Source organism: Leptospira inadai serovar Lyme str. 10 (assembly GCF_000243675.2).
In the GTDB taxonomy this organism is placed as follows: Bacteria; Spirochaetota; Leptospiria; order Leptospirales; family Leptospiraceae; genus Leptospira_B; species Leptospira_B inadai.
Genome location: NZ_AHMM02000016.1, coordinates 1 through 56,476, shown reverse-complemented (window position 1 = coordinate 56,476; position 56,476 = coordinate 1). Strand labels below are relative to the sequence as shown.

At 45.3% G+C, this 56,476-nt stretch carries 54 protein-coding genes and 3 tRNA genes (1 of these 57 cut by a window edge); 22 read left to right on the top strand and 35 right to left on the bottom strand.

Going from position 1 to position 56,476, the window contains the following annotated elements:
* The 6 genes from gshA to LEP1GSC047_RS08685 all read right to left on the bottom strand — a co-directional run.
* Nucleotides 1–1,474: the 5' portion of a glutamate--cysteine ligase gene (gene gshA, locus LEP1GSC047_RS08710; RefSeq protein ID WP_010419864.1), read on the bottom strand. The gene continues 68 nt to the left of window position 1, outside the view; only the first 1,474 of its 1,542 coding nucleotides appear in the window; it begins with the start codon at nt 1,472–1,474; its stop codon lies beyond the left edge, outside the window.
* Nucleotides 1,475–1,535: 61 nt separating this feature from the next.
* Nucleotides 1,536–3,299, bottom strand: coding sequence for a gamma-glutamyltransferase (gene ggt, locus LEP1GSC047_RS08705; protein ID WP_010419866.1), 1,764 nt, complete (start codon nt 3,297–3,299; stop codon nt 1,536–1,538).
* 2 nt (nt 3,300–3,301) lie between these two features.
* Complete coding sequence (gene clpA, locus LEP1GSC047_RS08700) at nt 3,302–5,551, bottom strand: ATP-dependent Clp protease ATP-binding subunit ClpA (protein WP_010419868.1); 2,250 nt, start codon at nt 5,549–5,551, stop codon at nt 3,302–3,304.
* Nucleotides 5,548–5,883, bottom strand: a complete 336-nt coding sequence (gene clpS, locus LEP1GSC047_RS08695) for an ATP-dependent Clp protease adapter ClpS (protein ID WP_010419869.1) — start codon at nt 5,881–5,883, stop codon at nt 5,548–5,550. The genes clpA and clpS overlap by 4 nt, the downstream gene beginning before the upstream one ends.
* Nucleotides 5,880–7,052, bottom strand: coding sequence for a GNAT family N-acetyltransferase (locus LEP1GSC047_RS08690; RefSeq protein WP_010419871.1), 1,173 nt, complete (start codon nt 7,050–7,052; stop codon nt 5,880–5,882). Before LEP1GSC047_RS08690 ends, clpS begins: the two co-directional genes overlap by 4 nt.
* A gap of 7 nt (nt 7,053–7,059) precedes the next feature.
* Nucleotides 7,060–7,644: an RNA polymerase sigma factor gene (locus tag LEP1GSC047_RS08685; RefSeq protein ID WP_010419873.1), complete on the bottom strand. Its 585-nt coding sequence runs from the start codon at nt 7,642–7,644 to the stop codon at nt 7,060–7,062.
* A gap of 125 nt (nt 7,645–7,769) precedes the next feature.
* Between LEP1GSC047_RS08685 and LEP1GSC047_RS08680 the strand changes: the two genes are divergently transcribed.
* Nucleotides 7,770–8,402: an NrsF family protein gene (locus LEP1GSC047_RS08680; RefSeq protein ID WP_010419875.1), complete on the top strand. Its 633-nt coding sequence runs from the start codon at nt 7,770–7,772 to the stop codon at nt 8,400–8,402.
* Nucleotides 8,403–8,406: 4 nt separating this feature from the next.
* Here the strand turns inward: LEP1GSC047_RS08680 and LEP1GSC047_RS08675 are convergent, their stop codons facing one another.
* From LEP1GSC047_RS08675 to LEP1GSC047_RS08635, 9 genes are all read right to left on the bottom strand, one after another.
* The gene (locus tag LEP1GSC047_RS08675; protein WP_010419879.1) at nt 8,407–10,290 is read right to left on the bottom strand and encodes an AAA domain-containing protein; all 1,884 of its coding nucleotides are present in this window, start codon (nt 10,288–10,290) and stop codon (nt 8,407–8,409) included.
* Nucleotides 10,291–10,296: 6 nt separating this feature from the next.
* Nucleotides 10,297–11,298, bottom strand: a complete 1,002-nt coding sequence (locus LEP1GSC047_RS08670) for a PLP-dependent cysteine synthase family protein (protein ID WP_010419882.1) — start codon at nt 11,296–11,298, stop codon at nt 10,297–10,299.
* Between the two features lie 44 nt (nt 11,299–11,342).
* A complete protein-coding gene (gene leuD / locus LEP1GSC047_RS08665) occupies nt 11,343–11,969 on the bottom strand; it encodes a 3-isopropylmalate dehydratase small subunit (protein WP_010419886.1) in 627 nt (208 codons plus the stop codon).
* A gap of 10 nt (nt 11,970–11,979) precedes the next feature.
* Nucleotides 11,980–13,377 carry a 3-isopropylmalate dehydratase large subunit gene (gene leuC, locus LEP1GSC047_RS08660; RefSeq protein ID WP_010419888.1) on the bottom strand — a complete coding sequence of 466 codons (1,398 nt, stop codon included), beginning with the start codon at nt 13,375–13,377 and terminating at the stop codon, nt 11,980–11,982.
* A 178-nt stretch (nt 13,378–13,555) separates the two neighbouring features.
* Nucleotides 13,556–15,004, bottom strand: a complete 1,449-nt coding sequence (locus LEP1GSC047_RS08655; RefSeq protein ID WP_039934484.1) for an FHA domain-containing protein — start codon at nt 15,002–15,004, stop codon at nt 13,556–13,558.
* A gap of 4 nt (nt 15,005–15,008) precedes the next feature.
* Nucleotides 15,009–15,806: an ATP-binding cassette domain-containing protein gene (locus LEP1GSC047_RS08650; RefSeq protein ID WP_010419895.1), complete on the bottom strand. Its 798-nt coding sequence runs from the start codon at nt 15,804–15,806 to the stop codon at nt 15,009–15,011.
* Nucleotides 15,807–15,815: 9 nt separating this feature from the next.
* Nucleotides 15,816–16,403, bottom strand: coding sequence for a D-sedoheptulose 7-phosphate isomerase (locus LEP1GSC047_RS08645; protein ID WP_010419900.1), 588 nt, complete (start codon nt 16,401–16,403; stop codon nt 15,816–15,818).
* Nucleotides 16,404–16,405: 2 nt separating this feature from the next.
* Entirely contained in the window at nt 16,406–17,185 is a 780-nt protein-coding gene (locus LEP1GSC047_RS08640) for an LBBP_01157 family protein (protein ID WP_010419903.1), read from the bottom strand.
* 1 nt (nt 17,186) lies between these two features.
* Entirely contained in the window at nt 17,187–18,080 is an 894-nt protein-coding gene (locus LEP1GSC047_RS08635; protein ID WP_020988567.1) for a glycosyltransferase family 2 protein, read from the bottom strand.
* Nucleotides 18,081–18,206: 126 nt separating this feature from the next.
* Here LEP1GSC047_RS08635 and LEP1GSC047_RS08630 point away from each other — a divergent pair, with 126 nt between their 5' ends.
* Nucleotides 18,207–20,198 (top strand): O-antigen ligase family protein, encoded by a 1,992-nt coding sequence (locus tag LEP1GSC047_RS08630; RefSeq protein ID WP_010419908.1) that lies wholly within the window; start codon nt 18,207–18,209, stop codon nt 20,196–20,198.
* A 139-nt stretch (nt 20,199–20,337) separates the two neighbouring features.
* Here LEP1GSC047_RS08630 and LEP1GSC047_RS08625 read toward each other — a convergent pair.
* The 3 genes from LEP1GSC047_RS08625 to guaA form a co-directional block, all read right to left on the bottom strand.
* Nucleotides 20,338–20,424: transfer RNA gene (locus LEP1GSC047_RS08625), tRNA-Leu, on the bottom strand.
* Nucleotides 20,425–20,456: 32 nt separating this feature from the next.
* Nucleotides 20,457–20,527 (bottom strand) — tRNA-Cys (locus LEP1GSC047_RS08620).
* Nucleotides 20,528–20,584: 57 nt separating this feature from the next.
* Nucleotides 20,585–22,399 carry a glutamine-hydrolyzing GMP synthase gene (gene guaA, locus LEP1GSC047_RS08615; RefSeq protein WP_010419911.1) on the bottom strand — a complete coding sequence of 605 codons (1,815 nt, stop codon included), beginning with the start codon at nt 22,397–22,399 and terminating at the stop codon, nt 20,585–20,587.
* Nucleotides 22,400–22,489: 90 nt separating this feature from the next.
* Here guaA and queF point away from each other — a divergent pair, with 90 nt between their 5' ends.
* On the top strand, nt 22,490–22,909 hold the full coding sequence (gene queF / locus LEP1GSC047_RS08610) for a preQ(1) synthase (RefSeq protein ID WP_010419915.1): 420 nt from the start codon (nt 22,490–22,492) through the stop codon (nt 22,907–22,909).
* A gap of 2 nt (nt 22,910–22,911) precedes the next feature.
* Nucleotides 22,912–23,175: a SemiSWEET transporter gene (locus LEP1GSC047_RS08605; protein WP_010419917.1), complete on the top strand. Its 264-nt coding sequence runs from the start codon at nt 22,912–22,914 to the stop codon at nt 23,173–23,175.
* Between the two features lie 81 nt (nt 23,176–23,256).
* Here the strand turns inward: LEP1GSC047_RS08605 and lsa33 are convergent, their stop codons facing one another.
* The gene (lsa33, locus tag LEP1GSC047_RS08600; RefSeq protein WP_010419919.1) at nt 23,257–24,186 is read right to left on the bottom strand and encodes a surface adhesin Lsa33; all 930 of its coding nucleotides are present in this window, start codon (nt 24,184–24,186) and stop codon (nt 23,257–23,259) included.
* Between the two features lie 415 nt (nt 24,187–24,601).
* On the opposite strand from lsa33, the gene LEP1GSC047_RS08595 reads away from it, so the two are divergent.
* The gene (locus tag LEP1GSC047_RS08595; protein ID WP_010419921.1) at nt 24,602–24,826 is read left to right on the top strand and encodes a ferredoxin; all 225 of its coding nucleotides are present in this window, start codon (nt 24,602–24,604) and stop codon (nt 24,824–24,826) included.
* A gap of 71 nt (nt 24,827–24,897) precedes the next feature.
* Here the strand turns inward: LEP1GSC047_RS08595 and fliM are convergent, their stop codons facing one another.
* The 6 genes from fliM to LEP1GSC047_RS08560 form a co-directional block, all read right to left on the bottom strand.
* Nucleotides 24,898–25,923, bottom strand: coding sequence for a flagellar motor switch protein FliM (fliM, locus tag LEP1GSC047_RS08590; RefSeq protein WP_010569908.1), 1,026 nt, complete (start codon nt 25,921–25,923; stop codon nt 24,898–24,900).
* Nucleotides 25,920–26,909 carry a hypothetical protein gene (locus LEP1GSC047_RS08585; protein ID WP_010419924.1) on the bottom strand — a complete coding sequence of 330 codons (990 nt, stop codon included), beginning with the start codon at nt 26,907–26,909 and terminating at the stop codon, nt 25,920–25,922. The genes fliM and LEP1GSC047_RS08585 overlap by 4 nt, the downstream gene beginning before the upstream one ends.
* A 156-nt stretch (nt 26,910–27,065) precedes the next feature.
* Nucleotides 27,066–27,686 (bottom strand): hypothetical protein, encoded by a 621-nt coding sequence (locus tag LEP1GSC047_RS08575; protein ID WP_010419930.1) that lies wholly within the window; start codon nt 27,684–27,686, stop codon nt 27,066–27,068.
* Nucleotides 27,683–28,555 (bottom strand): peptidylprolyl isomerase, encoded by an 873-nt coding sequence (locus tag LEP1GSC047_RS08570; protein WP_010419932.1) that lies wholly within the window; start codon nt 28,553–28,555, stop codon nt 27,683–27,685. The genes LEP1GSC047_RS08575 and LEP1GSC047_RS08570 overlap by 4 nt, the downstream gene beginning before the upstream one ends.
* Nucleotides 28,552–29,973 (bottom strand): argininosuccinate lyase, encoded by a 1,422-nt coding sequence (gene argH / locus LEP1GSC047_RS08565; protein ID WP_020988563.1) that lies wholly within the window; start codon nt 29,971–29,973, stop codon nt 28,552–28,554. Before argH ends, LEP1GSC047_RS08570 begins: the two co-directional genes overlap by 4 nt.
* Nucleotides 29,974–29,981: 8 nt before the next feature.
* Nucleotides 29,982–30,416, bottom strand: a complete 435-nt coding sequence (locus LEP1GSC047_RS08560) for a heme-binding domain-containing protein (RefSeq protein ID WP_010419936.1) — start codon at nt 30,414–30,416, stop codon at nt 29,982–29,984.
* 67 nt (nt 30,417–30,483) lie between these two features.
* On the opposite strand from LEP1GSC047_RS08560, the gene LEP1GSC047_RS08555 reads away from it, so the two are divergent.
* From LEP1GSC047_RS08555 to LEP1GSC047_RS08545, 3 genes are read left to right on the top strand one after another with little or no spacing between them, the layout of a single operon-like run.
* Nucleotides 30,484–30,960: an NfeD family protein gene (locus LEP1GSC047_RS08555; protein ID WP_020988549.1), complete on the top strand. Its 477-nt coding sequence runs from the start codon at nt 30,484–30,486 to the stop codon at nt 30,958–30,960.
* A 45-nt stretch (nt 30,961–31,005) separates the two neighbouring features.
* Nucleotides 31,006–31,932, top strand: coding sequence for an SPFH domain-containing protein (locus LEP1GSC047_RS08550; protein WP_010419942.1), 927 nt, complete (start codon nt 31,006–31,008; stop codon nt 31,930–31,932).
* An 8-nt stretch (nt 31,933–31,940) separates the two neighbouring features.
* Entirely contained in the window at nt 31,941–32,876 is a 936-nt protein-coding gene (locus LEP1GSC047_RS08545; RefSeq protein WP_010419945.1) for an SPFH domain-containing protein, read from the top strand.
* Between the two features lie 53 nt (nt 32,877–32,929).
* Here the strand turns inward: LEP1GSC047_RS08545 and fliN are convergent, their stop codons facing one another.
* Nucleotides 32,930–33,442, bottom strand: a complete 513-nt coding sequence (gene fliN / locus LEP1GSC047_RS08540; protein ID WP_010419948.1) for a flagellar motor switch protein FliN — start codon at nt 33,440–33,442, stop codon at nt 32,930–32,932.
* Between the two features lie 81 nt (nt 33,443–33,523).
* Between fliN and LEP1GSC047_RS08535 the strand changes: the two genes are divergently transcribed.
* The 4 genes from LEP1GSC047_RS08535 (at nt 33,524) to LEP1GSC047_RS08520 (ending at nt 37,089) form a co-directional block, all read left to right on the top strand.
* The gene (locus LEP1GSC047_RS08535; RefSeq protein ID WP_020988539.1) at nt 33,524–34,816 is read left to right on the top strand and encodes an AAA family ATPase; all 1,293 of its coding nucleotides are present in this window, start codon (nt 33,524–33,526) and stop codon (nt 34,814–34,816) included.
* Nucleotides 34,817–34,948: 132 nt separating this feature from the next.
* Nucleotides 34,949–35,773 carry a flagellar-coiling protein FcpB gene (fcpB, locus tag LEP1GSC047_RS08530; RefSeq protein ID WP_010419955.1) on the top strand — a complete coding sequence of 275 codons (825 nt, stop codon included), beginning with the start codon at nt 34,949–34,951 and terminating at the stop codon, nt 35,771–35,773.
* A gap of 309 nt (nt 35,774–36,082) precedes the next feature.
* On the top strand, nt 36,083–36,310 hold the full coding sequence (locus tag LEP1GSC047_RS22130) for a hypothetical protein (protein ID WP_238325548.1): 228 nt from the start codon (nt 36,083–36,085) through the stop codon (nt 36,308–36,310).
* Nucleotides 36,311–36,312: 2 nt separating this feature from the next.
* Nucleotides 36,313–37,089 carry an RsmE family RNA methyltransferase gene (locus LEP1GSC047_RS08520; RefSeq protein WP_010419959.1) on the top strand — a complete coding sequence of 259 codons (777 nt, stop codon included), beginning with the start codon at nt 36,313–36,315 and terminating at the stop codon, nt 37,087–37,089.
* Here LEP1GSC047_RS08520 and impL63 read toward each other — a convergent pair.
* Nucleotides 37,063–38,751: a cytoplasmic membrane protein ImpL63 gene (impL63, locus tag LEP1GSC047_RS08515; RefSeq protein ID WP_010419961.1), complete on the bottom strand. Its 1,689-nt coding sequence runs from the start codon at nt 38,749–38,751 to the stop codon at nt 37,063–37,065. The two genes, LEP1GSC047_RS08520 and impL63, sit on opposite strands and share 27 nt — an antisense overlap.
* A 383-nt stretch (nt 38,752–39,134) precedes the next feature.
* Here impL63 and LEP1GSC047_RS08505 point away from each other — a divergent pair, with 383 nt between their 5' ends.
* From LEP1GSC047_RS08505 to metW, 3 genes are all read left to right on the top strand, one after another.
* Complete coding sequence (locus LEP1GSC047_RS08505) at nt 39,135–40,439, top strand: O-acetylhomoserine aminocarboxypropyltransferase/cysteine synthase family protein (protein WP_010419965.1); 1,305 nt, start codon at nt 39,135–39,137, stop codon at nt 40,437–40,439.
* 97 nt (nt 40,440–40,536) lie between these two features.
* A complete protein-coding gene (gene metX, locus LEP1GSC047_RS08500) occupies nt 40,537–41,640 on the top strand; it encodes a homoserine O-acetyltransferase MetX (protein ID WP_010419967.1) in 1,104 nt (367 codons plus the stop codon).
* A gap of 3 nt (nt 41,641–41,643) precedes the next feature.
* Nucleotides 41,644–42,252, top strand: a complete 609-nt coding sequence (gene metW, locus LEP1GSC047_RS08495; RefSeq protein WP_010419968.1) for a methionine biosynthesis protein MetW — start codon at nt 41,644–41,646, stop codon at nt 42,250–42,252.
* Here the strand turns inward: metW and LEP1GSC047_RS08490 are convergent.
* The gene (locus LEP1GSC047_RS08490) at nt 42,249–43,313 is read right to left on the bottom strand and encodes a D-alanine--D-alanine ligase (protein ID WP_039934478.1); all 1,065 of its coding nucleotides are present in this window, start codon (nt 43,311–43,313) and stop codon (nt 42,249–42,251) included. The two genes, metW and LEP1GSC047_RS08490, sit on opposite strands and share 4 nt — an antisense overlap.
* A 43-nt stretch (nt 43,314–43,356) precedes the next feature.
* Here LEP1GSC047_RS08490 and LEP1GSC047_RS08485 point away from each other — a divergent pair, with 43 nt between their 5' ends.
* From LEP1GSC047_RS08485 to LEP1GSC047_RS08460, 6 genes are all read left to right on the top strand, one after another.
* Nucleotides 43,357–44,757 (top strand): hypothetical protein, encoded by a 1,401-nt coding sequence (locus tag LEP1GSC047_RS08485; RefSeq protein WP_010419972.1) that lies wholly within the window; start codon nt 43,357–43,359, stop codon nt 44,755–44,757.
* Between the two features lie 4 nt (nt 44,758–44,761).
* Entirely contained in the window at nt 44,762–45,541 is a 780-nt protein-coding gene (locus LEP1GSC047_RS08480) for an MlaE family ABC transporter permease (RefSeq protein ID WP_010419974.1), read from the top strand.
* Between the two features lie 3 nt (nt 45,542–45,544).
* A complete protein-coding gene (locus tag LEP1GSC047_RS08475) occupies nt 45,545–46,309 on the top strand; it encodes an ABC transporter ATP-binding protein (RefSeq protein ID WP_010419978.1) in 765 nt (254 codons plus the stop codon).
* Between the two features lie 70 nt (nt 46,310–46,379).
* Nucleotides 46,380–47,129 carry a mammalian cell entry protein Mce gene (gene mce / locus LEP1GSC047_RS08470; protein ID WP_010419982.1) on the top strand — a complete coding sequence of 250 codons (750 nt, stop codon included), beginning with the start codon at nt 46,380–46,382 and terminating at the stop codon, nt 47,127–47,129.
* A gap of 51 nt (nt 47,130–47,180) precedes the next feature.
* The gene (locus LEP1GSC047_RS08465) at nt 47,181–48,065 is read left to right on the top strand and encodes an NAD(P)-dependent oxidoreductase (protein ID WP_020988573.1); all 885 of its coding nucleotides are present in this window, start codon (nt 47,181–47,183) and stop codon (nt 48,063–48,065) included.
* A 46-nt stretch (nt 48,066–48,111) separates the two neighbouring features.
* A tRNA-Pro gene (locus LEP1GSC047_RS08460) sits at nt 48,112–48,183 on the top strand.
* Between the two features lie 7 nt (nt 48,184–48,190).
* Here LEP1GSC047_RS08460 and LEP1GSC047_RS08455 read toward each other — a convergent pair.
* The 4 genes from LEP1GSC047_RS08455 to LEP1GSC047_RS08440 are packed head-to-tail and all read right to left on the bottom strand — an operon-like array spanning nt 48,191 to nt 51,881.
* Complete coding sequence (locus tag LEP1GSC047_RS08455; RefSeq protein ID WP_010419989.1) at nt 48,191–49,096, bottom strand: M48 family metalloprotease; 906 nt, start codon at nt 49,094–49,096, stop codon at nt 48,191–48,193.
* Between the two features lie 45 nt (nt 49,097–49,141).
* A complete protein-coding gene (locus LEP1GSC047_RS08450) occupies nt 49,142–49,999 on the bottom strand; it encodes a DUF2797 domain-containing protein (RefSeq protein ID WP_010419992.1) in 858 nt (285 codons plus the stop codon).
* Complete coding sequence (locus tag LEP1GSC047_RS08445; RefSeq protein ID WP_010419994.1) at nt 49,996–50,583, bottom strand: LIC_11883 family protein; 588 nt, start codon at nt 50,581–50,583, stop codon at nt 49,996–49,998. Before LEP1GSC047_RS08445 ends, LEP1GSC047_RS08450 begins: the two co-directional genes overlap by 4 nt.
* A gap of 35 nt (nt 50,584–50,618) precedes the next feature.
* Nucleotides 50,619–51,881: an exo-beta-N-acetylmuramidase NamZ family protein gene (locus LEP1GSC047_RS08440; RefSeq protein ID WP_010419996.1), complete on the bottom strand. Its 1,263-nt coding sequence runs from the start codon at nt 51,879–51,881 to the stop codon at nt 50,619–50,621.
* 66 nt (nt 51,882–51,947) lie between these two features.
* Here LEP1GSC047_RS08440 and LEP1GSC047_RS08435 point away from each other — a divergent pair, with 66 nt between their 5' ends.
* Nucleotides 51,948–53,186: a lipoprotein LipL46 gene (locus LEP1GSC047_RS08435; RefSeq protein WP_010419999.1), complete on the top strand. Its 1,239-nt coding sequence runs from the start codon at nt 51,948–51,950 to the stop codon at nt 53,184–53,186.
* A gap of 315 nt (nt 53,187–53,501) precedes the next feature.
* On the opposite strand, the gene LEP1GSC047_RS08430 is transcribed toward LEP1GSC047_RS08435, so the two are convergent.
* The 3 genes from LEP1GSC047_RS08430 to LEP1GSC047_RS22125 form a co-directional block, all read right to left on the bottom strand.
* Nucleotides 53,502–53,858: a hypothetical protein gene (locus tag LEP1GSC047_RS08430; RefSeq protein ID WP_010420002.1), complete on the bottom strand. Its 357-nt coding sequence runs from the start codon at nt 53,856–53,858 to the stop codon at nt 53,502–53,504.
* A gap of 649 nt (nt 53,859–54,507) precedes the next feature.
* Nucleotides 54,508–55,122: a hypothetical protein gene (locus LEP1GSC047_RS08425; RefSeq protein ID WP_010420006.1), complete on the bottom strand. Its 615-nt coding sequence runs from the start codon at nt 55,120–55,122 to the stop codon at nt 54,508–54,510.
* On the bottom strand, nt 55,103–56,476 hold a 1,374-nt coding region (locus LEP1GSC047_RS22125; RefSeq protein WP_020988574.1), incomplete at its 5' end, for a hypothetical protein. The genes LEP1GSC047_RS22125 and LEP1GSC047_RS08425, both read right to left, overlap by 20 nt.

The following is a 56,476-nucleotide window of genomic DNA, read 5'->3' as shown; positions in this document are numbered from 1 at the left end:
CCCAAACGGATCGATGAACTTCTTTTTCGAAGGAATTCCATTTACCCGGCGTTAGCTCCATTTGAGATTGATTTCGGTAGTTTTCCTTGGCTAAATGAATTCCCAAATCCGAGAATTCCCAATTCTCTTCCAATAATCTGTTTAAGAACCGACCGGATGGAGTTTTTCCAGGATCATCCCACTTAGCGAGCATGGCATACAGGGTTTCTCGATAAAACGTTCTTCCGGAGTGGCGATCTAACTCCTCGGCGATCGGAAAAAGAGAATTGGTAAAGTCCTTGCCCTCCTGCACGAAATCGATTTCGGAATTCGATTCTCCTAAAATCTTTAAACCCGGCTTTCGACCTTCCCAGATGACTCGTTTCGTATTTTCACGAATTCTTTCTTTTTCGGAATCTAGTATGGCCTGACTCGGACGTAAAATCCCGTCTAGGAGAATCATTTGAATATAAGCCAAGCTCGGTTTACTGACTCCTGTCGGTGATTCGGGTTCCAGGTCCAAACATCGTATCTCGATATACTGAATTCCTCGATTTTGTAGCGCTTCCAACGGACGTTCCTGATTTTTCGGAATTTGCTTGGGTCGTATCGGGGAATAGAATTCGTTTTCGATTTGAAGATAATTCGGATTTAATTGATTCGGAGGACCTCCGAAACTTTCATACCCAGAATAAGGAGTGTTAACCGAGTAGCACATTCCATCGATATATTCCTGTAGAGAATTGTAATTAATCGGCAATCCATCCTGGACCTTACTCGTATATCCGATTTCGCTCATTCGCAATGAAGTGGCGTAAGGTGCGAAATAAGTACGCAATTTATGCTTCGAAAAAGGAAAGTCGACCGGAACGGGAAGAAACGTTTCATCGAACGCAGGAGTCGCTCCGGTTAAATAAAGTACGAAATGAACTTTCCGAAAAAAATTACGGATGACGGAAAGATACATTTCGGAAATTTCTTCTTTACTAAATTTAGAGATTTCCTTTTCGAAAATTTGCCTCAAAAAGAGGTTCGAAAAGGAAAAATTATAATGAACCCCCGAAATTGTCTGCATCCTTCTCCCGTATCGATGGCCGAGTCCGTTCCGATAAATCGTTTTCCATTCGCCCGAGAATGAGGCGCCGTACTGTCCTAAAGGGATATCCTTTTCTTCTTTGGGAAGAATCGGGGGCATGCTGAACGGCCAAATCCATTCGTTTTGAAGATGGCGGGAAGTAAAAATATGAAGATCCTGGAGTTCTCTCACGATCGCCTCGATTCTGGGTCTTGCGTTCGTAGCAAACTCCAACTGAGGTTCCGAAAAATCCGTTTTAATATAATGATTTGTCAGGCTTGAGCCTAATTCCTTCGGATGCGGAGTCGTGGCAATCCGTCCATCCGAAAAGATTCGCATACTTTCCTTTTCCAATCCATGCTTCGCTTTGACGGCATGTCGCAAATTGGGGCATACTAAACTCGGCGCATTTCGTTTCATGCAATCTTCCTAATTATCTAAACATTTAAACTTGTCATTTTGTAAAAAATATTCGTGCAACTCACTCGCCCAGGGGAACTCCGTCCCCCCTCGGATCGGCTGCGCCGTACAGTACGCCCTTCTCTCGCTTGACCGAAAATAATTTCGCAAAATTAGGGCCGACTCGAATCTCATGCTTTTTAGACTTAAGCTGATTGGAAACGGCGGTATCCATTGCGGCACCCTCTATGTATAAAGCATCCGGAAAGAATTGATGATGAATTCTTGCCTTGGCCACGGATTCATACAAAGTAAGCTGAAAGTCCAGATTGAACAAAAGAGATTGCAAAACCGCATTCACGATATAAGAACCGCCTGGAGCCCCTGTTACTAGAAAGGTTTCATCGTCCTTCATCACGATGGTCGGTGACATGGAACTTAAAGGCGTTTTACCGGGACGAATCGAATTCGCTTCGGCTCCGATCAATCCGTAAACGTTCGGTTCGCCCGGTGATCTACTGAAGTCATCCATGGTGTCGTTTAATACGAATCCATAACCGTCTAAAATGACCGCAGCTCCAAATCGATAATTTACCGATTGAGTCGTGGAAACGGCATTTCCCTCCGAATCGACGACGGATATATGAGTCGTTTGGGGAGACTCGGTTCTTAAATTTAAACGATTTAAATAGACGGAGCTCGGCGTCGACAATCCCGGTTGAAAATCGGAAATTTTCGCCAATGCATATTCGGGCGAAAGTAAAAGAGATATCGGAACATTCGTATAATTCGGATCACCGCCAATGACGGCTCTATCCGAGTATCCTCTTCGCATGACTTCCGCTAAAAAATGATAATAGTCCGCCTTGGAAGACTTATATAATTCCTTCAATTTCTTCGTTTCCAGCATCCGCAACATGGTCAGCATATGAACTCCGGAGGACGGCGGAACCATAGTGCGTATTTTATACCCCCTATATTCGATTTCCAAGGGAGGAGATTCTCTTACTTGATACCTAGCCAAATCGGTTTCAAAGACCGACCCTCCTTGCTCCCTCATCAACCTTCCAAGGCTTTGTGCGATTCGTCCGTTGTAAAATTCTCGTTCGCCGGTTTCTGAGATAATCCTCAACGTTTTTGCAAGGTCCTTCTGAATCAATATGTCTCCGGTATTCGGCATTTTACCTTTCGGAATAAATATTTCTTTCATTCCAGGGCTCATATCCTCGGAAGATTCCTGAATCGCCTCGCGTAAATCCTCATAAATCGGAAATCCTACTTCGGCCAGGCGAATCGCAGGCGCCATAACTTCCTGTAAGGACAATTTCCCGAATTGCTTCTGAACTTTTACCAATCCTGCAACCGTACCCGGAACACCTACGGAGCGATATCCTAATAACGAATCTTCTTTCGGTTTTTCCTTGTACATGTCTCGAGACGCGGAACGAGGCGCTCGTTCTCTAAAATCAAAGGCGTATGTTTTTCTATCACGCGAGTTATGTAAGAGTAAAAATCCTCCGCCTCCTATCCCGGTCGATTGTGGACGAGTTACGGAAACCGCAAAAGAGGCGGCGATAGCTACATCCACCGCATTCCCGCCTTTTTTATAAATTTCTAAACCTGCTCGAGACGCCTCTCTTGAATCCGTAGAAATCATGACATTCTTCGATTCCGTAAAGAGTTGCTTAGCAGAAACGCCGGACTTCGGCGGGACCAACCCAACCGTCGAAATCGTACGTCCCTCGATCGTAAGATAGTTATCCTTACAGGAAGCGAATACGCTTAGAAGAACGAAGGCGAGAAGAATCGATTTTTTGGGAACTAAGCCACCGTTACTTTGAATCATAATCACTTCGTCATCGGCTCGTGAGGGGAAAATGTCAAAGTCAACTCGTTATCTACTTCGCGAAGTAAGACGCGTCCGCCGCTTCGAAGCTCACCGAACAAAATTTCCTCGGAAAGCTTTTTAGAGATATTCGAATCGATCCATCTTTGAACAGGTCTAGCGCCGAATAGCGGGTCATACGCTTTCCTTGCGATAAACAACAGTACCTCGTCTTCGTATTCCAGAGAGATCCGTTTTTCCTTTAACCGCTCGTCTAAAAGCTCTAATTGTTTGCGGACTACTCGGGAAACGACATCTTCTTCCAGCGAAGAAAATTCTATGATGGCCGTTAGACGATTCCTAAATTCGGGAGAAAATTGCCTCTCGATCGCTTTCAAACCCCGATCAAGTAGCGCCGTATTCTCGAACCCTAAAGGATTCGCCGCGCGCTCCCTGGCGCCGGTGTTCGTCGTCATAATCAGAATCACTTGTTTAAAATCCGCCTTTCTACCGTTGTTATCGGTTAAAGTGGCATGATCCATAATTTGTAGAAGAATATTATAAATATCTTCATGAGCCTTTTCGATTTCATCCAAGAGCAGTACGCAATGAGGAGTTCGAACGATTGCATCCGTCAATTGCCCCCCTTGCTCAAAGCCGACGTAGCCCGGTGGAGATCCGATCAAACGAGAGACCGTATGTTTTTCCATATATTCGCTCATATCGAACCGAATAAATTCCACACCTAAAATCGATGCCAGTTGTTTGGAAAGTTCCGTTTTACCCACACCCGTAGGCCCTGCGAAAAGAAAGGATCCAACCGGTTTGCCCGGTTCCGACAAACCGCTTCGTGATAAGCGAATCGCTTGAACGATTTCTTGAACGGCTCTGTCTTGCCCGTAGATCCGTTTCTTAAGTTCGACGTCCAGTTCCTTGAGTTTGTCCCTGTCATCGGCTTTCACGGTACGGGTAGGAACTTTCGCGATTTTTGAAACCAGATCTTCCACGTCTTTGACGGTCACCGTTTTGCTTTTCGCGGAAGATCGAATCTTTACCTTGGCACCGGCTTCGTCGATCAGATCGATCGCTTTATCCGGAAGTTTGCGATCCAAGATATATCGATCCGCCAATCGAGCGGCCTCTTCCACCGCTTGAGAGGAATATTTTACCGCATGAAATTCCTCGTATTTAGGAAGAAGTCCTTTTAAAATCCGAATGGTTTCGTCCACGCTCGGTTCATTGACTTCCACCTTTTGAAACCGGCGAGAAAGCGCGTGATCCTTCTCGAAGATGGCTTTGTATTCTTTGTAAGTAGTCGTCCCGATACACCGCAATTCTCCGTTTGCCAAAGCAGGCTTGAGCAGGTTCGAAGCATCCAAGGAACCGCCGGAAACGGCACCGGCACCGATGATGGTATGAATTTCGTCCACAAAGAGAACGTTATTCGGATCCGCCGTCACGGACTGTAAGACATTCTTTAGTCTCTCTTCAAACTCTCCTCGGAATTTGGTTCCTGCGAGCAGCAATCCCATATCCAACGAAAAAATCCGCGTTTGCTTTAGCGATTCCGGAACTTTTCCGGCAACGATACTTAACGCCAATCCTTCGACAATTGCAGTCTTACCGACACCGGCATCTCCCACGAAGATCGGATTATTTTTTCTGCGCCTTGCGAGAATATGAATCGTTCTATCGATTTCTTCCGACCGCCCGACTAAAGGATCTAATTTTCCTAGCCTAGCCTTTTCGGTTAAATCCGCGCAAAAATCTTTTAGAGGATTTCCTGATTCGGGCTTTGTAGCTTCTTCCAAACCTTCCGGAGTAACTTTTTTTCCATCCTTGCGAATCCCGTGAGAAATATAACGAACCACATCGAATCTGGAAATATCCTGCCGAGAGAGAAAGAAGACCGCGTGGGATTGGTCCTCTCGAAATAGGGAAGCAAGAACATAACCCCCGTCTAATTTTTTCTTTTGCGTGGATTGGACATGGAAAGCGGCCAACTGAAGAACCCTCTGTGCGCCGACGGTGTATTCCGGTTCTATATCTCCGAACGTTTCCGGGACCGATTCCATTTCGGTGTCCAGATATTCGCGTAATTCGTTCCGTAAAGTTTCCAAATCGGCTCCACAGGCGAGAAGGACTTCCTGACCGATCGGATCATAGGTAAGCGCTAGGAGCATATGCTCTAGAGTAATGTATTCGTTTCTCCGTTTTACCGCTTCGATTCGGGCTTGGTTTAGACTTCTTTCTAAATCTTCGGACAGGGTCATGGTTCCTCCTCTCCCTCTTCAATTTCCATCTGGCATTGAAGCGGGTGGCCGTGTTGTTCAGCAAGTTTATGTGTTTCAGCTACCTTGGTCTTGGCAACGTCATGAGAATAGACTCCGCAGAGCGCCTTCCCGGTCGTATGGGCTTGCAGCATAATTCTTTCACTTTCTGCTGCGGTACGATAAAATACCACGCGTAAAATCCAAACCACAAACTCCATCGGAGTGTAATCGTCGTTTAGAATGACCACCCTATATTTAGGCGGCTTCTTCAATTTGAGCTTCTCCTTGGTTAGGACTTGCTCTTCCGTATCGAAACGATAGACCTCGCTCATTTCGCTTCCTTGTCGGACATTCCGGGAACTTCTTTTAACGGCGAATGCTCATTCGTCACCTGGATCATTTCCTGCATATGCATTCTTTCGTTTTCCAAGAATCGTTCAATTGCATTTCGAGCTCCCGAATGGAAAATAAAATGCGAACTGTATGTTGGAACGGCTGGAAAGCCTCTCAGAAATTTCTGCTCTCCTTGAGCCCCGGCCTCGAAAGTGCGGATTCCCTTACGAATGGAATATTCGATAGGCGCATAATAACAACATTCAAAATGTAAAAAAGGATAATGCCCCTTCGAGCCCCAGTAACGTCCGTAGAATTTATTTCCTTTTCGGAGATTCAATGTGCCTCCGATTGTTTCGCCTTCTTTTTCGGCCAGGATTAAAACTATCTTATCTCTAAATGTCTGCCAGGCTTCGCGGAAAAAAGCCAGATTCAAATAAGGCGATCCCCATTTCCTGGAATACGTATCCGTATAGAACCGAAACATTGCATCCATATGGGCTTTAGAAATCGAATCCCCTTCGACAATACTGATTCGAATTCCGGATTCACGGACGTTTTCCCTTTCTTTCCGAATTTGCATCCTTTTCTTAGATCGGAATTCGTTTAAGAAAGAGTCGAAATCGGAATAACCCCTGTTTTGCCAATGGTATTGATGGCTTATGCGAGTCGCAAAACCTCTCTTAGACAGTTCAATCGCCTCGTCTTCTTCCAAAAAAAGAAAATGAATGCTCGAGAGATTCTCTTCTTTCGAAGTACGCAATAACTCCGGTAGCAGTACATCGAGGGCCTGGGCCAAGGGAACTCCCTCCCTACGAAGAATTCTGCGACCGGTGACCGGAGTAAACGGATACGCAACCAATCCTTTAGGATAATACTCCAGATCGTTTTGGGAGAAGAGATTTGCCCAGGCGTGATCGAATATATATTCTCCATAAGAATCGTATTTTAGAAAAAAAGGAAGTGCTGAATGCAAACCTGCGGAATCTTCCGCGATCACGTATTTCGGTTGCCAGGAGGTGCGATCGCCGATGCAAGAAGTCGATTCCAAGGCGGCATAAAATTCATAATCGGAAAATGGATTATTCGGATCACTGATTCCTTCCCAATCCGGAACGGAAAGGCCGCGAATCGAACCGATGGATCTTGCTTGGGGAGAATAGGACATGCCCTATTTACTTGGACGTCCCTGGACCGGTTTGGGATCCCTCTTCCCCCGAAAAAACTTTGCGAATTTTTTGAACAGACCTATGTACAATCACCTTCACATTCGATTCGGAAAGACCGGTTTTTTCGGAAATCTCCCGAACGCTATATCCGTGAATTTTTGCCATTTTTAGAATTTCCTTTTGCCGCTCGTCCAAGACGGAAAGCCAGGCCTCGATTCCCTCCGCCAGCATCCAAGCGTCTTCTTTTTCGGGATTCTGTATTTGCGCGAAATCTTCCATTTCCGCCAGAACCGTCCGATCTCTCTTCTTTGACTTTCGAAGATGATCGATTGTCTTATATCTAGCGATAGAAAAAAGCCAAGGAGCAAACGGTCGATCCGGGCGATACGAATTCTTGGCTTTATGAATCCCGATCAGGATTTCCTGAAGCAAATCTTCGCGATCCTCGATATGGGAGATTCTAGAAACCAAAAAAGCCCTAAGTATATCTCGAACCTGCCTAAGAAGAAGCTCGTATTCCCGGGAATCGCCTTCTTGCGATTTCTTCATTCGAGTCGCAAGAGTTTCCCATATTTTCGCTTTTTCAGACATGTAACTTTATTCCGGGCAGAAACGAATCCTAAATGGAACGACCGAAAGAACATTTCGACTGGATTTTAAGGATTGTCCAATCTTTCTTGTTCTAAAGCGGAAAAACAAAAAGGAGGAGGTGGAACATGTCTTTGCCGAGCGATTCCGATCGATCCGAGAAACTGATTCTTTCGTTAGGAACAGATTTGAAACCGACTCGTCCTCTTAGGCAGGGGACCCTAGTTTTAGTCTTGGTCTCCCTTCTTGCGTTGGCAATCCCGCTAGGTCAAGGAACTGCCTTTTTTCTGTCTCGCAATGCCTTCCCTGGATGGTGGCCGGAACCTGCGCTTTTTATAGTTTGGGGATTGGCTTCCGCCTATTTACTTTCTAGACTAGCCTTTCCGGAAGAATCCTCTGCCGGCCTGATTTGGTTGTCTTTTTCTGGCCTATTACTCTGGTTAGGATTTTCTTTTGGAAAGTTTTTAGCGGAGATTCACACGGCGCATTCCACTCATATCGGGTTATGCTCCCTTACTTTGGCCATTTTTTCCTTAACCCTAGGTGGATTTGCATCCTTCTGGATTCGGAAGATGATTCCCGGAAATCCTCTCATTGCCTCCTTGGGTATCTTGAGTTTTTTATTGGCCGGCTCTAATCTAACGCTGAAATTCATTTGCCCGGATCAAAGCGGGTTCCATATCTTTTTTTCTCACGGAGTTGCTTCCATTTTCTGGATCGCAATTTCTGCGCTGCCGTTACGCAATAAATTGCGCTGGTAGAGGATTATTCTAAAAACTCCCACGCAGTTCTGACTTCGCCGCAGGATTCGGCTTCCTGAATCAAATCTTGAAAAAACTCCTGCTCTCCGAGCGTCGAACCGTCTCCGATCAAAACCAACAATCGTTTCGCTCTTGTCATGCCGACGTTCCAGCGACGCTCTTCCGAGAGGAAGCCGATATTCCCTTCCGAGTTGGATCGAACCAAGCTAAAGATAACCCCTTTTTTCTCTCTTCCTTGAAAAGAATCGACCGTCTCTATTTCGATCGTTTCTCCAACGATCGGTAATTCCTTTCTTAGAATCTCTTCCAGTAAAAATCTTTGATAGCGATAGGGAGAAATTAGCACCAGATCTTCCGGTAACCATCCGGACTCTAAGATGCGTTTGAGAATGGTGATGGTAAACTCGGCCTCCCAACGATTGCCAAGACTCGCATCAAATAGCTCTTCTCCCGAATCGGTACCCGAGGTATCAATAAATACGAAGCTGGAGCCGAAAAGCGGAGTCTCGGATGGAAACGGATTTGCCGATCGTATCTCCTCGGGAATTCCGGAAACCAACCGACCCGCATAAAATCTTCGATTCGGAAACGATTGAATCGGATCCGTCATCCTGTATTGAGTATCCAACAAATATACTCGACCGATAGAATCCATACTATCCAGTAAACGTTCCATGAGCGGAATTTTCAATAGAGGATCTTCCGACAGAACAGTCGGCGGTAATTGTCTAGGATCTCCCGCAATTACGATTCTTTCGGCTCGAAGAATCGGGATCCAGGAAGCGGGTTCGGTCGCCTGACTGCCCTCGTCCAATACGGCATAATCAAAATTCAATTTATCTAATAAGGAGGAAGATGCTCCCGTATGCGTGCAAACGATCACCGGATGGGATTCCAGTAGATATCTGACTAGGATTTTTTGCCTCTCCCTGATTCCTTTTCTAAGTTCCTTCGCTTCCTGATAGAGTCGCTTTCTATCCTCGGCTTCTTCCCTGCCGAAGGTTCGCTTGTACTTCCCCGCTTTCTTTAGTAACTCGCCGATTTCCTTTTTATCCCGTTCTATCAGTTTGAAATCGGGGTGTCGATTTAAGTTAGCATCCAACGAAACGCTTAAAACGGATTCGCTCATTCTCGCAGGGTGCCCGATTCTAAGGGCGGAGACTCCCATTCGTCCGAGGGATTCTGCGAGAAGATCCGTAGCCGCATTCGTGGGAGCCGACGCGAGGATTTTCTTACCGCGGTCCACCAAGATGCGTATCGCTTCCGTGATCGTCTTGGTCTTCCCGGTACCCGGCGGACCGTGAAGCAGAATCAGATCTTCCGTCTGTAAAATAGCGGAAATCGCTCTTCTTTGAGAATCGTTCAATTCCGGCGAGATACCGGATTCCATTGCAAAATTAGGAAATTTTAATTCGATTTCACCCAGGAACAAATCCGAGAAAAATTTTGCCCTCGTTCCGCGTTCTGCGTGAATGATTTTCAGGAGAGCGCGATCCCATTCTTTATAGCTGGTTTCATCCGGAAGGATTTCCAATCCCAGCTTTCCCTCTTCCAACCAATCCGGAACTTCTTCCAAGGAAAGTATATAGGAATCATCCGAGCATTTTAGTAAAACCGAAGTAATCTCATCCGATTCCTTGAAGAGCCGAACCGGCCCTCCGGTCCGGAAGGCTTCCGGGACTCCTTTGGCTTTAGTCGGCCGGAGATGCACCCGCCAATACCCCTCCGGCCCGACTTCCGAATCCTCGAATACGACGGGATAAACACAAATCCCGGACGAGATTCGGCGGGCGATATCAGCATTTGCAAGCTCTTCCTTATAGCGCGCGACTTCCGCGTCCCGCTCTTTTCGCAAGGACTCCCGTAAGTCCTCATAACGAGAACTCATCGATTTCTACAATCGATCCGGAGATAAGACGACAATTCTGTACGGGGGAACCTTTTGATCATCTCTGGTAGGAAGGCTTTCCGCGTAGTGTATCGCGGAAGCAAGCGTAGTTCCCGTCGTCAAACCCGCAAAAACGCCTTCCCTTTGGTACAACTCCGATTGGTATCGTAACGCCTCTTCTCGATCTACTCCGATATATTGATCGGTGACTTTCGGATCGAAAGATTCCGGCAACCGGATAGAGTTATCCCCTTGTACCATTCTACGAATAAAACGGGAGTTTTTGCCGACCCCCATAATCACCCGTAATGTGGGCTTCTTCGATTTTAGAAAACGACCCACTCCGGACAGTGTTCCCCCCGAACCTCCTCCGGCGACAAAGGCATCCACGGTACCGCCCAAATCTCTCCAAATTTCGGGGCCGGTAAAAAGAAAATGCGCGTTCGTGTTGGCCATGTCTTTGAATTCGTTTAATATGACGCTACCTTTATCGGAGCTTTTTGCTTCTTTAGCTTTTTCTAATAGAAGGTCGTCCCAGTTGCCCTTAGCAAGCTGGACGACTTCCACCTGAGATCCGTACGCTTTTAGTTCTTTTATTTTTTCCTGATCCGTATCCGGTGCCAAAAAGATCTTGAATTTGTATTGTCGAATCGTGGAAATCCAAGCCAAGGAGATAGCGGTCGTATTGTATCCGGCCTGGAAAATCGTTCCACCCGGTTTTAACTCGCCTCTTCTTTCTGCCGAAAGTACCATAGACAGCGCAGTTCTATCCTTTACGCTGCCGGTCGGATTGCAAAACTCGGCTTTTAAATAAATTTCAACGTTCGGAATATGCGATCCGATCTGATTCAATCGAATTAAGGGAGTGTTGCCGATCATCTGGAGCACGTTTTCCTTGATCGGTTTGGCGACGCTTAGCTCCCTACCGAAAATACCCTGAACATTATTCAGAGCCCCGAGAAGGCTATTGCCGAATTCGTCGATAGAACGTGAAATTTCGTCAAACATGATCTTCTCCTGGTTTCATCGCAAATCGGTATTTTGACGCGGAGTTATTTCTTAGAAGAATACAACCACGGAACCTCGTTACGATTCCGATCCTCGAACTGTTGAATTTTCGCTTCGTGTTGCAAAGTAAGACCGATATCGTCTAAACCGTTAAATAGGCAGTATTTTCGAAACGAGTCTACTTCAAAAGTATAAACTTTTCCGGACGGACTAATGACATTTTGCTTGTCCAAGTCGATCCTCACTCTGGCTCCCGGAGTCCTTTCTACAGTTTGAAAGATTTCTTCCACTTCCTCAGACTTTAACACGACGGGTAAAATACCGTTCTTAAAACAGTTATTATAGAAAATGTCCGCATACGAAGGCGCGATGACGGCTCGAAAGCCGAAATCTTCAAGAGCCCAGGGAGCGTGCTCTCTGGAAGAGCCGCATCCGAAATTATCCCGAGTTATCAGAACCGATGCCCCCTTATAGCGTTCCTGATTCAGAGTAAATTCCGGGTTGGGTTTGGTGCCCGCATCGTCCAAGTATCTCCAATCGTGAAAAAGATGAATACCGAATCCTGTGCGTTCGATTTTTCGTAAAAACTGTTTGGGAATGATTTGGTCCGTGTCTATATTCGGGCGATCAATAAGAACGGCGATGCCGTCGTGGTTCGTAAATGCCTTCATCTAAATTCCTTTAATTCCAAGTACGAATATCAACAAAACGACCTTCTATGGCGGCGGCGGCAGCCATTGCAGGTCCGACTAGATGAGTCCGCCCTCCCTTTCCTTGTCGCCCCTCGAAATTTCGATTCGAGGTGGAAGCGCAGCGATCGCCTGGATCTAGTACGTCGTCGTTCATTGCTAAGCACATCGAGCATCCCGGTTGTCTCCATTCGAAACCTGCTTCCACAAAAACCTTATCCAGACCTTCCTTCTCCGCTTGTCGCTTCACTCTTCCCGAACCCGGGACAACAATGGCTTGGACTTTGGGAGAGACCTTTTTCCCTTTTACCGTACTTGCCGCAATTCGCAGATCTTCAATCCTAGAATTCGTACATGAGCCGATAAATACCTTGTTTACAGTGACGTCTTGTATCTTTTGTCCAGGATGCAAGTCCATATATTTTAAAGCCGATTCGATGCTGACTTTTTCAATAGGGTCCGCAGCGTCCTTCGGATTCGGGACAACTCCCGTAACGGGAACGACTTGCCCGGGCGAAGTTCCCCAAGTAACTTGCGGCGCGATATCTTCCGCCTTTAAGACGACGGACATATCGAACTTTGCGCCTTCATCGGTAACATATCGCTTCCAACGTTGTAGGGCCAGGTCCCACTCTTTCCCCTTAGGCGAGAAGTCTTTGCCCTTTAAATAATCGAACGTAGTTTCATCCGGAGCGATTAGCCCGGCGCGGGCTCCGGCTTCGATCGACATATTGCAAATCGTCATTCTTGCTTCCATGCTGAGTGCGGAAATCGCCGAGCCGCGATATTCGATCACGTATCCTGTCGCACCGCCGGTTCCGATTTTCCCGATGACGGCAAGGATAATGTCTTTGGCCGTCACATGCGGCGAAAGTTTTCCGTCCACTCGGATCTCCATCGTCTTTGCACGACGTTGCAAAAGGGTTTGGGTCGCCAAGACATGCTCCACTTCCGAGGTTCCGATCCCGAAAGCAAGAGCTCCAAATGCACCATGCGTAGATGTATGAGAATCTCCGCAAACGATGGTCATTCCAGGATGTGTCAACCCCATTTCCGGCGCGATTACGTGAATGATTCCTTGGTCCGGATGATTGATATCGTAAACTGCGATTCCGTTCTCTTGGCAATTTTTCAATAAGGTCCGCATTTGAGTCGCAGAAACCGGATCGGCCGAATCTATATTACGGATCCGCGTGGATACGTTATGATCCATGGTCGCGAACGTCGCATCCGGACGCCGAACTTTTCTGCCGGTCAGGCGAAGGCCTTCGAATGCTTGAGGGCTGGTGACCTCATGAATTAAATGTCGATCGATATAGATAAGGTAAGATCCCCCATCTAATTCGCCGACTAGGTGGTCTTCCCAGATTTTTTCAAACATCGTTTTCATGTTATGACTGCTGCCCCCAAGAGATAAAATAGAATAAGATATTAATTAGACTCCCAGGCCTGAAACGGAGGAAGTACTGGAGTTCCCCAAACTGAGGAACTGCCCTTCCCATGCTAAAAAAACGGGCTTTTTCGTAAAGAAGGAACTGATACGGGTTAAGGACGGGAAAATCTTAGAATCACTTTCCGCGAAATACAAGAAGCGCTTTTCCGATTCCAATCTCGTCAAAATCATACAGGATCCGGGGCCGCAAAACTTTCTTACCGTTTAAGAATGTTCCCGATTCCGAAACCAGATCGTATAGTATATAACGATTTCTAACCCGTCGAATTCGAGCATGGCTTCCGCCGACGCCCTGCTCATACAGGACCAAATCGGCCAATTCCGAATTTCCGATCGTAGTTTCGCTTTTCAATAAGGAATATTGCTTACCGGGATTCCGCCCCTCTTTTAAAATCAAAGTGGCCTTTTCATACACCTCGCCATCTTCGAATTCCTTCACTGCGACCGGGGTTAATCGATCGGTCTGAATCCGGTGCTCTTCGGAATACAGCAACTGGTATTGATCCCCGTACATTTTCCGATACGCATCCTGTTCCTCGTCGATCGCGTGCAGTCTCTCTTCGGCAACCGAGTTGGATGGGTTCCCGGTGGATTTTCCGTTTCTCCTTAAAACGACTAAAAACGCCACCATAGTTAAAACCAACAGAAAGCCTATCGTCGGAAGGAATACACTCGGATGGAGTAGAAAGAGAATCGTCCGAATCGTCCACGGTAGTTTATATTCGTACAAAAGTTTTCCGGCATTTTGAGTTTCCACGTCTACGCGAACTCTATCCTCGTCTCCCAAATGCCAATCGTCCCGAAACGGAGACTCGTATTTTATACTCCAGGGTTTCTTGCGAAAAAACTCGAGATTCGTGAGAACCTGACTTAGGGAATCTGATCGATTGATGGAATAAAAAGTACCGCCATATCGTTCCGCTAAATAGCCGGATCCTTCCGAGGCAACACCAAGAACGTTCAGCGGTATATCTTTTAAATAAACGCCTCGCCGCGCATCGGGAGATGGTCTAAATTCAGCATCGAAAAACAATAATAAGATATAGTCTCGTCTTCCGATATGCGCCGAAATTTTTTGAAACACGTAGTCCAGATTGGATGGAGTGTTGTAATTCGTTTTACCGCCCGGAAGTTTCGCTTCCTTAGTCGCGTCGGCTTTACTTAAATCCAATTTGGGCAAATAGACATCATCGGTAAAGAACGCAAAGCTAAAGCGGTCTTCTTCCCCGGCTGCATCTACGATCCGTTTTAAAATTTCGGTTCCTTGAACATTTGAATCGAAGGAATTCGACATCTGAACGATCAAATGAATATGAATCGGCCTAGTTCCCTCCGGCTGGATAATTTCCGGCCTATCGACTCGCCTTACTTGAGATCCTTTTTGCTCCCGAATAAAAAGAATCTCTCGATTTAGCGAGGATCTCCGATTCTCCTTCATTTTTAACTCGACGTTCGGGTAAGAAGAGACGTTAACCTCCTCTAAAACGAATCCGTTCCTTTGGGCGGAAACGCTCCCGGCTAAAAGCGGCAATAGAATAAGACTAATCTGTAGGATTGTCCGCATGAATCTAAGCAGTGTATGGAAGGGAGGAGTCGATTTCAAACAGTTTTCTCGCGTATTCCGTTTTGGGGGACCAGAGGCGATTTTCATGAATTAACGTCTCTGCAATTCTCCCGCCTTTCAGTACAGTTATAATATCGGCAAAATCGGTAACGGAACCGAGATCGTGGCTGATGAAAACCAAGCTTCTATCGTTTTCGCGAACCAGTTTCGTAAGCAATGTTAAAATTCCGGCCCCCGTAATAGGATCCAAAGCGGAAGTCGGTTCATCGGCAAGAATCAATTCTGCACCGGAATAAACCGAAAGCAATACGAGAATGCGCTGCTTTTCTCCTCCTGAAAGCTGATGAGGATAGGATAACCAAACGGATTCGGGATCGGACAAACCGACGCTTCGAAAGAGCTGCAGACAAGCTTCCCGATTCGCATATCCTGGATTTAAGAGCGAAAAATACTCCAGTACTTGGGAAGCTACCGTTCGATAGGGATGAAATCCTGACCCCGGATTTTGAGGAATTAAGCTGATTCGTTTCCCCCGAAATTCGGTCCATTTTATAGAGGAAGTATCGGAATCCAAGATTTCACCGAATAATCGAAACGAGGTCCATACCGTATAAAGAGTTTCGTTTACTAACCCTAGAAGGAAATGAACTAACGTAGTTTTCCCGCTTCCGGATTCTCCGATTACGGCCCGAATCTCACCGGTCCGAACGAAAAAATCGATATCCTCTAATAAAAGTTTTTCTTCGGATCGGACTGAGAGTCCGGAAATTTGGATGATTTCGTCCGTTCCTGAAGAGACCAAATCGAAATCCTATTCCATTTTAAAGAGTTCGTATTCCACGATCGAACAAATAATATGACCGATTAAAATATGGGATTCCTGGATACGCGCAGTCTCTTTGCTCGGAACGATTAAATCCAAGTCGCTCCTATTTTTCATTTTTCCCCCGTCCCCGCCTAAGAATCCGATCGTTTTCAAACTTAAAGATTTCGCTTTTTCGATGGCGGCAATCACGTTCTTAGAATTTCCGCTGGTAGAAATTCCCACGAGTAAATCGCCTTTCCTCCCGAAAGCCGCAACTTGCCGGGAAAAAATTTCCTCATAACCATAATCGTTTCCGCAAGCCGTTAAGACGGCGGAATCGGCGGATAAAGAAAGCGCAGGCAGCGCTTTGCGTTCGTTACCGGATTTATACCGAACTACGAGTTCCGCTGCAATATGCGAAGCATCGCAAGACGATCCGCCGTTTCCGCAAAATAGCACCGTATTTCCTTTTTGCAGAACTTCGGCTACGATTTGTCCCGCCTTTACGATATCGGGCAAAAGCTTATCCAGGATTTCTTGCTTTGTCGCAATGGAAGCCTCGATTTGCCTTGCCGCTATTTCTTTCAGTTCCATATTCATTTCTCTCTTTTGGACCGAATTCGAACCAAAACGGATTCCAATTCCTTTTTAGCTAAATCAAATTCGTATAAAGATACGTTCTCCGAATGGGGAGAATTTTTATTTCCGCTTACGTTTAAAAAATACAGTTCTTTAGAAACCATTTCTCGAACTCGCTCCGCCGAATTTTTGTGGAAGAATTCTTCGAACTCTTTCCCGAGAAAAACCAAAAGCACCGCAAGAACGTTCGGTCTGAGATTGATAATGACCTGCTGGCTCCAGATCGGTTCCCAGCTTAGAATTTCCTTCCAGGAATCCGAAGATTTTTTTAGTTCGGGATCTTCCTGCAAGACCGCCCAGGATTCTTCCTCCCATTTCGGTTCCCGAATTCCCGATAGAATTCCTTTTAGGCTTTTTTGATCGAAGGTAAGAAGTCGATTCAGTTCGGCCTCGGTCAAAAAAATAACTCCCGTAACTTTTCCATTTTGTTCGGTCAAATAATTTCCGGTCGCTAAGACCAGTGAATACTCCCTTCCGGATTTTTCCTTTCCTTCTAGCCGAAAGAGATGTCGATTATTCTTCGTCAGCTTTAGATCGGCCGATTCGAAAACAAGACCGGCGGCTTTTTTTCTAGTGAGAAAAAATCGATCTACTTTTTCCCGCAAATCCTTCAATTCCCATGTATATCCGCGACTCTCCCGAACCGAATGTTCTTCAAGCTCGGTTTCAGCACGATCCGATTTGCGCCAGAAAAGAAGCCTTTTCCAAAAGGAGGAGCTTTTCTTTTTTTTTGCCATTTTAGCCTTCGTAATCTTCCCTAAGATTGGAAGGTCTCTGAATCAGCTTTTTTCCTAATTCGTAGATTTTCGCTTCCTTCAAAAAAGTCGAATACGCGGAAGAAATCGCTATCGTAAATCCGGGAAATCCGTCCAGAATGCCTAGTTTAAAAAAATAAATTTCTAGAAACTTTCCGAAAGGTTTGTATATCGTCCGAAGCAAAGAAAAACGCCTTCCTTTTCTCGCCCTGGTCCAAGCCACAATGGAGGAAAACTTATTGATCGTGTCCACTTGCTGGGCCAGATCCCTAAAACTGTAATGAAGGATATCCCCTGTCGCTTTGATTCCTTTGCCTTCGACTACGAGATAGTCGTGAGGATTTTCGCCGGCCCATCTAGCTTTAGATTTTCGAAATATCCTAAATTTCGTCTGCGGATACCATCCCGAAAACCGAATAAATCTCCCCATATGAAACGTAAGCCTAGCGGTCTTGAGTCCGTCTATAGACCCGTCATCGGGCGTATCCAGAAAATTCCTAAGAGATTGTTTCAGCTCTTCACTTAGCCTTTCATCCGCATCCAACGATAATATCCATTCGTTCTTACATAATGAGATGGCATCGTTTTTTTGTTGCACATGCCCTCTGAATTTTTGGGAAAAAAATCGAACTTCGGGAAAGGATCTACAGATTTCTTCCGTTTTATCCGTGCTATCGGAATCTAGGATTACAATTTCTTCGGCAACGTCTCGACAGGAACGAATACAATCCGCAATATTCTTTTCTTCGTTATATGTGATAACGACCACGGATAATTTTTTTGCAAAGCGTTGGACCGAGGAAGAAGAGACGCTCGAAATCGACCCTTTCTTTTTTTTGTGTGTGCTTTTAGCGGATTCTAACGATTTTTCAGACATGGATATAAGGATCAAATCCTAGCTAAGATTTCGATCGGGATTCCAGGATAAGAGCTTTTCTTTCCTTGTCAGCGGTTTTTTATGGAAATCCGACCGGAATAACCGACGGTTTTTCCGGTCACTTTTATGCGAGTACCGACTTCTCAGAATCCACATTTAAGATTTCAGGACCTATCTTTCGTCGCTGAGCGGGCGTCTTTCTACTCCTTCCTTCTTTTTTTATCGGCATTTCCTCTATCGGTTTCTTTCTCCCAAGTTTTTGCAGGTTTATCCATCTTCTCCTTTCTACTCTCGGGGAAGCGCCGCTGGCAAAAAGTGCGACCGTTTTTGCTTCCTTGGTGCTTCGTGCTGACTGCCTATTTTCTGGTTTTCTTATCCTCATTGGTTCACCTAGGAGAATATTCCCATTTTTGGAGAAGCTTTACAAGAGAATCCGAAGCTGGAGATTTTTGGTTAAGTTTCTTATTTCCCATCGGAGCTGCGCATGCATCCAACAAAGATAACACAAAGCTCCTGGGCCGTTTCTTATGGTGCTCCCTTGCATTACTATTGGTATCCGGATTCGTTTCTATTTTTAGCGAATATCGTTTAGGCAAATTCATTTCGAACGGATTTCAAAATGCACCCGGCGATCGCAGACAACACCCTGCCGGTCTTCTTTTCGGAATACAGACTTATCTACCGATCGGTTTGATGAATACGCATTTAACGTACGGAGGGCTAGTCTCACTTTTCCTACCCGGGATCTTCGCGAAATTTTGGGAATCCCTGCGGAACCGTTCTCTTGCGCGATTTCTATTTTTTAGCGGAATACTTTTAGTTTCTTCCTGGATATTCTTATTGAACCAAAGCAAATCCGCCTGGTTAGGAGTGATCTTCGTTTGCGTCTTTATTTTACTCCGATCGATTCTAGAAACGAAGTATCGGTTCACGGGAAAGCTTCTTTTAAAAAGTCTTTTCGCCGGCGTTCTTTTGATTGCGATACTAGGAACCGGAGCCAAATTCTTATACGAACAAAATTGGCTGTTGCAGAGAACCATCTCTCAAACACTGCAGGTGCAAACCCCGGAAAACCAAAGATATTGGATTTATAAAAATAGCCTCCCAATTTTAGAACTCACTTCGCTTTTAGGAGTCGGAGGCGGTAAATTCAAAGCCTCGCATAAGAAAATTTCGGAGAGAACGATTTCCGAACAGGAACAGCTTTGGTATGAACTGGAGATCACACCGAATGCTCATGCGCATAATGATCTACTCCAATTTGCTATTATCGGTGGGTGGACGAGTGCGGTGTTTCTCGTCCTGTTTTTCTTTTTTCTCTTTCGTAGAATCGGTGTTTTTCAGTCGGACGAAAAAGGACCATCCTTGATCGGTGTAGGGTCCTTATGGGTTGCGGGCTTTTTTCAATGCTATCTATTGGATGACGAAGTCGCGCTTCCTTTTTATGCGCTGTCAGGAATTCTATTCGGACAGCAAAAAGAAGCGTCCCTCTCGTCCGTTAAATTTACCGGAATCGTATTGGCGGTCCCGTTTTTATTAAATCTAGCTTTCTGGATATTTCGACTCCAAACGCCGACCGAGTTGGCGTATTCGAGACAAGTCAAGTCGGCCGATCCGGTCTACGCGAAACAATTAGAGGACAGGATTTTACCGTTTCGTATCGCTGCAAAGGAGAGAGCGAATCGCCTAGAAAAAGTCGTTACTGTTCCGAATGCTTCGGGAAATAGTTCCGCTCAAATCGAAGGATGCCTAACTCACCGATTTCCGAATCCTCCTACCCTTCGAAAGGAGCCGTATCAAATCGGAATCTATATTCGACCGAATGCTCTCAATCCTCCGAAAGAGATGAGAATTACCGTCATCGGTCGCGAGTCCTTTGACGAAGACCAACTGTATTGGTCTCACTCGCAAAACGATTTAGCAACCGAAACGATAAAATTAACGCCGGGTTGGAATAGGTTTATCTGGAAGGAAACTTCCAAGCTACAACCTTCTATCCGATTTCCGGAAGGGGTTTTCTTTCGAGATTTTAGGATCGACTGGCTGGGTTATGATCTTGCAAAACCGATGGATTTACCCGCTTTAGATTTCGGTGATTTATGTGATTTTAAGCAATAAATTGATTTTGTCGCCGGGGTTCTTAGCGAAAGAAAAACGGATGTTCCAAGCGGATTAAGAAAATCCGATGGCTTAGAAAACTTTTTACTCCGATTCTGAGGAAATCTTTCGCGATTCGCTGCAAGTTGAAGTTTCAAAATGGTACCTGGAGCGGGACTTGAACCCGCACGAGCGTGAACTCACAGGATTTTAAGTCCTGGGTGTCTACCGATTCCACCATCCAGGCAAGAGAACTAGGCGTTTTGTTCCCAAGCAGCCAGGCGTCGCCCGGATTCGAACCGGGGATCAAGCTTTTGCAGAGCCATGCCTTACCACTTGGCCACGACGCCGTTATGAGGTATGTTTTCGTCAAGGGGTCAGGTGTCAATAGAAATCTACGAACCAGGCTATTCCCACTCGATCGTTCCCGGCGGCTTGTTCGTCAGATCAAAGAACACATAGCGAATCTTGGAAATCGAAAGGAGATTTCTTTCCAAGTCCCGTAAGACTTCCGGTTGCAACGGAAAGAAACTCGCAGTCATAGCTTCCTGTGAGTTCACCGGTCTCAGAACGATACTTCTTTCTTCCGGAGAATTACCGATAGGAAGTAAAACCACCGGCATTTGCCAGATGTCACCGTAAATTTTCCGTTCTTGTAAAACGTTTTCCACTGCGGCATCCGCTTCACGCAGTAGATCGGAATTTTTCCGATCCAGGTCCAGGCTCTGAAAGGAAAACTGTAAATCCTTCACGGAGACTTTACTAGGAGCAACTAAGAGGACTACGCGATTCACGGAAGAACTTCGGTTCGTAATATGAGTGGAGATTTTATTCCAATCCTCCCAACTTTTCTCCCCCGAAAGAACGGCACAATGCGCGTACGATCGTCTATCTCCTTTTACCCCGACCGAAGCCACAGGTAGAAGTTTTCCCGAAACTCCCGGAAATTCCTGTAGGATGCTTTCTAGTTCGTTCTGGACCGGTTGGCTCGTATCTTGCTTTTGAGAAATCATTCTTACGACCAAGCCCGGACCCGGAAAAGGATGTCGAAGGGTCAATTGCTTTGGAAGCCCAAGATACGTGCCCAATTCCCGAACCTCGTCTTTATATAGATCCTGAATCGGTTCGACGACCTTCCCCTCTTCCATTAATTTCTGAATCGCTTCGACCCGATTATGGTGCGTTTTAATCGTATGCGAATGCTTTGTTCCGCCGCTTTCAATCGTATCCGGGTAGATTGTTCCTTGGCCCAGGAGCCACTCATCCGAATTCAGGCCCAACTCTTTCGCACAATCTTCCTGAGCTTGTAAGAATAGATTGCCCACGATCTTCCGTTTTTCTTCCGGATCCGTTTTTCCTTTTAAATTCTCGTAAAAAAGGTCGGAGGCATCGTGCACATGGAGATGGATCCCTTGAGGAGTCAAATTTTCCTCCAAGTGTAAAACTTCGTCCTTTCGCATAAACCCGGTGTCGATCAAAACTCCTTTGACCCTATCCTTTCCCAATGCCTTGGTAAGCAATAGATAGGAAACGGTGGAATCGACTCCGCCTGAAACGAGTAAAAATACCTTTTTATCCGGTGGAATCGTTTTGCGTAATTCTTCTTCTTTTAAGGAAAGATACTGCGTTAGATCCCAGGTATTTTCAGCTCCGCATATCCGGATGAAATTTTTCAAGAGTTCGTTGCCTTTTTGGGTATGAGTTACTTCCGGATGAAATTGAATTCCGAATTTCCTGGCGGAGATATTCTCTACGACCGCAAATTTGCAATCCGCGGAGGAAGCAGTGACTCGAAACCCTTTCGGTAAGTGAACGACTTCGTCGCCATGACTCATCCAAACCACTTCTCCGCCCGTATATCCTTTCAGGAGCTCGGATCCGTCTTTAGGATCCAAGTCTAAGGATGCCTGACCGTATTCCGCAACGCCCGCCTTTCTTACTTCTCCTCCCAAGAGCTTCATCATCAATTGATGACCGTAACAAATTCCTAAAACAGGAATCCCTAAATCGAAGACCCGAGCCGATATGGAAGGAGATGCGTCCTCATAAACGCTTTCCGGTCCTCCGGAAAGAATTAATCCGGCAAGTCCTCGGTACGCATCCTCGGATTCCTCATTGGAAAGAATTTCGGAATAAGCTCCCAATCTTCGGATTCTGGAAGCGATTAGATGAGCGTACTGGCCGCCAAAATCGACGATGCCTATGACTTTACGTTGGTTCATTGCGAGAGAGTTCCGATATCCGGAGAACCGGCTTAGTAAAAGGATTCACAGGGAGAAGCTCCGGAAAACTCTGGTTTCGGAGGAGGACGAATGGACGACCGACAACAAGAAACAGGAGCATCTTCCTATGACGGAAGGCAGGATCATATTCCCGCCCTGAAACTTCCCGAGATAGAATCTTTCGCCAATGTGTACGAAGGGAAGGATTACACAATCGATTTTACCATACCGGAATTTACCGCGGTTTGTCCTAAAACCGGGTTACCCGATTTTGGAACCATCGAAATCAGTTACATCCCTCGGGACCGTTGCATCGAATTGAAATCGTTAAAGGAATATATTTTAGCGTTTAGAAATCTCGGAATTTTTCATGAAAACGTTGTAAATCGAATCCTAGAGGATTTAGTAAAATCCGTGGAGCCGAAATTCATACGTGTAAAAGGCGATTATAATCTTCGGGGCGGAATTAAAACCGTTGTTACTAGAGAATATCGTTTAGAAGGCAAGTAAGAATGGAACCGGGAAGCTGGATCGGCTACCTCGCCTCTCTTCTGACGACCCTATCTTTCGTTCCCCAAGTCGTTAAAGTGGTTTTAGAGGGAAAAACTCGGGACATCTCCCGGAACATGTATGTCGTTTTATCCGTCGGAGTCGGTCTTTGGCTGGCTTACGGAATCATCCGGGAAGATTTGCCGATCATCCTTGCAAACGCGTTTACCCTAATTTTTACTACGACAATTCTCTATTTTAAATTAAAGGAAAAAGAAGAATCTTAATTTTCTCGCGAGGATCTAAAAGAAGGACGCCAAGAATGCAAAAAGGAATTCCCGACGTCCGCTCCCAAGCGAGTCCGTTATTTATTTTGGAAGTGCTTGTTCTTTCAGAGACTTACGTTGGTTCTCCAAATCTTTCTTAGCATCGTCCATCGATGATTTTACTTTTTCCTTTTCTTCGGCGCCCGATTTACGTATTGCCTCTTTTTCTTCCTTACCGGCATTTTTAGTATCTTCTAAAAGTTTGCGATTTTCCTCTTTTGCGCTTTCGATTAGGTCTTTATTTCTTTGTTTTTGATCTTCCAGTCCTTGGAGTATCAGAGCTTTATTTTCTTGGAAATCCTTTAGAATTTCCTGAATTTTTGCCCTTTGCTCTTCCGTTATCGATTGAATCGTAGCGGAGTCATTTTCTAATTCTTGGCGCTCGGCATCCGAAAGTTCACCCTCCGTCAACTCTTTCCCGTCGGAGCTGACTTTCTTGCCTGCTTCCGCAACTACCTGTTTGTTCGGATCGTCCGCATCGGTAACCGAAACGGATCCGTTGGACACCAATGTATTTGCGGTCTTACCGTTTTCTTCCACTTGGAAATCCGTTCCTCTTACGGAGGCCACAACGGTCGGCGTACTAACGTTGAATTGACTGGTTTTGCTTAATTTGGTCGCGACTTTAGAAAAGATCTTCCCTTTATTCAGATTGAGGTCCGCAAAGATCTCTCCGTTTTTGGAATCCACAAAGATCTTTTTCATGGCGAGAATCGTGTTTTCTTTGATCCGAATCACGACCCCGTCGGCCAGTTGTAAATCGGCATAAGAATCTTTACCGGTTTCGATGCGATCTTCCGGAAGCAAAAAGGAATTCACCGCTCCCGGCTTTTCCTTTCCGACTTTGTCGAATAATTTAACGGTTCCTTTTACAAAGGTGATCACTCCACCCTGCAAATCTTCCTTCGCTTTACGACAGTCCGTTACCAGCGTCGTCAGAATCAATACGCAAACGATAGCAATACGTTTCATGTAGTTCTATTTCTCCCTTGGGAAATTGCTTTCCGGGAAGAATACATATGAAATAAATTTCCGTCCACATTTTTCCGGACCGATTCCGGTTAGGAGGAAAGTTCCGGAAGGACCATTTTTCGCGGACTCTCGCCTTTCTTTGCTATTTCGAAGGTCTAATTCGTACAGATAGATACGGGTTTTGGAGCGAGAATTCTTCGCCGAGATTCCGAATTCCTCTTTCGAAAATGGCTCTCATTTCGTACCGGGATCGGAACTGGACGTATTTTAGATTTATGAAACGTTTCAGGAAAACCTGGCGCTACCCAAGAATTTCGGGTAGAAAGGGGTTGCTCTCCAGGCCCTGGATCGAAACTGTAGTTCAAGAACCCGTTTTCCGCTAGCAGTCAGGAAACTTTTGAGGAGAACCTAGCCTATGGCAACGACTAAAATAGCCTATGTAGACAAGGATAACTGCACCTCCTGTAATCAGTGTGCGGATAACCTTCCCAAGTACTTTCAAATGGACGATAACGATACTTCCGAAACTCATATCGGTGGAGATCAGATTAACCAGGCTCCAATTCCGGAAGAGGAGTGGAAAATCGTTCAAAAAGAAATGGATGAATGCCCGGGTGAGTGCATTCACTGGAAAAAGTAATTCTTATCCATTGATAAGCGTTCTTTTTCATTGAAGAAAAAAGGCGGGTGTTTAAACTTCCCGCCTTTTTTTTAATATTCCTGTTCGGAACGAGTAGATCCGAGTAATTCGTCCGGAATATCTTCCACCCTATCGCCGATTTGAATCGCAAGACGATTTCCGACCCGCCCTGGAAGACATTTGAACTTCTTCCTCTCTCCCACTTTCACCAACATGTCGGCACGAGTAGTGGTATTTTCCAGCTTAACCACGTCTCCGACCGTTAAATTCATAAAATCCAAAATCGAAATATCGACTGATCCGACTTCGGCTATCACCGGAATCTGAACCTGATCCAACCGTTCCTGAATAATCGATCTGTTCTCATCCAATTCGCCTTTCCGAATGGAAGAGTACCAATATTGAGCGGAAAGTTTATTAATGATCGGCTCGATCGTTATATACGGAATACAAAGGTTCGTTAACCCCTCTACTTCCCCGATCTTGGTCTCCAAATTAATTAAGACCACCATGTCGTTGGGAGGAACCACCTGAGCGAATTGAGGATTTGTTTCGATATTCCCCAATCGAGGCCGGAGATCGATCACAGTCGACCAAGCCTCTCTCATATTTCCCAGGATTCGAACGATAATTCCTTCCATTACGCTCATCTCGATTTCGGAGAGCTCTCGGGAGATTTTAGCGGTCTCACCCTTGCCGCCGAAGAGACGGTCGATAATCGTAAACGAAATCGAGGGATCGATTTCCAAAATCGCCGAGCCTCGTAACGGGTCCATATTGATCACTGCAAGCGTGGTTGGATTCGGGATGGACCGGATAAATTCCTCGTAGGTCAACTGGTCTACCGCCGCAACGTGAACATGGACCAGCGCTCGTAACTGCGCGGATAGTCCAGTAGTCGCCAATCGAGCAAAGGTTTCGTGCATCATCTGCAAGGTACGGATTTGGTCTTTTGAGAACTTATCCGGACGCTTGAAATCGTAGATCTTTACTTTTTTTTGTTCGCCTACCGAGGAATACTCGTCCTCGCTAACTTCTCCGCTCGAGATGGCGTTGAGCAGGGCGTCGATTTCATCTTGCGATAGAATTTCGGTCATTTCCGTACCTTTGCTAAAAGATTGGCAACCTTCCAAAAAGCCCCGGTTTCTTCCGGAACCCTTCGAAGTGTAAACTCGTATTCATAACGTACCGGGACTTTATTGATCCTACGCTCCACGGCGACTCTTACTTTCGCCAAGTTAGAGTTTATTTTATCCACGCTGAGAATTTTATAATATTGTAGCACACCTGCGCGGTTTTCGGTCAGGAATTTCCGAAATTCTTCCAAGATAAAGTCTTTTTCGGATTCCTCTGCTTGAGCCCAATCCCGGGAAAAACGATCGTACGCCTGTACATACTCCGGAAAGTAAATCCATTTAAAATGTAATTTCCAATTCCCTTTCTTTTCGGCGCCCAAGAACAAGTGAATGACTTCTTCCGGTTCTAATCCGTCGATGACCGGATCCTGGTAGGGAACCCCGGGCAAAATCCAATCCTTTCGTCTTTCTTCCACGGAAAAATACGGATGATTTTGAGACCGCACAAAATGGTCCCTATATTCGGATAAGTTCGGGTAAAAGTAGGCCGTCACAAAATATTTTTTTCCGGCTTCTAATTCGTAAAGCCGATCTAACCGGATTTCCTTTGAAAAAGTTTCATCCTTATGCAGAACGATTTCCTTTACCTCGTCTCCGACTAAATTCTCCACCCTGTTTCTTCGACGAAGCACGGGATCCACCGTCGGTTCTTCTTCGATTTTCGTTACCGTTCTACCGTCTTCGTCCCTTACGATCACCTGAAAAGATCTAAGGTCTTTTCCGTACGGAAAAATTCGAAGGACCTCGTTTCCCGTATTTCTGACCGACAGGAGGACTTTCACCGGTTCATTTTCCCGGTACTGCATTTTCGGGAGCTTGATGTCTACGATTCCTTGCTGCCGAATATAATTTTCCGAAACCTCTCCCCTTGCGTCCCTCTTCGGATATGCATTTATGGTTTGATAGGCTAAAAGTATAGATATTATGCAAATCCGAACGCGATTCATTCAGGTACCTTTCAAAATCAACCGAGAGATAAACGGTTCTCGCTGGGTCGGGAACCGTTTAAAGGTTCCTCGTACATTCTTTCGGCAAAAACGGAAGAAATCCTTCCAAAAAACCCTCGTTTATTATGAAATTAAAGCGGGGAAAAAGTGTCGTCCTTAGGCGCTCGGAGCAGCGTCTTCGATGATATAATCCGCAATTCGGATCAATCTTTTTAGAATCGGCTGAATCTTCCCATATTCTTCGTAGCATTCCTGCATTTTTTCCAGCAATGGCGAAATCAGCGACGCAGTCTTCGGCGAGATAAACAGACTGGAAATATTCTCTTCCGATAATTTATCCGCAGAATCTAGATTCTCAAAAAATCTATGTAATTCCTTGATCAAGGACTCGTCCGCCAAATCGTTCCTTTCGAACGTACCCTCGATTTTAAGAATATAATCCATTAGAGTTTGCTTAAGCTTAGCCTCGTCTTCGGTCGGACGCCTCTTGCCGGTCATAGAATTCACTTTGCTATACCGAGTCATCGCCTCTTCGTACGCTTGACTAACGGATTCTCGAATCTTACGAACGACTCGAAAGATTTTGAGAACTTTCACAAAATCGAGAGAGGACTCTCCTCCTGATTTGGCGTTAGCAAGAATCGATCCCTCTTCCGTTTCCCCTAAATCCAGCGCAGCCAAGGCTTCTAAAACCTTGGCCGTTCCCCCCGCTCCGGAGGAAGTACTTATCTCCTTTGCGATGAGGAAATAAGTTTTTTTATCCCCATCAGAACTCATGGATTCACGGCTCTCCGATCGACGATCAAGATATGCCGAATGGTCGATTTTGAGTTCCCTGAAGCGACGATCTTATCCACAACCTCGGTACCCCTAACTATCTGACCAAAAATCGTATGCAGACCGTCCAGATGCGGCGTATCGACTTGATTGATAAAAAATTGAGATCCATTGGTATTCGGTCCCGCGTTTGCCATCGCGAGGGCCCCTTTAATCGACCTATGACTATTTACAACTTCGTTATATCGGTAGCCCAGCCGATACAGTACTTCCATGACTGAGAGATTCTTGGCCTGTTCGAAGTTCTTTTCGAACTCTTCCTTCTTGTCTTCGAATTCCCTCATACTCTTGATCCCCATTTCCTGAATCACGACTCTTTGCAATTGCCCCGTATAATAGGGAACCTGCCCGACTCTCTGCTTATCCAAACCGAGAGACTTGGCATTGATTTCGTCCTCGAACCGATATCCCGGCCCTCCGGTTCCGTCTCCATTGGGGCATCCTCCCTGGATCATAAAGCCTTCGATCACGCGATGAAAGGTAAGTCCGTCATAAAACGGTTTTTTTTGCTTCTGTCCATTTCTCGCGGTAAATTCTTTTTCGCCTTGAGCCAGATCGATGAAATTTTGCACGGTTTTAGGCGCGTCCTTGTCGAAGAGCTCGGCGACTAAATCACCCTGACTGGTTTGTATCACCGCATAAATTCCCGGTTTGTCGGGAAGCCCCAAATAGTTTTGATCCAATCGGTGAACCATCACCTGAGCCACGGTATACGGTTCCGGGCGATATTTTTGCTCAGAATACGGATTATTCTTGCAGGCTCCGATTACGACGATGCTGAGTAACGATATTAGTAAGAGACGATTCATTTCTCCATCCTTATTAAAGATTTTAAGCAATCCAGAGCGATTTTTAACTGCTCGATCTGGCGAGCCTTAGCCGTCCCGCCATAACTGTTCTTTTTATCCGCGGATAATTCCAAGGCAACGGCATTAGAATATTCTTCTCCTTTAAAGTAAGGAGAAATCGATATGCGAACATCTTCCGAAATCGTAAAGAGGGTCTCCCCTCTTTCGCTACATTCCGACACGAGTTTTCCGACAAGTTCGTGTGCCGTCCGAAATGGCACCCCTTTTTGACTCACGAGAAAATCGGCTAAATCCGTAGCCGTTGCAAAACCCTCTTTCAGGGAGCGCTCTCCTCTCTCGGGGCGAAACTTCATTTCTCGAACCATGGCTTCTAATCCTTCCAGGCTGATCAAAACCGTATCCACGGTGTCGAACAAAGGTAACTTATCCTCCTGCAAATCCCGATTATAAGTTAAAGGCAGACCTTTTAAGAGAGTAATCATGTGATTTAAATTTCCTACGACTCTCGCGGCTTTCCCCCGTATCAACTCGGCGATATCAGGATTCTTTTTTTGAGGCATGATGGACGAGCCTGTAGTTAAGGCATCGGGCAATTTTATTAAGCCGAATTCCTGCGAGGAATACAGAATTAAGTCCTCGCAGAACCGCGACGCGTGAATCATACATTGAGTGCTCGCGAATAAAAATTGTAAAAGATGATCTCTGCCGCTGACCGCGTCCATGGAGTTCGGAGAAATCTTCGTTAGTCCGAGTTCGGAAGCTAAAAATCCGCGATCGTTGGAGTAATTGACCCCCGCCATGGCTCCGGAACCCAAAACCAGCTCGTCATTCGTGGATCTAACGAACTGGAAGAAATCTCGATCCCGTTTAAACATCCAGAAATACGCCAGGATAAATTGGGAGGCTCGAATCGGTTGCGCTACTTGTAGATGAGTATATCCCGGAATAATAGTGCCCACGTTCGCTTCCGCGAGAATATAAAGAGCCTCTAATAAGGAATCCAATCCTCCTTGGATTTCAAGAATCCGACTCCGGATATAAAGTCTTACGTCTTGAGCGACCTGATCGTTCCTTGATCTTGCAGTATGAAGTTTTTTGCCGACTTCGCCCTTTAGTTCGGTCAGACGATTTTCCACATGCATATGGATGTCTTCCAAATCGGTACGAAATTCGAATGTGCCGGATTCTATTTCCGTTTCGATTCGATCGAGTCCTTCCAAGATCGATTCCAATTCCGTTTGCGTTAGGATTCCGATCTTCTCCAGCATTTTTGCGTGGGCACGATTCCCCTGCAGGTCTTCCTTAAATAAGTTTCGATCGAAAGAAATGGATTCGCCGATGCGTTCCAGTATGGAGGAGGCTTTTTCTTTGAATCTTCCCCCCCAAAGTTTTCCTTTCTGTTTTGCTTTCTCTGACACGAATGCTCTCACTTCTCCGTATATGTTTGTAACCAATCGCGAACGGTTTCCAAATCTTCCTGGTCTAGTTTGGATTCCGGATGTAATATTTTATAATCCCAAAGAGGCATTTCTCCGTCTTCAATCTCTTCTAAAATTTTCTCCGCGAGATCGGCTTTTTCGGAAGATTTTAAATTCTCCCAGTCGGAAAAATTGAGCTCATCCTTTCCTTCCTCTACATGGTGTATCAAGTAAAGTGAAACTGGAAATATCCGCGAATACCAGGGCCATTTCACTAAATCTGAATGACAATCGTAGCAGGATCTGCGAAAAATCTTTTTGACGCTTTCTTCCGTTTGGATTTCCTTAGCATTCTTCCCTGACGGGAATTCTACCGGGATGAATTGTAATCCCAAGAACAGGACCGATAGTCCGATTCCGAGACGAATCGCGATTCTTTTCATCGTTTTCCCGCTAGCGTAGTGAAAGGGAACGGATTTTGGAAGTAGAATTTCCCGTTACGGAGATCGAATGATGAACTTTCTGCAAGACGGACATACGATCAGTTACATTTGGATTTGCGTGGGTCTTCTCTTAATGGTGGCCGAATTATTCGTTCCGGGAACCTTCGTCGTATTTTTGGGAATTTCAGCCGTTCTAGTCGGTTCTCTTTCTTACTTTTTTGAATTCAATATCTGGATCCAAGCCGGACTCTGGGCGGGTTGCTCCGGAGTCCTGATTTTACTCGGAGGCGCGGCTCTTCGTCGATTTTTTCCCTCCCGTAGCGAGCGCGCGGTACTAAATCCCGAAGACGGTCCCGGTAGAATCGTTCCCGTCATAAAAGATATTTTGGTGGAAAGAAAGGGTGGAAGAATTTTATTCCAAGGCACAGAATGGGACGCCGTGAGTAAAACGAAACGGATTCCCAGCGGGCGCAAAGCGGAAATCATCGAAAGAGAAAACTTAACCTTTATCGTTAAACCGGTCGATTTACCCGACGAATCCTAATCGTATTTTTAAAGCAGAAGCAAAAAGCGAGGTTCAAGAAACAATATGTTTTACTTTACGTTATTTTTCATCGGGGCGATCTACCTAGTTAGAAAGACGTTCATTATAGTTCCGCAAAACTATAGCTTTCTTGTCGAGAGATTGGGCGTATTCAGAGGAGCTCTCCCCGGAGGATTTCATTTTCTAATTCCCCTAATCGATCAGGTCCGATACCGGCAAAACCTGAAAGAGATCGCCATGGACATCCCTCCTCAAACTTGTATCACGAAAGACAACGTTTCCATTCTTGTGGATGGAATCTTATATCTTAAATTGGTCGATCCTTATAAGGCTTCTTACGAAATCGAAAATTTCCGAAATGCGACCGTTCAATTGGCGCAGACGACGCTTCGTTCCGAAATCGGAAAGTTGGTTTTAGATCATACCTTTTCGGAGCGCGATGATATCAATGCGAACGTAGTCCGCGCTTTGGATGAAGCCACCGATCCCTGGGGAATCAAGGTAACTCGCTATGAAATCAAAAATATTTCTCCTCCAAAGGAGATCTTGCACGAAATGGAAGAGCAGGTAAAAGCGGAACGAGTGAAACGGGCCGAAATCACCATTTCCGAAGGAGAAAAATTAGGTCGGATCAATCGCTCGATGGGAGAGCGGCAGGAAGCGATCAATCTTTCCGAAGGAGAGAAAATCAAAAAAGTAAACGAGGCGGAAGGAAAGGCGCAGGAAATCGAATTAATCGCAACCGCTAAGGCAAAAGGAATCCAGCTCATCGCTAACTCTATCGGAAAAGACGGAGGTCCCGAAGCCGTCAATTTACAAATCACCGAAGACTACCTCACCGGGTTGGGTGAAATCCTGCAAAAGGCGAAAACGACCGTTCTACCCACCGAGATTGCGGGCGTAGTCAGCTTTTTCGAAGGTTTCTCCAAAGTGACGAACAAATTACCGAATATCGCCGAGACCAAGGAGTAAAGACGAGTATGGAATTAAGCGGTTTTAAATACGCGTTTACGGGAATCTTTTGGTTTGCGTTTACTCTTTACCTTGCCTATAAAATATATCGATCCATTCGCATCGTCTCTGCTCAAGAATGTATCATCGTGGAGCGGCTAGGTCGATATAGCAGAACTCTTCATGCAGGATTTCATATCCTGATTCCCTTCATAGACGAGGACTCGTACTACCATACCTTAAAGGAACAGGCTATCGACGTTCCGCCGCAAACCTGTATTACCAAAGATAACGTCAAGGTTGAGATGGACGGTATTTTGTATTTAAGAGTCCTGGATCCTCAAAGAGCCAGCTACGGAATCGACGATTATAGATTTGCAGTCACCCAACTCGTGCAAACTACGATGCGTGCGATTATCGGTACCATGGATATGGATACGACTTTCGAGACGCGCGAAGTGATTAACAGTAAAATCCTAGAAGTCCTTGACCAAGCCGCCGAACCCTGGGGAGTACGAGTCAATCGATATGAAATCGTAAACATTACTCCTCCGAAATCGATCATAGAAGCGATGGAAAGGGAGAAAAAAGCTCAAATCACCAAGAAGGCTCAAATTTCACTCTCGGAAGGGGATCGGGATTCCAGAATCAATCGATCTTTAGGCGTGAAAGAGGAAGCGATCAACAAATCCGAGGGAGAAAAGCAGAAACGCATAAACGAAGCGGAAGGCTTGGCAACGGAAATCGAATCGATAGCGGAGGCAACCGCCAAAGGTATCACCCTCCTAGCATCCTCGATCAAAAGTACGGGCGGCAAAGAAGCCGTAAAACTTAGAATTGCCCAGCGATTTATTAAAGAGATAGAGAAACTCGGACAGGAAGGAACGGATCTCGTCCTGCCCTTGAATCTTTCCAATTTTAAATCCGTAATGAAAGCTGTTTTAGGCGGAGAGTCGAAAGCATAGAAATCCATCGGAACCCCGGATTTTCTCCGGGGTTCCGAACCTTTTGAAAGAGATTACATCAATCTCCTTTCCGGATTGACGATCTCGGTAATTCTGATCCCGTAATAGTCGTCGAGCACGACTAGCTTCCCTTTTCCTACCAGTTTACCGTTGGCCAAAATATCCAAATCTTCTCCGACTGCGCTGTCCAATTCGACAACCGCACCTTCGCTTAATGCCAAGACATCTTTAATGAACATATTGGTGCGGCCGAGCTCGACGGTTAATGCAATATTTACATCCAGGAGTAGATTTAAATTTGCAGTGTTGGAAGCCGAAGAAGACGTCCTGGAGGTCTGCTTAGGCGGGGCCGGAGTCGAAGAAGGTCCAAGCGCCGCGGCAATATCCGCAAAAGACGGAGCACCGCTACCACCGGTACTTCCTCCGCCACCGCCTGCATCGCCCAAAAGAGAGTCGAGCTCTCCGCTTAAGTTAAAATCGGCAGAACCGCCGCCGGAGGAAGCGCCACCCCCGCCACCGGTTAAAAGTGCGTCAATATCGTCTTGGGAAAGGGATCCTTCACCCATAAGGGATTGCCTCCAAGGGGTCTTTCTATTTTCTTCGACAGTACCGAAGGATATTACAAGATAAATTCTTCCGGAGAACTTATGAAATCAGAAGATTCAAGCTCGAACAAGGGAACCTCCGCCGGCCATTTGGATTTTAGCAGAGCCAAGGAACTTTTACTACGAGAATTACTTTCCTCCGGAGTTCCCGAGAACGAACTCCCATCCTTTGTCCCCGATAAAAAAGACGTAAAAGTGGAGTTTCCCACTCCTCCTATCGATAAGTCCCAGCTTTTAGACTGCCTACAAATCGTAAAAAATCACATCGAAAATCTGAGAATTCATACTTTCGAGCCCGGATACTATTGTCTCCAAGCGCTGAACGAGAATATCTTCGAAACAAGGAATCTTCTCGATAATGCGAAATTTCGTTTTTACTCGGGAAGAACTCATAATCGAGTCGAGATTACTAAGAAAGGCGATTTTACTAGGGAAGAAGTTTTTGCCGCTATCGATTTATTTAGATATCTAAGGCAATCCAAGAAGGAATCGGTTCAAAACCCTAAGGAACTTTTACTCCGACTCGGCATCGAAGTTTACGATCCTGAAGAAGCTAAAAAGAAAGGGGATTGGCTTACGTTTGAAGCTGTCGCCGGATATGCGGACGTGAAGCAGCAAATATTAGAATCCATCATTCTCCCCTTAAAATCTCCCGAAACCTTTGAAGAAGTCGCAAAGATGACCAGAAAATTTCCCGGGCGCACAAAGCCTAGGGCGATTTTGTTGGAGGGAGAACCTGGAGTCGGGAAGACCACGATGGCGAAGGTTGTCTCTTGCATGACGGGAATCCCGTTAATATACGTTCCCGTTGAATCAATTTTAAGTAAATATTATGGAGAAAGCGCCCAAAATATGGCCTACGTTTTCGACGCTGCAGCCTTATTCCCCTCCTGCCTTCTATTCCTGGATGAAATCGATTCCTTAGCCGGCTCCCGTGACGACGGGTTATTTGAAGCGACCAGAAACATCCTTTCTGTCCTTTTACGAAAATTAGACGGATTCGAGGGAGGACAGAAATCGGTGACTTTAGGGGCCACCAATCGCAAACAAGACCTAGACCGCGCTTTAGTTTCTCGATTCGATCGTTCCGTTTATTTCCCTCTTCCGAATTTAACCGAAAGAGCCTCCATTTTAGGGAATTACGCGATTCACCTCAGCGAAAATGAGAGAATTCTGATATCGGAAAGACTGGAAGGTAAATCGGGAAGGGATTTGAGAGACTTCTGCGATTTTACGGAGCGGCGATGGAGCTCCAGTTTGATCGAAAAAGGATTGAAACCGGTCCCCCCACCGTATGAACTGTATCTGGAAATTAGTTCAAAAACAGGAAAATAAACGTTTTAACTCACGAAAATGTAAATCTTACATTCAATCTGGAGTCTATTTTTCCGATACTATATACAGGGATTTTTCGTAAAACCGAGAAGTTCAAATCCGCTTATTAAAAGTACCAAGGAATAGGGGACAATGAAACGCAAAATCGCATTTTGCCTCGCCATTTTGGCGGTAACCGGCCTATTGGATGCCCAACAACAGAACCAACAAGGCCAAAAGAAGGATGATCTCCAAGCAGGAGCGGCAATCCTAGACACCGAGAAAGGCTTAGATGAGCGCATCTTCGAGCTGAACCAGAGACTTACACGTCATACGGTTCTAATGAAGATGAAGGTTCGAATCCTCCCTTTCCGTACCGTTCTTTTTAAAGGAAAAGGAAACGGCGATGAATGTGTTCCGACCGTTAACCAAGAAGATCCGGCTAACAACTGCATTCGTGTAGAAGTTTACGATTTTATTAAGGATGACGAGCGCGGGAAAGGAAAGCTTGTTCAAGGCGGTTTGGCCAAATTTGTGGAAATCTACTTTGACGGTCAAAGCAGCAATGATCCGGATCCCCGCATGGAACCTCCCAGAAATATGGCTAAGCTTATCAGCAAAGTTTATAGAAATAACTTCCTCATCGAGGATAAGGTAGTTTCAGAAATCATCGATCGCGGACCGAATGGTCAACCGGCCCATAATGAGAAGGTTGAAATTTATTTCCAAAAGAACGGCTATCCCGAATATGGTCGCGGAGAAACTCCCAGTGAAAAAGGTGTCGGAAAATACATTCTGACCAGCGTAGAAAATACCAAAACTCACCCGCTCCGGAATGCGTTTAAGAAACAATTCTACATAAAACACCTGGACGACTTTGATCGCCTTTTCACTAAGATTTTCGATTATAACGATCAGTTGGGTAACGAAAATTACAGAGAAAACGTTGATACCCTGAAGGAATCACTGAAATACTAAGTGAGATATATTGTTCCCTGTTCGTCTTGCCGAACCGAATTACGAATCCCGGTTAATCTAGGAAAGTTGACGGTTCGGTGCCCTCGGTGCTACCATTCCTTCTTATTTGATCCTGATGATAAGGCCTCCCTTACGGGAGGTCGATATGAATCAGGATCGGAAGACAATAGCAATCCTCGCTCCTGGCGAGGATTTTTTCTTTTCATCGAGGAGCTATGGAGAAAGGCGAAGGAAAAAATCTTTCCTCGCAGGAACGAATCCTTGGGATGGCAGTCTCCGAAATCTTCCCACGAAACCTATCAGCAAGCCATGCCCCGCTATACTGTCACGAGAAGTTTCGGGCAACGCTTCGCTCGTAACTTGCTTCTGGCTCTCATTTTAATCGGGATCGCAAGAGCTTGCTTCTTTACTCAGGAAAGAATTATTTTCCAAGAACGGAACTCTCCGCCGGATATGGAAGAATCCGAACCGCAAATCCCCACCCCGTCCGTACCGGACGCGCCCCAAGAGGAAGAGCGACCTCAATATGAAATTTAATTATGAATATCCTTCTCTTATCCCGCGAAAATGAAACGGAAGATAAGAAGTATAAAATCTCCGATCCGATCCGAATCAATCATATTAGTAATATTTTAAATAAGAATCCTTCCGACTCGATTAAAGCGGGAATCCTAAACGAATCCTTAGGAAAATTCAAGATCGTCCACCTCGATCCCCGATGCATCCTGGGCAAGTACGTTAAAATCATAGTTCCGAAAAGGCGAACACCTTCTCTGTCGTTATTTTCCGCAGTGCAAAGACCTCCCACCGTCGAAAAAATTCTTCATTTAGCCGGAACTTGGGGGATCGAGTCCATCGAATTTTATGCGACCGATCTATCTCGTAACGAATACCTTACCTCCCCTATTTGGAAATCCGAGAATTTTCGCGTGGAACTGAGGCTCGGAATGGAACAGGGATGGAACGTATTTGAACCTTCGGTTTCCTTAGGATTTTCTATCCCCTCGGCGAAAGAAAGAATCGTATCCAAGGCAAAATTTTACGACGTGCTTCCGGATTTTTCCGGCTCTCTATTCTATTTGGATCGTAAAGGCGACACCCTCGAATCGCTACTCTCGACCCGGACGAATATTCCGGATGCTGGCTTTCTACTCGGACCCGAGCCGGGATGGAGCAAAAAAGAAAGGAAGCGATTTCGGGAATTAGGAGCGTCTCCGATAAAAGTATCTTCCGCGATACTTAGGAGCGAAAATGCATTGGCTTTTCTACTCGCTCAATGGGAACTTATTTTAAAAAGTAAGGGAATTGGAAAATAGAATTTTCTGCTCGTCTTGAGCGGTAAACGTGTTTGAAGTGCTATTGTAAACCCAACGTCGTATATCCTGCACTCGAATCGTAACGACTCCCAGATTCAAGGCCACCTCGATTGCACCTACTGCATTATTATCGACTTTAAATGCGTCGCTATTTTGAGTGAAGTTCTTCTTAGTATAATATCCGGATACCATGAATAAGCTTCCGATCGGAAGATATACTCCTACAAAGACTCGAGAGTGATTCGGACCGTTATAGCGTTCCAAGTTCGCCTCGATCGACATTCTGTAAAAGGCTAAAATGACGGAAGTGAACGTCCCCTTCAAACGAGGTCCGTTCGGATTCACAAGTTTAGCCGCCTGTAATTTTGTTTCGGGAATATTGGTAAGCACGTTAGATTGAAATCTTTCCAATTCGTAGAAGCTATCAAAATACATCGGAATATAATTCGAATCCATATTCCTGTATTCGGGTTTGACTTTTAAATAAATATCCTTTCCGCCGAGTCGCAATACGGTTCCGTAATGGGTACCCTTTGCATTGTTTAGATTTTTAATCGTATTGATATCGTAGTATGGCGTGAGTTCGACGTATTTGGAACTTAAAAGTTTATATTCGGCGTCCATTCCGGTGATCGTCAACCGGTCCGTAGTCTGGACTAAAGGATTATTATTCGCATCCAATCGTAAGCGTCCGGTAGTGTCGAAGGAAAGCTGGGTAGGAGCCTTCGTATCGAATGCAGTCGTATAGCCGATCGCGAATCGATTCGCAAAATTATCCTGATTGAAAAACTCCTTCATTTTTTGCTGGGCAGTTTCCGGTTTTTTATCGATCGGAATCATTTCCTCTTTCTTCTCTTTTGTCTTTTCGTCCTCCACTAAGGCCCTATACTTCTCCCGATCTTCCGAATCGACTCCCGCATCCTCATAGACCTTCCGGCGACCGGCCTCGTCCGCGACATTCCCCTGACCCACTGGTAGCATCGAAAATAAAGGAGACCGACCCGTTACAATATCAAACAATTTGAACGCGACGGCCAGAGGACGAATATATACCCGCCCGGCTCCGACTTCATGCGAATAAACGGAATTCGTGAATACTTGAACCCCGCCGAAATCGCTATTGATATCAGACATCACTCCCACGTTATAATTATCGATCCTCTGGTTGTTTACATATCGATTCACGATCGTTCCGTGACCGACATACCCGTCGTAAATTTTTCCGGCATAGATCGAAAAGGTAGTCTCTCCCGGTTTGTACTGACCGAAGGTTCCGTACCATATATTATTAATAAATCGTAAATATTCGCTCTTTTGATCGTAATCGATTTTACGAATGCTTCCTATCTTCGCATTCGGATCGACCGGCGGCGTCTGATAAATTAGAAAGTTCGCAGGCACGGTAAGAGACATTCCGAAGTCTCCGCCGAAATTTAAGTTTAGAGTCGGGGCGATATAAAAATAATAATCTTTATTGAATTTGTTAATCCCCGCATCGTAGGTAAACGGATCAGGGGGTTGCATATATTGCCTACCGGGCGGAAACCATAATTGGGCCTGCAAATCCATACCCCCGGGAATGGGAAATAAAACCGTTGCGAAGAGGAAGATTCCGGGGTATAAAATGCCGTTCTTTATTTTCGTAAATGCGTTTAATTTCATATTCCATCCCGGAGAAGCTCCGGGTGTTCCTCTTCTAAACTTCGTAAAACTTAAGAATAGTATCTATAGTATCGTAAACTCCAAACGGAATCTGAATCAAATACCGGAACGAGGATTCACCGGTTTTAACCAAAATCGAATTCGGATCGCACAACACGAAAAAAATATTCTCAAGAACGAAAACCAGCCAATGAGATTGAATTATCTTTATTTTGGAAATATTTTTCTGAAGAAATTCGGTACCCCATAAGGGATAAGTTGCATAGGATGGATTTTTAGAAGATTTATCCACTATATTGAATTTATTTTCCTATTTAACGAATTATTTCTTGACATTCGCGGGCCGAACTCCTAGATATGATTAAAGGAGATGATTCATTTACATGGCTAGACATTATAAATCGGAAACCCTCGCCCTCCACGCCGGTCAAACACCCGATCCAACCACCACATCCAGAGCCGTACCGATCTACCAAACGACCTCGTACGTCTTCAATGATACGGATCATGCAGCTCGTCTTTTCGGCTTGCAGGAATTCGGGAATATCTATACGAGAATCGGAAACCCGACTACGGACGTTCTCGAACAAAGAGTCGCCGCGTTAGAAGGTGGAGTTGCAGGATTAGCGACCGCATCAGGACAATCTGCAGAAACTCTCGCCTTGCTGAATATCGTCGAATCCGGGCAGGAAATCGTAGCCTCCTCCTCTCTCTATGGAGGAACATACAACTTACTCCACTATACTTTCCCAAAGCTGGGAATTAAGGTTCATTTCGTGGACCAGTCGGATCCGGAAAACTTTAGAAAAGCCGCGAATGAAAAAACTAGGGCCTTCTTCGCCGAAACATTAGGAAATCCTAAGTTAGATACTCTTGATATAGAGGGAGTGGCAAAGGTCGCTCACGAACTCGGCGTTCCGTTAGTGATCGATAACACTCTCCCTTCCCCATACCTAGTCCAGCCGATCGAACATGGTGCGGATATCGTCATTCACTCCTTAACTAAATTTTTAGGCGGACATGGAAGTTCCATCGGGGGAATCATCGTCGATTCCGGTAAATTCAACTGGGGAAACGGGAAATTCAAAAACTTTACCGAACCCGATCCCAGCTATCACGGACTGAAATTCTGGGAAGTATTCGGAAAGTTTGAACCCTTCGGAGGCATAAATATCGCCTTTATTATCAAGGCCCGTGTCCAAGGCTTACGGGATCTTGGGCCCGCAATTTCCCCGTTCAATGCCTGGAATATCATTCAAGGTATCGAAACATTGCCTCTTCGTGTGACCCAGCATTCCATAAACGCTCAGAAGGTCGCGGAATTCCTGTCCAAGCATCCTAAAGTAAGCTGGGTGAATTATCCCGGCCTTCCCGGCGATACGAATTTTGCCTTGGCTAAAAAGTATCATAAACGAAATCTCTTCGGCGCGATTTTAGGATTCGGAATAAAAGGCGGAATTTCGGAAGCGAAGAAATTCATAGACAATTTGGAGTTATTCTCCTTGTTAGCGAACGTAGGAGATGCAAAATCCTTGGCGATTCACCCGGCCTCTACGACCCACCAACAACTCTCCCCCGCAGAGCAGGTCACAGCCGGAGTAACCCCCGAGTTTATTCGATTGTCCGTAGGTCTAGAGCATATCGATGATATTATCACCGATTTAGACGAGGCTTTGAAAAAGGTGTGACGTCTAATTCCTCTAAGAAAATCGTCTAAAACAGCCACTTCTCGAGATTCCATTCTAAGAATCGAGAGAGTGGCTTTCCCAGTTTGGAAAAGAAGGAATGAATCTGGAAAAATCGGTCGGAATCGTCAAGACGGAAACGGTCACTTTATCCGACCTACGCTTAGACAATGGATCAGTTCTTTCACCGGTCGTAATCGCGTATGAAACGTACGGTAAACTTTCCGAAAGGAAAGATAATGCAATTCTAATATGTCATGCTCTTTCCGGAGACGCCCACGCCGCCGGCTTCCATACCTCCTCGGACAAACGACCGGGTTGGTGGGACGAATATATCGGCCCAGGGAAGGCATTCGATACGAATAAATATTTCGTAATCTCTTCGAACGTAATCGGAGGATGTAAAGGTTCTTCCGGTCCTTTGACGATCAGTCCTGTAACCGGGAAACCTTTCGGTTCCAGTTTTCCTTTCGTATCCATCAAGGATATGGTCGCAGCACAGAAATTATTGGTCGAACAGTTAGGCGTGGAAAAATTGTATTGCGTCGCCGGCGGTTCTATGGGGGGAATGCAAGCCCTACAATGGAGTATCGCCTATCCGGAAAGTCTGACGAATTGCATTATTTTAGCTTCCACTGCGGAGCATTCGGCTATGCAGATTGCGTTCAACGAGGTCGGTCGCCAGGCCATCTTATCGGACCCGAATTGGAATAACGGTTTGTACGACGAAAACGCACCCAGAAAAGGATTGGCTCTAGCCCGCATGGTCGCCCATATCACCTATCTTTCGGATGAAAAAATGCGGGAAAAGTTCGGTAGAAATCCGCCCAGAGGAAATCTTCTTAATTCCGATTTTGCCGTCGGAAGCTATTTGATCTACCAAGGGGAAAGCTTCGTGGATCGTTTCGACGCGAATTCTTATATTTATGTTACTCAGGCCTTGGATCATTTTAGCCTGGGAAAGGGAAAGGAACTAACCGCCGCGTTGACTCCTGCAACCTGCCGCTTCTTAGTGGTATCCTATAGTTCCGATTGGTTGTATCCTCCCGCTCAGTCTAGGGAAATCGTTAAAAGTTTAGAGGCATCGGATAAACGGGTTTTTTACGTGGAATTGAATAGTAAAGAAGGTCACGATAGCTTCCTACTTGCGAATCAAAAGCAAGACGACATTCTTCGTGGATTTTTGGAAAACCCGGTAAGTTGAAAAATGGATTCGAGAATCTTATCCGATATTACATTAAAAGAAAGACCGGACTTCGCATACATTATAAACGCCATCTCCCCCGGTTCGAGAGTATTGGACCTGGGTTGCGGCAACGGGGACCTACTCTATTTATTGAGCCAAAAAGGAATCCGAGGACAAGGAATTGAAAAGGATGAAGATGCTATCGTGGAATGCATCCGAAAAGGCGTTTATGTACACCATGGCGATATCGACGAGGGCTTGGAACATCACGAAGATAAAAGGTTCGATTATGTGATTTTAAACCAAACGATCCAGGAAACCCGTCATCCGGGAGATATCATTAAGGAATGTCTTCGAATCGGAAAGCGGGTCGTCATCGTTTTCGCAAACTTCGGATACTGGGAAGTACGATTCAAGATTCTGTTGGGAGGAAAAACTCCCGTAACGGATTTATTACCGTACCGCTGGTTCGACACTCCGAATTTACACTTCCTTTCCGTACTGGACTTTGAAGAATTCTGTCAAATTCGCGGATTTACCGTCGAAGACAGGGCCTTCTTTCGGGATTTTAAGCAGATTACGATTCGACCGAATTTCTTCGCGAAACTAGCTCTATTCCAAATTCGTTAAGTTGATTGTACGGGAATTTTTCCCGCTCGCTCCAATGCTTGGTCGATTAACGATCTATAGATTTCCTGGATCGAAATTCCGGCCGCTTTTGCCTGCTGCGGTAGTAGGCTGGTTTCGGTCATTCCCGGAAGAGTGTTCGTTTCCAAGATATACGGCTCTCCCTCCACGACGATAAAATCCGTCCTGGAACATCCTTCACAACCTAGCGTTTTATGCGCGAGAATCGACTGATTCTGTATTTTTTGAATCATCGACTCCGGTAACCGTGCCGGAGTAATTTCTTGGGACAATCCGGATTTGTATTTGGACTCGACATCAAAAAATTCTCCGCCGGGAATAATTTCAGTGGGAGGTAATGCGAGAATGGATTTATTTCCGTTTGTATTCTTTTCCCACACTCCGCAGGATACTTCGGTTCCCGATAGAAACTTTTGCAATATAGCATGATCTTCGTGCTCAAAGAACTCGGATAGTTTTGGGCCTAGCTCTTCGCGTGTATTAATCCTATAAGTATGATAACTGGAACCACCCTCGACCGGTTTAAGGAATAATGGGAATGGCAATCCGAGCGATTCGACCCGAGTCGGCGCAGCCAAGTATTCCTCTTTTTTCAGTTCCCAAAAAGGTGCCACGCTTAGATTCGCAACTTGAAACAACCGGTTTGCTCTAATTTTATCCATGCCTAAGGCGGATGCTATTACGTCCGAACCGGTAAATGGAATCCCGAGAACCTTCAAAAATCCTTGGAGAGATCCATCCTCTCCGAACGTTCCATGCAGTCCCAGAAAGGCGATATCGCAATCTAGACTTGAAAATGAAGAGGCAACGCATTCGTTTAATTGTTCGAACTCTTTTTGGTAAGAAAGCGAATCGGTCGGTTCTCCTTCCGGCAAAAGAATCCGATATTCACTAGGGATTACCCACTTAGCATCCTTTGTGATAAGAATGGGTTTGACCGGATGTCCCATGGCGGCCAATGTCCTACATATGAACGCGCCTGTCCTCAGGGATATCAAATGCTCCGTGGACGTTCCTCCGTATAAAACAGCTACCTTTAACAAACGGACCTCTCTTTCCTCCAAACTTCAGATGTAGACCTAAAGAATGAGATTTGTACGAATTCTTCTTATCCTATCATTCCTCTTTTGTACGGAAAGTCTATTTTCTGAATTCCCGATCAAACCGATCTCTCCTTATCCTGCCGAATACAGCCAATTTTGGTTTCTGTATCAAAAGGAAAAACGCTTAGGAGAAGAAGAGCAAATTTACAGGCCTTTTTTTTCCTATTATAAGGAAACAAAATCGAATTATCAATATAGAACTTTCCTATTACCCATTTTTTATTCGGAGCAAACGGACTATTGGAAAGTCTGGTCCTTTCTTTTCTTCGCGACCGGAACCGAAACGTTTCACGACGATCAAGGCTGGGACGAGGATACTCTCTCCCCGCTTTTGATTTGGGGGAAAGGGGATTCGGCCCGAGAATCGTATTTCGGTTTTTTTCCCATTTACGGTCGACTTCGTAACAAACTGGCCTACTCGGAACTAAATTTCGCGCTATTTCCCGTTTATACGAATTGGAAATACAAAACATATAACGCACACTCGGTTCTTTGGCCCATCTTTCTGTACGGGAGTTCCGACGTTCGGAGCGAGTTCCGTCTCTTTCCGTTCTTTTCCAGAAAAGTGCATAAGGGGAAATACGAAAGGTATTCGATTCTTTGGCCTTTCTTCCAATGGGGGGAGACGTTTCAGGACAAACGAGAGCCGGCTTCGTACTGGATGTTTTGGCCCCTGTATCTGTCTAAGGATTCCGCTTTCGGAAATATGAAAGCCCGAGCTTATTTGTGGTTTCCGCTTTTGGGTTCTCTCTTCGGCTACGGATATGATAAACGAACCCAAGAAATAGATTGGAACGTTCTTTTTTTTCTGGTCCAATACGGTCGAAACGACGACGAAGATTATCGGAAACTGATTCTATTTCCGTTTTACGGCTACTATCGTTTCGCTTATAAAGAAACTAGATTTTTTACTCCTCTTTACTTTCGCCTGAGTTCGGACACGTATCATATAAAATCCTCGGAAACATACCTGATTCCCTTTTGGTGGAGAACAAATCGAACTTACGTGCAATGGGGTCGAGAGGAAAACTACTATAAGCTATGGCCGTTATTTCGTTGGCATGAAGACAGAGACGGAAACTTAACCTGGAATTTCCTTTCCCTCTTCCCGTTAAAATCGGAAGCTGTTGAAAGAATTTGGGATCCGGTCTGGTCTATCCTAGAATTCCAAAAATTAGCTAACGGGGAAAAGCGTCTTTCTTTCCTGATGAGGTTGTACACCCAGCGATGGACAAAGGATGAATTTCATGTGCATATCCCCTTTTTGGTCGAATATTCCTCGACTCCGGAAAAAACTTCCTACCAATTTCTGTACGGATTTTTCGGAGTTGAAAAAGATAAGGGAAAAACAACCGTCCAGCTCCTATGGTGGATAAAGATTTAAAAGAATGTTCGAGATTCTAAAGGCAAAGACAAATCAGACTCTCTACGCGGCGGGATATACGATTCTATTAATTGCGGAGACTTTTTTAAACCTAAGATTCGCTTACGATAAAAGAAAGGAAATCCTGGATCAAATGTTCATCGCGGGAGTAGGAAGTTTATTCGTCGTTTCCGTCGTTGCAATCTTTACGGGAATGCTTTTGACTCTGAATACCGGGCTGGGCCTGAAAGATTTTGGAGCCGAGGGACAGATCGGATTGCTCCTTACGGTCACTCTTACACGGGAAATGTCCCCTTTCATGACGGCCTTGATTCTTTCCGCCTCGATCGGTTCGGCAATGGCGGCTGAGATAGGAACGATGAAAGTTTCGGAAGAAATCGACGCATTGGAAGTCATGTCCATAGATCCGGTTAGATTTCTTGTTTTTCCTCGAGTCTTGGGGTTCTCGCTGATGGTCCCCGTTCTTTGCGTATATTCGAGCATCCTAGGAATTTTCGGCGGTGCAGTTGTCGGACATTTTCAATTAGGGATCGAATATATCGTGTATTTCCAGGACGTTTACGAAAGAATCACCTCCATTCCCGGATTGAAAGATTTATATACCGGACTTTTTAAAGGATATGTATTCGGGTTGATTATCGCCTCCATTTCCTGTTCGCATGGACTTCGGACTTTCGGAGGTGCGATAGGAGTCGGTCGGGCGACCAGGGAATCGGTGGTTACTTCTTTCTTGATGGTGATCTTTTTCGGTTACGTCATTACGGCGATTTTCTATAGGCAATAGAGAATGGATTACGCGATAGAAATCGTCAATATGCACAAGGCCTTCGGGTCCCGAAAAATCCTGAAGGGCATGAATCTACAAGTCCGCAAGGGAGAAACGATGGTGATCCTAGGACCTTCCGGAACGGGCAAGTCGGTAACTCTTAAACACATTACCGGCTTACTGGATCCCGATGCAGGCGAATGTAGAATTTTTGGAGAGAGAATTTCAGGCATTCCCGAAGTGGAACGAAAACGACTCCGCGCGAAAATGGGAGTCCTATTCCAATCCGGTGCGCTTATCAACTGGATGACCGTTTTCGATAACGTCGCCCTGCCGCTACGGGAGCACAAACTATTTTCGGAAGCCGAAATTCAAAGCATCGTATCCGAGAAACTCCGGCTAGTGGATATGACCATCGCAAAGGATAATTATCCGAACGATATCTCCGGAGGAATGAAAAAACGAGCCGGATTGGCCCGAGCCATAGCGTCTAATCCAGAGATTATACTTTACGACGAACCTACCTCCGGATTGGATCCGATCATGTCGAATGTGATCAACGAATTAATCATTCGAATCCGCCAGGAAACCGGGGCTGCGCAAATCGTAGTCACTCATGATATGTCGAGCGCGTATATGATTGCGGACCGGATCTCTTTCTTTTACGGAGGCCAGGTTCTTTATACCGGAACTCCCGACGATGTCAAAACTTCCGATAACGAGTTTGTTAGACAATTCGTAACAGGCTCGACAAAGGGTCCTATGATTTTGGAAACTAAGTCGTGAAAACTCCGGTCAAAGAGCCGGATTTGCGGGAAAAAAGGTCGATATTAGTAGTGGAGAATCGGAATAGAAAATGAAATCATTTCGCTATCTTTTAGTAGGCGCCATATTTTCCGTTGCCTTGGTCATCGTAGGTTATTTTACCGTAATGACCGAAGGAGGCCCGGTTCAAAAACGGGGAGAGTTTCTCAAAATCAATTTTAAAAACGCGGAAGGGATCAAAGTCGGAAACAAAGTCACCGTTCAAGGAGTTCCTTTCGGTTACGTATCCAATATTCGCCTGGTCCAGATTAACGAAGAAGGAATCGCCTTACCGGTCGGCGAAATCGGGGTCGCGACCCGAGTGGAGGTGACGATCATCCTGAAGGAACCGCTTCGGCTGTATGAAAACTACGATATCACGATTCGAAACGAAAGTCTTTTGTCCGGCCGCGTGATCTCCATCGATCCCGGAACTCTGGAGGCGCCGCCGGAAGCAAAACTTCCTCCCGGGAGTATCTATAAGCCGGTGGATTATAAGACCGGCGCTCGACTGAAAGGAAGGGTTCTGCAAGATCCGTTGGTTTCTCTCTCGGAGCTTATCGCCGAAAATAGAGGAGATATCCGCAGAACTTTTTCCAATGTCGCCGATATCACTACAAAAGTTAATAGCGGCGACGGTACGCTAGGTAGATTGATCAATCGAGACGACCTTCACACGAATATAAATACCGTTTTAACGGATGCGCAAATCGTACTGAGAGAACTTCGAGAAGGTTTGGAAGATACTCGGGAGCAGGCTCCGGTCACCAGCTTTATTCGTGCGGCTCTTAGTTCTTTTTAATCGATTCTTTTTTCTTGCAGGATCGTTTCGCTTCGGAAAGAATTGCCGAGTATGTCGACACCGGAAATTGCGATTATCGGAACCGGAATCATGGGAAGAGGCATGGCTTATAATCTTTCTACGAAAGGGTATAAGCTTCGCTTATACGCGCGGAATCCCGACAAAATTCGAGACTTAGAATCCGATACCGTATCCATCCATGATAATCCGAGTGCCGCTGCAGACAGGGCGACGCTAGTGGTCCTCTGCCTAACGGAAGATTCCGTAGTCGAGGAGACGATCTTCTCACTCGGTCTCCTCGAAAGTAAATGTAAATATGTCTTGGATACCGGAACTACTTCTCCGGAATTAACCGTTAGAATCGGAAGGGCTTTTTCCGAGCGTGGAATAACCTTCTTCGATTCGCCCATGACCGGATCCAAGAATGCGTCTCGAGACGGGCAAATCTTATTCATGATAGGCGCGAAAGACCCCGAAGAAATTTCGGAGATTTCCTTCTTCTTCGATACATGCGGAAAGAATGTCGTTTATTGCGGAACGATCGGGGACGGACAAAAGGCTAAAATCGCTTTGAATATGGTACAGGCCGGAATTTTTCAAGTTTATATGGAAGGATTCCTACTTGCAAAAAAGCAAGGAATCTCTCCTGAAATTCTCAAAGACATCTTACTGCAATCGGCGGCAAAATCGGGAATCGCCGAATTTAAATTTCCGCTCGTATTTGCAGGAAACTACGAAACGCACTTCTCACTCAAGAATATGCGAAAAGATGTGAATCATGCCTTGGCATTGGCCAAGCAAGCCGGAATCATTTTACCTTTATGCTCTTCCCTCGGTGCTATCTACGACGAAGGCATTCGGGAAGGACTTGCGGAAAAGGATTATTGCAGCCTGAACGAGATAACCGCGAAAATCGTCGCCAAGCCTTCTTCCTAAAATTGCCTTGCAAATCCGATTCCTTACCGGATGCTGGTTCCAAATTCGGGATGTAGCGCAGCGGTAGCGCACTTCGTTCGGGACGAAGGGGTCGCTGGTTCAAATCCAGTCATCCCGATATTCGCTTAACGCTTTTTACCGGTCGAGGGTTTTGCTTTCGGCATCTCCTCTTCCTCATTTTCTCTCTTCCCTAACAACGCCGATATTTTTTCCCGGTAACGGTCTCGAAAGAAAGATTCGGGTTGCGGCGAGCCGATTCCGGCCTCCTTCAAACGCTTTTCGCTGTCCGCGATTCGTTCGTCATCAAGCGGATGAGTACTGAGGTATTTACCGAGAGGAAGAGTATCTTCCTCTTCGCCCAAATGTTTTTGTCTCCAAGCTTTGATATCTCGAAAAAAATTCGCCGAGGCTCCCGGATAATAAGGAGTGGCCCGCATATATTGAAAGCCTAACGCATCTGCTTCCTCCTCGGCGCTACGGCTGTTGGCAAGAGAAAGCAAGTTAGAGGATAACGAAGCCATCCCGGATGCATGTTGCGCTAAGTCGGGTCCTAACACATAAGATAAAACCAGATAGATCGCGAAATACGTAGCGATGCTAGATGATAATTGCTTCATAGAATGTCGTTTTTCCGCGTGAGCGATTTCATGCGCAAGCACACCGGCAAGAGTGGCTTCATCCTTTACGAAATGCAAAAGTCCCGTATAGACGAAAATATAGCCTCCCGGGGCGCAAACCGCATTGATAACCGAATCATCGTCCAGAATAGTCACCTTGTAAGGAAATTCGGTTTTGTATTGGATTTCCTTAGCTTTCAAAATTCTATCCGCGATTCCTTGAATATAGGAACGAAGCCTTTCGTTATGTAAAACTTTCATGCCGTCTTGTCCCAGAACGGCGGCCTCGTAAAATTGTTTTCCCAGAAATTCGTCTAGAGATACCGGAAAAGTCGTTTCAACGATCCAGCCGCAGGAATTCAGAAAAAAACCGAATAGAAAAATGGAGAGAAATCTGGAAGAACGAATTTTCATAGTGGGGACCCAGTCCAGAGAAACCGACTCCCGAATTCGTGTCGATTAGGATTCGACGGATAGGCTCGCTTCGTAGCCGGCATAGGCGCGCAAGTTGATGACCCCGGATTCGAACAATAAATACTGCCCCTTGATTCCTAATAAAGAGGATCGTATCGTCGGATCTTTTTCGGGTTGGAATGCCTTTGCCTTGGTCGGATACTTCAAAATAGGATAACGAATCGTCGTGCTCGATTTCGGAGAAAGAACTTCGTAATAAACGCCCAGATCCCAAGATTCCAATTGAGACAAAAGTTCTTTCCTTTTTTCTGATAGATCTTCCCGAACCGAATCCGTACTCACCATTACTTGCCATTTCGTTTTATCGTCGATTATGGAGGAAAATTTCTTTTCTATCACTCCGGCGTCCCGGCGGGATCTCACTTCCAAAAGAGGAATCGCTTCTTGAGCTCCTTGGTCGACCCACCGATTCGAAACGGGATTTTCCTTCGTAATTCCTATCTTTAAACCGCTTGTATTCGCCAGATAAACCGTATGCTTTTGAAAGCAATATTCCTCACCCCAGTCGGGTTCACGGCAGGTTCCTAGATGGAAGTGACATGTTTCAGGTCTCAAAATACAAAGATCGTTTTGGGCTAACGTTTGAAAGCAGGAATAGCAACTTCCTTGATTAAAACTTTTTGCGGTATGCTTACCGCAATGAACGCATCGAATCTGGCCGGTAAATTGCAAGGTAACTTCTTTTCCTAACAAGTCTGCTACACGAAATTCCGGCTTTGGAAAATCCGCAATTTGCTTTCCGGACTGCGAACTCGGATACGTGGCGACAGTCCAGAGATATTCCACCGGATCCAAACCTTCATGGTCAAGCATCCGAAGGTAGCCTGTGGATAAGGGGATCATTGGAAAAAATATTCTCTCCCACTTAGAGGACGAAGCAGATCGTCCACCTTCACTTCGAGGATAGTGTTTAATTCGTTTCCTTTCCAGTCAAAAACCACGATCCGATCTCCGCTCGTGTAATGACTGAGTTTTCCGTCCAATAGGTAAAATAATTTCAATTCGCCGGAAGCGGATTGATTCCTTGGAACCAGTAGAGCCCCCTTTCCGGCAAGAGTCGATCCCTCATACCACATTGCTGTGATCGGAATCGGAGAATACGTCGAAGTTAAACTGGCGGAAGGCAGAGAACGATTCATCTGAGTTCGAGTCGTGCCATCCAAAGTGGCGGTTTGCAAAAAGGCACAATCGAAATTTTCCGCTAATTTTGGAAAATCGCGCTGACAGGGAGATTGAAAAATTTCCCGTTCTACGGAATAAGAAACCCCTTTTCTTACACTTTGGGCAATTTTAGCGAACGCGTAGAACTTCAACCGTCCTAACACCTGTTTCAAAGAATATTCCTTCCACTGCCCCGCGGATTGGGCGTTTAGCCGAAAGCAGAATAGGATCATCGCTGCAAGTATCGTTTTTTTAATTTTGCCCATCTTACTATCTATTGTCGTTTATTTTAAAAAAACAATTAGTACAGCCGATATTTTCGAACGATTCGATTGGCGGACTCTTCGGCCTCGGAATAGGAACGTTTAAATTCCTCGTAGCTTACATTAGAATCTATCGATTGACGAAAATGTTCCGTTCCCCATAAGTAATCGATATTATAGGTATTATCCGGGTACTGTCTCCATCGAAAATCCTTATAGTGCTTCTTCAGAGTCGCGATCAGCACGTAAGCCATTCGGATCGGATCATAATTTTTATTTACGACGGTCAGTCTCAGCCCTCTGCAAATTTCGCCTTTGAACGGGCCGAAGGTAGGTTTGAAAAATACGCTTTGATAGTAGTAATCTTCCTTACTCGAATCATTCAATTCGTTTACGATAGCGTCCGGTTCCCCCATCCAAGGCGCGCCGAAATATATAAACGGAGCCTGAGTACCTCTACCGACGGAAACATTGATTCCTTCCAGCATCACTAATCCTAGATAATTACGGGCGGAATCCAGCATCGGCAAATTCGGAGAGGGAGTCGTCCAGACGATCCCCTCTTTTTCCCAATCAACTCCTCTCTTAAGATTCTTGGGTGAGATGATTTCCAACTTAACCTTATCGGAAAGGTATTCGCCGTTATAGAACATCGCGGCCTCGCCGATCGTCATTCCCGTAAAAAACAAGGAAGGAAACTCGCCCGCAAAGTTTAAGAATTTCTTTTGAATGCCTTCCCCCCTGGCTCCCAAATACAAGGCTGGATTCGGATGGTCTAAGATGACAAATCGCGTAGTTTGAGGATCGGGAAGACTATCCATCAATCTTTTTAAAACACTTAGATACGTATAACATCTCATTCCCATATCGAGGACGTCAAAAACGATCGCATCCGCTCCTTTTAATATGGCAGGAATCTCCGAATTTTTTACCTTGTATATGTGATAAATGGGTAATTGAAAGGTTTCATCCATTGTTACGGGAGATTTACTAAAATCTTCCTCTAAACCTAAAAAGCCGTGTTCAAGGCCGATCAAATGTTTGATCTTAACTTTCTTTTCCTTAAATTCCCGCAGAATTCTCTCCGGATATCGACCGATTCCGGAAGGATTCGTGACCAAGATCACCGTTTTACCGGAAAGAGAAGGAAGAACCTCTTCGTAAAAAGCGACTTCGGCCGGAATGATTTTAGAATTTGAAATATGGCGGCGGGGAGAAGCCTCGGTGCAGGAGTCGGAGGATATTGTCAGAAAAAAAATGACGGATAGCAGGATTTTTTTGTTTCTTTCTTTTAACCGCATGTAAGAACCCTTATTTGTTCACTAAATAGACAGAATTCAATTCTTCAAGGAGAAAAAGGAAGCGATATGGCCAAGTTGCTCATCCTGCGGATTTCCGCCCTCACCCTCGTCCTCGCCTTTGCGTTCGCCTGTGCCACCGGAAGTGCCTCCGGTCGTAAGAAAAAGGAATACTACGAAAAGAACGGAGACCAAATTACCGTCTTGGGAGAAGCTCCGATCTATAACGGAGACAAAACGAATGCAAAGCAGCGCGCTCTTAAAGACGCGAAGATCAATGCAGTTCGTAAAATCGTCGGGGAGCAGATAACGAACAAAAGCCAAGCTTCCGACGGAGAAAGTTTAGGATCGAGTCTACTTTCCAAAACCGACGCTTTCGTAAAATCATACGATATCGTAGATGAAGCGGAAGGAAAAATCGATACTCAACCGATCTTAAAATTAACCGTTAGATGTACGGTCGAAGAAAGTAAAATTTCAACCGCCGTCGATTCTCTGTTAGCCGATGTAGGAAATCCTCGAGTCATTATCGTAATTCCTTCGACGGTAGCCGGACAAGCCGTTGCGCCTTTAACGCCTAATAATATTGCGGAGGCCGAGATCGCTAAAAACCTCAAGAAAGCGGGTAACAAAGTCGTCGATGCCGCAACTGCTGCAAAAACTGTAAACAAGTCACAAGTCGATCCGTCTAGCGTGGATGCAGGTTCTCCGATTGTTGCTCAGGCTCAAGCCTCAGGCGCCGAAGTCATGATCATCGGAAATGTGGAAACCGAAGACCAGCCTGTCTTAACTAGTATCGGCGGAAAATCCTTGGATCGCCCTCTATACAATACGGCTGCTACGGGAGCTTACAAAGTAATTCTCCTCTGGGGAGACGGTAAAATCGTCGATTCCGGAACCGGAGACGGCCGAGCAGCAGATATCACTCAAAAGGTTTCTCGCGAAAAAGCGATCGCTCAGTGGGCGGAAAGCGTTGCGAAGAAAGTGAACAAGCAGTTAAAAGAAGAATGGTTCAATCTGACCGAAAATAATACGATCATCTTGAAATTCACCGGACTAAATGCGGATGAATCCACGAAGTTCAAGGACGATCTGACCGAATTCACTGCGGCAAAAGATGTCAACGTTCGTACTTCGGATACGAATGGGTCGGAATGGGAAGTTACGTATCCGGGCAAAGACGCCTTATTTATGGACGAACTCGTATACAAGAAGGATCGCGGATTCTCTTTCCTGGCTACCAAAAATCTCACTGTTAAATCCGCAACTCGCGGAGTCGTAACTTTAGAGTTTAAATCGAACAAATAAGATCTCGGCGCTTCGCTGCGATCTTAAAATTGCAAAAGGCACGTAGAATTTTACGTGCCTTTTTTATTTCCTTCCGACTCGGCTTCCAGCGGGAAAATGGAGCTCTTCACTGAACGTCCCTTATTTCTCGTAGGAATAAAACCGATAAGAGATCGTCCTAAATTTTTTATTTACTATCACCAAATTGGGGTATGTCAGCTCAATTTTTTAAATAACTTATTATTCAATTAAAAACGAGGATAAATCGCCATGAGCCAACCTAAGAATCGCGCAGTAGAACTTCTACGAACTAATCAAAGGGCAAACCTTTATGAGCTAATCGGAAAGCTGAACGTTTATTCCTAACGCAATCATTCGATCGATAATCGGAATTATATTTAAAAATTGAATTCCGAGAATAATTTTTACTCCAGTAATGGACTCAACTGAGTCCATTCGAACTATTCTTCCCGTAAAATGAATATCGTCCATAAAATGCGCCGAAATAATTCCAAATATATTTTCATTAATATGTAATTTCTGAGTGCTTTCGTAATCTATAATTCCAATACCATAGTCGGAATAATCGAATACCTTGCCCTTGATTGTGCTCTGTCCACTAACAGCTAAAACCATCATTTCGCCCGTTTCCGGCGACTTGACTCTTCTTCCGCTTCTCCGATCCTCTTTCATCTATAAAATCCTCCCGAACCTCATCAGCTTCATTACATGGCAAACTATATTATATTTATTCGATAATGCTAATTCATAAATCTGCCCTATTTCAAAATCCACACTAGGCTAAAAGTTTGAAATATTTTCCAAGAATTACCGTAAAATTGCACGGGCATACGGCTCAGGCGCTCCAATCATAGGACAGTCATATGAATAAAAATATTTCATTCCGATTTTCTGAATTTAAAGGAATTGGAAAAATGTTCATTAACCGATGTCTGAGGTAAAAGGTATTCAGAGGACTGAGGACGGAGGACAGACGCGCTCGCTTTCAGAGGACTGAAGACAGAGGACAGACGCGCTCGCTTTGCTCACGCTAGACAGAAGCTGCTCGAAGTTAAAAATGATACAGAGGCTCAGGGGACAAATCCACTCTTAGCATAAAAATCTTTCTATAGTACGTGGAAACTCCGCTTATCAATGTTCTGTCCTCAGTCCTCTGTCTTCTGTCCTCTGACGGGCAGCCCTCTTCACTTCGTTCAGGGTCACGCTACTCCGGGCTTCGCGTTCGCTCCGGTCTCAGCGCCTCCTTTGTTTTTATCTATCATTCTTCGATAATAACGCTGCGACTGCTTCGCACCCTGCGTATCGTTGCTGCGGGGATAGATCAATAATCGATTCCTTTTACAGGTTGATGTGCTTCCTCCTGTTCTTTAGTCCATCGGTGAGAATGAATAAACTTGCCCTTATAAAGAAGTTTGCCCGTGCAGGCATCAATCTCTTCCCCATACCCTTCTAAATAGGATTCCACGAACCTTCCGGATTGAATTATCTTTTTGAATGGAAGAATCGTTTTCCCAACTCCGTCTTCACATTCTCCGGAATAACAAATGGTTACTTTATGATCTACGCCAGACCATTTCCCCCGATAAACCGTATCACCGCATATATAGCTTGCAAAGCCAAGAAATCCATTATGATTCCAGAAAGTCGTAAAGGAGTAATTATCCTTATCACAGACATAAGTGCCATAATATTGTTTATGCCCCTCCTCAAAGAACCCGTAGTAAGTACAGCCTCCAGGATACTTTTCAATACCATATCCATGACGATAGCCTTTCTCGAAGCTACCTGTATATACTGTGTTATTATACTTATAAACTCCTTCGCCGGAATAACAATCTCCTGATACACAGCTCAAGTTAATCCGAGGAATGTAGTAGAACCCTGCAAGTATCAATACTAATATCATTAACGGTAATTTAATACTTCCTATATTCATCAGATACTCCAGAGCTGGTAGCCTTCGTCGATAAATTGTAAACCCGTCGGTCCAAGTAACGGACAATATCCGAAACTGATTTACCGGATGAATACATATCTAGGACGGCATAGGATGCTATTACCGATGCACTGAATGCAAATGTTTCAGAATGATAATAATCGGCCATTCCATGCAATCTATGATCTTGGCCAGTATATATTTGAAATTGCACAATCTCACCAAAACCGCCTTTAGATCGATCTCGCACGACATGCGCATCGGAAAACGAATCTTGAATAGTATGCAAAACATTTCCTAAAAGCTCTAAAGCAATTGTACGATTTTCAGAGCCTCGGAGTCCGTTCGTATTCGATTCATACTTTCTCGCTAAGTTAAGTAAATCTTCTATTCGATTTAATATCTTATCCTTGGTAATTTCAGGCGCAATCCCAGCCTCCGCTTCCTGATTATGATAAAAAGATTTTTTTCCATAGTGAGTTTGTAAACTTGGATCATTCGATGTCATCGGATCGACTCCCAACTTTTCTTTGACCCACATTATCATAAGCCCTAAGACTCCTTCAGGCATATCGACGACGCGCACACCATTTATTAAAGATTCGATTTCCTTTTCAGAATACCCTAAACTTTGCGCAGCTTCCTTCGTAGCATTCTCATGGCTTGGATAGATTGGGTCTAATGAACCAGTCAACTTAATATCATTGATGGAGTACCCCATCAAAAGAGCGGCTGCCTCCATAGAATTCGGGTGATAGAATTTGCCGTCGCCTCCTTCTACCCAACCAGCCGGAGGTTTCCCCGTATTCTTTGTTGGATCAAAGACAGTCAAATTCGGATTCATTAAAGTATCCCCAAACATCCCATCCCAAATCCCTTTCGCAAAGTCCCCAACTCTCCCAGCCACATACCCGATCCCGCCCAGGATATTATTCAACAGGTTATTCCTGGCAGACTCCGCAGCCTGTTCTCTCTCGGCTTCCGTCATAGGCGCCTTCTCAGGCACGAAGTAACTCACATCGTTATATACTCCCTGCTTCCCATAACCAAGAGTGCTAAACGCACCCAACGGATTCCCAAAGATAGAACCGTTGGACGTGACGTTGATTCCCCCGCTGTACCCGTTTTCCGTATTATAGTTTAAGAATGCGCCTCCGTAGTTGTTCGCTAACGTGCCGGTGTATGTATCTCCTCCGAATTCGGAATGGTCGTAGGATAAGTTAACACCATTCTTAAATCCGTAGCCGATCTTCGCATTCCATCCGTTTCTCTGCGAGTAGCCGACTCCACCCTGGATTCCGGTTGTCTGTCCCGGAATTCCGTAGTTGATTCCTGCGCTGTATCCGTTTGCATA

What these genes read in the sequence shown, in the direction of transcription:
- impL63 (WP_010419961.1), bottom strand. Translation starts at nt 38,751, where the DNA reads ATGAAATTAAACGCATTTACGAAAATAAAGAACGGCATTTTATACCCC.
- guaA (WP_010419911.1), bottom strand. Translation starts at nt 22,399, where the DNA reads ATGAACCAACGTAAAGTCATAGGCATCGTCGATTTTGGCGGCCAGTAC.
- LEP1GSC047_RS08550 (WP_010419942.1), top strand. Translation starts at nt 31,006, where the DNA reads ATGTTTTACTTTACGTTATTTTTCATCGGGGCGATCTACCTAGTTAGA.
- LEP1GSC047_RS08595 (WP_010419921.1), top strand. Translation starts at nt 24,602, where the DNA reads ATGGCAACGACTAAAATAGCCTATGTAGACAAGGATAACTGCACCTCC.
- LEP1GSC047_RS08605 (WP_010419917.1), top strand. Translation starts at nt 22,912, where the DNA reads ATGGAACCGGGAAGCTGGATCGGCTACCTCGCCTCTCTTCTGACGACC.
- LEP1GSC047_RS08545 (WP_010419945.1), top strand. Translation starts at nt 31,941, where the DNA reads ATGGAATTAAGCGGTTTTAAATACGCGTTTACGGGAATCTTTTGGTTT.
- LEP1GSC047_RS08520 (WP_010419959.1), top strand. Translation starts at nt 36,313, where the DNA reads ATGAATATCCTTCTCTTATCCCGCGAAAATGAAACGGAAGATAAGAAG.
- LEP1GSC047_RS08450 (WP_010419992.1), bottom strand. Translation starts at nt 49,999, where the DNA reads ATGATCCCCTTATCCACAGGCTACCTTCGGATGCTTGACCATGAAGGT.
- lsa33 (WP_010419919.1), bottom strand. Translation starts at nt 24,186, where the DNA reads ATGAAACGTATTGCTATCGTTTGCGTATTGATTCTGACGACGCTGGTA.
- queF (WP_010419915.1), top strand. Translation starts at nt 22,490, where the DNA reads ATGGACGACCGACAACAAGAAACAGGAGCATCTTCCTATGACGGAAGG.
- LEP1GSC047_RS22130 (WP_238325548.1), top strand. Translation starts at nt 36,083, where the DNA reads ATGCCCCGCTATACTGTCACGAGAAGTTTCGGGCAACGCTTCGCTCGT.
- mce (WP_010419982.1), top strand. Translation starts at nt 46,380, where the DNA reads ATGAAATCATTTCGCTATCTTTTAGTAGGCGCCATATTTTCCGTTGCC.
- leuC (WP_010419888.1), bottom strand. Translation starts at nt 13,377, where the DNA reads ATGAAAACGATGTTTGAAAAAATCTGGGAAGACCACCTAGTCGGCGAA.
- metX (WP_010419967.1), top strand. Translation starts at nt 40,537, where the DNA reads ATGAATCTGGAAAAATCGGTCGGAATCGTCAAGACGGAAACGGTCACT.
- LEP1GSC047_RS08575 (WP_010419930.1), bottom strand. Translation starts at nt 27,686, where the DNA reads ATGAGTTCTGATGGGGATAAAAAAACTTATTTCCTCATCGCAAAGGAG.
- clpS (WP_010419869.1), bottom strand. Translation starts at nt 5,883, where the DNA reads ATGAGCGAGGTCTATCGTTTCGATACGGAAGAGCAAGTCCTAACCAAG.
- LEP1GSC047_RS08425 (WP_010420006.1), bottom strand. Translation starts at nt 55,122, where the DNA reads ATGAATATAGGAAGTATTAAATTACCGTTAATGATATTAGTATTGATA.
- fliM (WP_010569908.1), bottom strand. Translation starts at nt 25,923, where the DNA reads ATGACCGAAATTCTATCGCAAGATGAAATCGACGCCCTGCTCAACGCC.
- LEP1GSC047_RS08645 (WP_010419900.1), bottom strand. Translation starts at nt 16,403, where the DNA reads ATGGAACTGAAAGAAATAGCGGCAAGGCAAATCGAGGCTTCCATTGCG.
- LEP1GSC047_RS08635 (WP_020988567.1), bottom strand. Translation starts at nt 18,080, where the DNA reads ATGTCTGAAAAATCGTTAGAATCCGCTAAAAGCACACACAAAAAAAAG.
- LEP1GSC047_RS08445 (WP_010419994.1), bottom strand. Translation starts at nt 50,583, where the DNA reads ATGGGCAAAATTAAAAAAACGATACTTGCAGCGATGATCCTATTCTGC.
- metW (WP_010419968.1), top strand. Translation starts at nt 41,644, where the DNA reads ATGGATTCGAGAATCTTATCCGATATTACATTAAAAGAAAGACCGGAC.
- LEP1GSC047_RS08680 (WP_010419875.1), top strand. Translation starts at nt 7,770, where the DNA reads ATGTCTTTGCCGAGCGATTCCGATCGATCCGAGAAACTGATTCTTTCG.
- LEP1GSC047_RS08640 (WP_010419903.1), bottom strand. Translation starts at nt 17,185, where the DNA reads ATGGCAAAAAAAAAGAAAAGCTCCTCCTTTTGGAAAAGGCTTCTTTTC.
- LEP1GSC047_RS08675 (WP_010419879.1), bottom strand. Translation starts at nt 10,290, where the DNA reads ATGAGTTCTCGTTATGAGGACTTACGGGAGTCCTTGCGAAAAGAGCGG.
- LEP1GSC047_RS08505 (WP_010419965.1), top strand. Translation starts at nt 39,135, where the DNA reads ATGGCTAGACATTATAAATCGGAAACCCTCGCCCTCCACGCCGGTCAA.
- LEP1GSC047_RS08465 (WP_020988573.1), top strand. Translation starts at nt 47,181, where the DNA reads ATGTCGACACCGGAAATTGCGATTATCGGAACCGGAATCATGGGAAGA.
- LEP1GSC047_RS08535 (WP_020988539.1), top strand. Translation starts at nt 33,524, where the DNA reads ATGAAATCAGAAGATTCAAGCTCGAACAAGGGAACCTCCGCCGGCCAT.
- LEP1GSC047_RS08570 (WP_010419932.1), bottom strand. Translation starts at nt 28,555, where the DNA reads ATGAATCGTCTCTTACTAATATCGTTACTCAGCATCGTCGTAATCGGA.
- fcpB (WP_010419955.1), top strand. Translation starts at nt 34,949, where the DNA reads ATGAAACGCAAAATCGCATTTTGCCTCGCCATTTTGGCGGTAACCGGC.
- fliN (WP_010419948.1), bottom strand. Translation starts at nt 33,442, where the DNA reads ATGGGTGAAGGATCCCTTTCCCAAGACGATATTGACGCACTTTTAACC.
- LEP1GSC047_RS08475 (WP_010419978.1), top strand. Translation starts at nt 45,545, where the DNA reads ATGGATTACGCGATAGAAATCGTCAATATGCACAAGGCCTTCGGGTCC.
- LEP1GSC047_RS08455 (WP_010419989.1), bottom strand. Translation starts at nt 49,096, where the DNA reads ATGAAAATTCGTTCTTCCAGATTTCTCTCCATTTTTCTATTCGGTTTT.
- LEP1GSC047_RS08485 (WP_010419972.1), top strand. Translation starts at nt 43,357, where the DNA reads ATGAGATTTGTACGAATTCTTCTTATCCTATCATTCCTCTTTTGTACG.
- LEP1GSC047_RS08655 (WP_039934484.1), bottom strand. Translation starts at nt 15,004, where the DNA reads ATGCGGACAATCCTACAGATTAGTCTTATTCTATTGCCGCTTTTAGCC.
- leuD (WP_010419886.1), bottom strand. Translation starts at nt 11,969, where the DNA reads ATGAAGGCATTTACGAACCACGACGGCATCGCCGTTCTTATTGATCGC.
- LEP1GSC047_RS08480 (WP_010419974.1), top strand. Translation starts at nt 44,762, where the DNA reads ATGTTCGAGATTCTAAAGGCAAAGACAAATCAGACTCTCTACGCGGCG.
- clpA (WP_010419868.1), bottom strand. Translation starts at nt 5,551, where the DNA reads ATGACCCTGTCCGAAGATTTAGAAAGAAGTCTAAACCAAGCCCGAATC.
- LEP1GSC047_RS08435 (WP_010419999.1), top strand. Translation starts at nt 51,948, where the DNA reads ATGGCCAAGTTGCTCATCCTGCGGATTTCCGCCCTCACCCTCGTCCTC.
- LEP1GSC047_RS08555 (WP_020988549.1), top strand. Translation starts at nt 30,484, where the DNA reads ATGATGAACTTTCTGCAAGACGGACATACGATCAGTTACATTTGGATT.
- LEP1GSC047_RS08585 (WP_010419924.1), bottom strand. Translation starts at nt 26,909, where the DNA reads ATGAATCGCGTTCGGATTTGCATAATATCTATACTTTTAGCCTATCAA.
- LEP1GSC047_RS08560 (WP_010419936.1), bottom strand. Translation starts at nt 30,416, where the DNA reads ATGAAAAGAATCGCGATTCGTCTCGGAATCGGACTATCGGTCCTGTTC.
- LEP1GSC047_RS08440 (WP_010419996.1), bottom strand. Translation starts at nt 51,881, where the DNA reads ATGCGGTTAAAAGAAAGAAACAAAAAAATCCTGCTATCCGTCATTTTT.
- ggt (WP_010419866.1), bottom strand. Translation starts at nt 3,299, where the DNA reads ATGATTCAAAGTAACGGTGGCTTAGTTCCCAAAAAATCGATTCTTCTC.
- LEP1GSC047_RS08630 (WP_010419908.1), top strand. Translation starts at nt 18,207, where the DNA reads ATGCGAGTACCGACTTCTCAGAATCCACATTTAAGATTTCAGGACCTA.
- LEP1GSC047_RS08430 (WP_010420002.1), bottom strand. Translation starts at nt 53,858, where the DNA reads ATGAAAGAGGATCGGAGAAGCGGAAGAAGAGTCAAGTCGCCGGAAACG.
- LEP1GSC047_RS08670 (WP_010419882.1), bottom strand. Translation starts at nt 11,298, where the DNA reads ATGTTTGACGAAATTTCACGTTCTATCGACGAATTCGGCAATAGCCTT.
- LEP1GSC047_RS08685 (WP_010419873.1), bottom strand. Translation starts at nt 7,644, where the DNA reads ATGTCTGAAAAAGCGAAAATATGGGAAACTCTTGCGACTCGAATGAAG.
- LEP1GSC047_RS08690 (WP_010419871.1), bottom strand. Translation starts at nt 7,052, where the DNA reads ATGTCCTATTCTCCCCAAGCAAGATCCATCGGTTCGATTCGCGGCCTT.